48 protein-coding genes and 1 tRNA gene (1 of these 49 running past the window's edge) are annotated in these 57671 nt (G+C 59.5%); 33 read left to right on the top strand and 16 right to left on the bottom strand.

The window, feature by feature from the left end:
- Together VNT00_RS10960 and VNT00_RS10955 are read left to right on the top strand one after the other, a co-directional pair.
- Positions 1–1591: the 3' portion of an HlyD family efflux transporter periplasmic adaptor subunit gene (locus VNT00_RS10960; protein ID WP_325587375.1), read on the top strand. The gene continues 584 nt to the left of window position 1, outside the view; only the last 1591 of its 2175 coding nucleotides appear in the window; the start codon falls outside the window, past its left edge; it ends in the stop codon at positions 1589–1591.
- A gap of 248 nt (positions 1592–1839) precedes the next feature.
- Positions 1840–3348 (top strand): beta-1,3-glucanase family protein, encoded by a 1509-nt coding sequence (locus tag VNT00_RS10955; RefSeq protein ID WP_325587373.1) that lies wholly within the window; start codon positions 1840–1842, stop codon positions 3346–3348.
- Between the two features lie 113 nt (positions 3349–3461).
- Here the strand turns inward: VNT00_RS10955 and VNT00_RS10950 are convergent, their stop codons facing one another.
- Positions 3462–5105, bottom strand: a complete 1644-nt coding sequence (locus tag VNT00_RS10950; RefSeq protein ID WP_325587371.1) for a sensor histidine kinase — start codon at positions 5103–5105, stop codon at positions 3462–3464.
- A 385-nt stretch (positions 5106–5490) separates the two neighbouring features.
- Here VNT00_RS10950 and VNT00_RS10945 point away from each other — a divergent pair.
- From VNT00_RS10945 to VNT00_RS10935, 3 genes are all read left to right on the top strand, one after another.
- Positions 5491–5565, top strand: a tRNA-Val gene (locus tag VNT00_RS10945).
- Positions 5566–6430: 865 nt separating this feature from the next.
- The gene (locus VNT00_RS10940) at positions 6431–7402 is read left to right on the top strand and encodes a hypothetical protein (RefSeq protein ID WP_325587370.1); all 972 of its coding nucleotides are present in this window, start codon (positions 6431–6433) and stop codon (positions 7400–7402) included.
- Positions 7403–7500: 98 nt separating this feature from the next.
- Positions 7501–8636 (top strand): IS3 family transposase gene (locus tag VNT00_RS10935; RefSeq protein WP_414650923.1). Its coding sequence is split into 2 segments (ribosomal slippage): positions 7501–7765 and positions 7765–8636, totalling 1137 coding nucleotides; the frame shifts between segments, so codons are not numbered across the junction.
- A 111-nt stretch (positions 8637–8747) separates the two neighbouring features.
- Here the strand turns inward: VNT00_RS10935 and VNT00_RS10930 are convergent.
- Positions 8748–9650, bottom strand: a complete 903-nt coding sequence (locus VNT00_RS10930) for a LysR family transcriptional regulator (RefSeq protein WP_325587366.1) — start codon at positions 9648–9650, stop codon at positions 8748–8750.
- Positions 9651–9743: 93 nt separating this feature from the next.
- On the opposite strand from VNT00_RS10930, the gene VNT00_RS10925 reads away from it, so the two are divergent.
- On the top strand, positions 9744–11345 hold the full coding sequence (locus tag VNT00_RS10925) for an NADH-quinone oxidoreductase subunit L (RefSeq protein ID WP_414650922.1): 1602 nt from the start codon (positions 9744–9746) through the stop codon (positions 11343–11345).
- Positions 11342–13861 (top strand): YbcC family protein, encoded by a 2520-nt coding sequence (locus VNT00_RS10920; protein WP_325587362.1) that lies wholly within the window; start codon positions 11342–11344, stop codon positions 13859–13861. The genes VNT00_RS10925 and VNT00_RS10920 overlap by 4 nt, the downstream gene beginning before the upstream one ends.
- 65 nt (positions 13862–13926) lie before the next feature.
- Here VNT00_RS10920 and VNT00_RS10915 read toward each other — a convergent pair whose 3' ends face one another.
- From VNT00_RS10915 to VNT00_RS10880, 8 genes are all read right to left on the bottom strand, one after another.
- Positions 13927–14814, bottom strand: a complete 888-nt coding sequence (locus tag VNT00_RS10915; protein WP_325587360.1) for a helix-turn-helix domain-containing protein — start codon at positions 14812–14814, stop codon at positions 13927–13929.
- The gene (locus VNT00_RS10910) at positions 14798–15559 is read right to left on the bottom strand and encodes an ABC transporter permease (protein WP_325587358.1); all 762 of its coding nucleotides are present in this window, start codon (positions 15557–15559) and stop codon (positions 14798–14800) included. Before VNT00_RS10910 ends, VNT00_RS10915 begins: the two co-directional genes overlap by 17 nt.
- A 14-nt stretch (positions 15560–15573) precedes the next feature.
- Positions 15574–16398: an ABC transporter ATP-binding protein gene (locus VNT00_RS10905; RefSeq protein WP_325587356.1), complete on the bottom strand. Its 825-nt coding sequence runs from the start codon at positions 16396–16398 to the stop codon at positions 15574–15576.
- A gap of 4 nt (positions 16399–16402) precedes the next feature.
- The gene (locus tag VNT00_RS10900) at positions 16403–17359 is read right to left on the bottom strand and encodes an ABC transporter substrate-binding protein (RefSeq protein WP_325587354.1); all 957 of its coding nucleotides are present in this window, start codon (positions 17357–17359) and stop codon (positions 16403–16405) included.
- Between the two features lie 108 nt (positions 17360–17467).
- The gene (locus tag VNT00_RS10895) at positions 17468–18193 is read right to left on the bottom strand and encodes an EthD domain-containing protein (protein WP_325587352.1); all 726 of its coding nucleotides are present in this window, start codon (positions 18191–18193) and stop codon (positions 17468–17470) included.
- Between the two features lie 2 nt (positions 18194–18195).
- Positions 18196–19866: an arylsulfatase gene (locus VNT00_RS10890; RefSeq protein WP_325587351.1), complete on the bottom strand. Its 1671-nt coding sequence runs from the start codon at positions 19864–19866 to the stop codon at positions 18196–18198.
- 320 nt (positions 19867–20186) lie between these two features.
- The gene (locus VNT00_RS10885; protein ID WP_325587349.1) at positions 20187–21242 is read right to left on the bottom strand and encodes a mandelate racemase/muconate lactonizing enzyme family protein; all 1056 of its coding nucleotides are present in this window, start codon (positions 21240–21242) and stop codon (positions 20187–20189) included.
- Between the two features lie 80 nt (positions 21243–21322).
- Positions 21323–22498, bottom strand: a complete 1176-nt coding sequence (locus VNT00_RS10880; protein ID WP_325587347.1) for a GGDEF domain-containing protein — start codon at positions 22496–22498, stop codon at positions 21323–21325.
- Here VNT00_RS10880 and VNT00_RS10875 point away from each other — a divergent pair.
- From VNT00_RS10875 to VNT00_RS10860, 4 genes are all read left to right on the top strand, one after another.
- Entirely contained in the window at positions 22481–22624 is a 144-nt protein-coding gene (locus VNT00_RS10875) for a hypothetical protein (RefSeq protein ID WP_325587345.1), read from the top strand. The two genes, VNT00_RS10880 and VNT00_RS10875, sit on opposite strands and share 18 nt — an antisense overlap.
- Positions 22625–22729: 105 nt before the next feature.
- Positions 22730–23032 carry a recombinase-like helix-turn-helix domain-containing protein gene (locus VNT00_RS10870; protein ID WP_325587343.1) on the top strand — a complete coding sequence of 101 codons (303 nt, stop codon included), beginning with the start codon at positions 22730–22732 and terminating at the stop codon, positions 23030–23032.
- Positions 23033–23189: 157 nt separating this feature from the next.
- A complete protein-coding gene (locus VNT00_RS10865) occupies positions 23190–24176 on the top strand; it encodes an ABC transporter substrate-binding protein (RefSeq protein ID WP_325587341.1) in 987 nt (328 codons plus the stop codon).
- A 45-nt stretch (positions 24177–24221) separates the two neighbouring features.
- Positions 24222–25268 carry an aromatic ring-hydroxylating dioxygenase subunit alpha gene (locus VNT00_RS10860; protein WP_325587339.1) on the top strand — a complete coding sequence of 349 codons (1047 nt, stop codon included), beginning with the start codon at positions 24222–24224 and terminating at the stop codon, positions 25266–25268.
- 60 nt (positions 25269–25328) lie between these two features.
- On the opposite strand, the gene VNT00_RS10855 is transcribed toward VNT00_RS10860, so the two are convergent.
- Both VNT00_RS10855 and VNT00_RS10850 read right to left on the bottom strand, forming a co-directional pair.
- Positions 25329–26033: a TetR/AcrR family transcriptional regulator gene (locus VNT00_RS10855; protein WP_325587337.1), complete on the bottom strand. Its 705-nt coding sequence runs from the start codon at positions 26031–26033 to the stop codon at positions 25329–25331.
- Between the two features lie 60 nt (positions 26034–26093).
- Positions 26094–27422 carry an MFS transporter gene (locus tag VNT00_RS10850; protein WP_325587335.1) on the bottom strand — a complete coding sequence of 443 codons (1329 nt, stop codon included), beginning with the start codon at positions 27420–27422 and terminating at the stop codon, positions 26094–26096.
- A 105-nt stretch (positions 27423–27527) separates the two neighbouring features.
- Between VNT00_RS10850 and cyoA the strand changes: the two genes are divergently transcribed.
- The 6 genes from cyoA (at position 27528) to VNT00_RS10820 (ending at position 33255) form a co-directional block, all read left to right on the top strand.
- A complete protein-coding gene (cyoA, locus tag VNT00_RS10845) occupies positions 27528–28484 on the top strand; it encodes a ubiquinol oxidase subunit II (RefSeq protein ID WP_325587333.1) in 957 nt (318 codons plus the stop codon).
- 23 nt (positions 28485–28507) lie between these two features.
- On the top strand, positions 28508–30517 hold the full coding sequence (cyoB, locus tag VNT00_RS10840) for a cytochrome o ubiquinol oxidase subunit I (RefSeq protein ID WP_325587331.1): 2010 nt from the start codon (positions 28508–28510) through the stop codon (positions 30515–30517).
- Entirely contained in the window at positions 30514–31140 is a 627-nt protein-coding gene (gene cyoC, locus VNT00_RS10835; RefSeq protein ID WP_325587329.1) for a cytochrome o ubiquinol oxidase subunit III, read from the top strand. The genes cyoB and cyoC overlap by 4 nt, the downstream gene beginning before the upstream one ends.
- Positions 31137–31583: a cytochrome o ubiquinol oxidase subunit IV gene (cyoD, locus tag VNT00_RS10830; protein ID WP_325587327.1), complete on the top strand. Its 447-nt coding sequence runs from the start codon at positions 31137–31139 to the stop codon at positions 31581–31583. Before cyoC ends, cyoD begins: the two co-directional genes overlap by 4 nt.
- A gap of 47 nt (positions 31584–31630) precedes the next feature.
- Positions 31631–32347, top strand: a complete 717-nt coding sequence (locus VNT00_RS10825; protein WP_325587325.1) for an SURF1 family protein — start codon at positions 31631–31633, stop codon at positions 32345–32347.
- Positions 32348–32454: 107 nt separating this feature from the next.
- A complete protein-coding gene (locus VNT00_RS10820; protein WP_325587323.1) occupies positions 32455–33255 on the top strand; it encodes a citryl-CoA lyase in 801 nt (266 codons plus the stop codon).
- Between the two features lie 31 nt (positions 33256–33286).
- Here the strand turns inward: VNT00_RS10820 and VNT00_RS10815 are convergent, their stop codons facing one another.
- Positions 33287–34231: a LysR family transcriptional regulator gene (locus VNT00_RS10815; RefSeq protein ID WP_325587321.1), complete on the bottom strand. Its 945-nt coding sequence runs from the start codon at positions 34229–34231 to the stop codon at positions 33287–33289.
- 147 nt (positions 34232–34378) lie between these two features.
- Here VNT00_RS10815 and VNT00_RS10810 point away from each other — a divergent pair, with 147 nt between their 5' ends.
- From VNT00_RS10810 to VNT00_RS10780, 7 genes are all read left to right on the top strand, one after another.
- Positions 34379–35539, top strand: coding sequence for an acyl-CoA dehydrogenase family protein (locus tag VNT00_RS10810; protein WP_325587319.1), 1161 nt, complete (start codon positions 34379–34381; stop codon positions 35537–35539).
- Positions 35540–35550: 11 nt separating this feature from the next.
- A complete protein-coding gene (locus tag VNT00_RS10805; protein WP_325587317.1) occupies positions 35551–36249 on the top strand; it encodes a dienelactone hydrolase family protein in 699 nt (232 codons plus the stop codon).
- Positions 36246–36707 carry a MaoC/PaaZ C-terminal domain-containing protein gene (locus VNT00_RS10800; protein WP_325587315.1) on the top strand — a complete coding sequence of 154 codons (462 nt, stop codon included), beginning with the start codon at positions 36246–36248 and terminating at the stop codon, positions 36705–36707. Before VNT00_RS10805 ends, VNT00_RS10800 begins: the two co-directional genes overlap by 4 nt.
- Complete coding sequence (locus VNT00_RS10795) at positions 36704–38269, top strand: class I adenylate-forming enzyme family protein (protein WP_325587313.1); 1566 nt, start codon at positions 36704–36706, stop codon at positions 38267–38269. Before VNT00_RS10800 ends, VNT00_RS10795 begins: the two co-directional genes overlap by 4 nt.
- Positions 38270–38402: 133 nt before the next feature.
- Positions 38403–39542 carry an ABC transporter substrate-binding protein gene (locus VNT00_RS10790; protein ID WP_325587311.1) on the top strand — a complete coding sequence of 380 codons (1140 nt, stop codon included), beginning with the start codon at positions 38403–38405 and terminating at the stop codon, positions 39540–39542.
- 385 nt (positions 39543–39927) lie between these two features.
- Positions 39928–41997: a hypothetical protein gene (locus tag VNT00_RS10785; RefSeq protein WP_325587309.1), complete on the top strand. Its 2070-nt coding sequence runs from the start codon at positions 39928–39930 to the stop codon at positions 41995–41997.
- Between the two features lie 333 nt (positions 41998–42330).
- The gene (locus VNT00_RS10780) at positions 42331–42927 is read left to right on the top strand and encodes a VOC family protein (protein WP_325587307.1); all 597 of its coding nucleotides are present in this window, start codon (positions 42331–42333) and stop codon (positions 42925–42927) included.
- A gap of 93 nt (positions 42928–43020) precedes the next feature.
- Here VNT00_RS10780 and VNT00_RS10775 read toward each other — a convergent pair whose 3' ends face one another.
- A complete protein-coding gene (locus VNT00_RS10775; RefSeq protein ID WP_325587306.1) occupies positions 43021–43689 on the bottom strand; it encodes a GntR family transcriptional regulator in 669 nt (222 codons plus the stop codon).
- 353 nt (positions 43690–44042) lie between these two features.
- Here VNT00_RS10775 and VNT00_RS10770 point away from each other — a divergent pair, with 353 nt between their 5' ends.
- The 5 genes from VNT00_RS10770 (at position 44043) to VNT00_RS10750 (ending at position 50396) form a co-directional block, all read left to right on the top strand.
- Complete coding sequence (locus tag VNT00_RS10770) at positions 44043–45791, top strand: FAD-dependent oxidoreductase (RefSeq protein WP_325587305.1); 1749 nt, start codon at positions 44043–44045, stop codon at positions 45789–45791.
- 113 nt (positions 45792–45904) lie between these two features.
- Positions 45905–46927, top strand: coding sequence for a TRAP transporter substrate-binding protein (locus VNT00_RS10765; protein WP_325587304.1), 1023 nt, complete (start codon positions 45905–45907; stop codon positions 46925–46927).
- A gap of 18 nt (positions 46928–46945) precedes the next feature.
- Positions 46946–47443 carry a TRAP transporter small permease gene (locus tag VNT00_RS10760; protein ID WP_325587301.1) on the top strand — a complete coding sequence of 166 codons (498 nt, stop codon included), beginning with the start codon at positions 46946–46948 and terminating at the stop codon, positions 47441–47443.
- Complete coding sequence (locus VNT00_RS10755) at positions 47440–48732, top strand: TRAP transporter large permease (protein WP_325587299.1); 1293 nt, start codon at positions 47440–47442, stop codon at positions 48730–48732. Before VNT00_RS10760 ends, VNT00_RS10755 begins: the two co-directional genes overlap by 4 nt.
- A gap of 74 nt (positions 48733–48806) precedes the next feature.
- Positions 48807–50396, top strand: coding sequence for a sulfatase-like hydrolase/transferase (locus VNT00_RS10750; RefSeq protein WP_325587297.1), 1590 nt, complete (start codon positions 48807–48809; stop codon positions 50394–50396).
- 84 nt (positions 50397–50480) lie between these two features.
- Here VNT00_RS10750 and VNT00_RS10745 read toward each other — a convergent pair whose 3' ends face one another.
- Positions 50481–51296: a helix-turn-helix domain-containing protein gene (locus VNT00_RS10745; protein WP_325587295.1), complete on the bottom strand. Its 816-nt coding sequence runs from the start codon at positions 51294–51296 to the stop codon at positions 50481–50483.
- A 160-nt stretch (positions 51297–51456) separates the two neighbouring features.
- Here VNT00_RS10745 and VNT00_RS10740 point away from each other — a divergent pair, with 160 nt between their 5' ends.
- Positions 51457–52656 (top strand): sulfatase-like hydrolase/transferase, encoded by a 1200-nt coding sequence (locus tag VNT00_RS10740; RefSeq protein WP_325587293.1) that lies wholly within the window; start codon positions 51457–51459, stop codon positions 52654–52656.
- Here the strand turns inward: VNT00_RS10740 and VNT00_RS10735 are convergent.
- Positions 52653–53615 carry a LysR family transcriptional regulator gene (locus tag VNT00_RS10735; protein ID WP_325587291.1) on the bottom strand — a complete coding sequence of 321 codons (963 nt, stop codon included), beginning with the start codon at positions 53613–53615 and terminating at the stop codon, positions 52653–52655. The genes VNT00_RS10740 and VNT00_RS10735 overlap by 4 nt on opposite strands.
- 316 nt (positions 53616–53931) lie before the next feature.
- Between VNT00_RS10735 and VNT00_RS10730 the strand changes: the two genes are divergently transcribed.
- The 3 genes from VNT00_RS10730 to VNT00_RS10720 form a co-directional block, all read left to right on the top strand.
- The gene (locus VNT00_RS10730) at positions 53932–55557 is read left to right on the top strand and encodes a GMC family oxidoreductase (RefSeq protein ID WP_325587289.1); all 1626 of its coding nucleotides are present in this window, start codon (positions 53932–53934) and stop codon (positions 55555–55557) included.
- Positions 55558–55575: 18 nt separating this feature from the next.
- A complete protein-coding gene (locus VNT00_RS10725) occupies positions 55576–57057 on the top strand; it encodes an aldehyde dehydrogenase family protein (RefSeq protein ID WP_325587287.1) in 1482 nt (493 codons plus the stop codon).
- Positions 57058–57067: 10 nt separating this feature from the next.
- The coding region (locus VNT00_RS10720) for a class II aldolase/adducin family protein (protein ID WP_325587285.1) at positions 57068–57671 on the top strand (604 nt) is incomplete at its 3' end.

Genomic DNA, 57671 nt, shown 5'->3' with positions numbered 1-57671 from the left:
GGATGAGTTCCTGGTCAGCTTCCAGGACAGCTTCACGCCATCCGGCGTGCTGGCCTACATGGCCGCGCTGGCCTTCGTCAAGGTGATGCACGAGCTGGGGCATGCATTTACCGCTACCCGCTACGGGGTGCGCGTGGCCCACATGGGCCTGGCGCTGGTGGTGATGTTTCCGATGCTGTATACCGACACGTCCGAGTCCTGGAAGCTGACCGATCACCGCAAGCGCCTGGCCATCGTCGCCGCCGGCATGACCACGGAAATCGGCATCGCCGCGCTGTCCACCCTGTGCTGGAGCCTGGTCGACGACGGAGTCCTGCGTTCGGCCTTCTTCTTCCTGGCCACGACTTCCTGGGTTCTGTCGCTGGCCATCAACGCCAGCCCCTTCATGCGGTTCGACGGCTATTTCGTGCTGTCGGACCTGCTGGACATTCCCAATCTGCACATGCGCTGCTTCGCCTTCGGCCGGCGCTTCCTGCGCAACTGGCTGTTGGGCTGGCACGAGCCCCTGCCGGAAATACTGCCGCGCCGCACGGAGCGCTTCCTGACGGTGTTCGCATTCGTCGTCTGGCTGTATCGCCTGACCGTGTTCGCCGGCATCGCGGTCGGCGTCTATCTGTATTTCTTCAAGGCGCTTGGAATATTCCTGTTTTGCGTCGAAATCTCCTGGTTTATTCTCTTGCCTATTTATTCCGAATTCAGAGTATGGTGGCGCCGGCGCAGCGAGATCGTCTTGCGCAGGCGCCTGATCGCGCTGGGTCTGCTGCTGGCGGTGGGAGCATTCGTGTTCGTGCCCTTGCGCCACGGGGTGCATGCTCCGGGCTGGGTCCGCGCCGGCTCCACCCAGGCGCTGTATGCGCCGTTTCCCGCCCGGGTCAGCCACATCCATCCGGCCGGCCCGGTACGGGCCGGCGAGGTGCTGCTGACCTTGGAGTCGCCCGATACCCGCGCCAAGCGCACCCAGGCCGAGGCGGCCAGCGCCACCGTATGGTCACAGTTGCGGCACGCCGACGTGACCGAGCAGGGCACCGCGCAGCGTGGCCTGCTGGGCAGCCGGCTGCGGCAGGAGCAGGCCGAGGCGCTGAGCGCCACCCAGGAAGTCGAGCGTCTGGAGCTGGTGGCGCCGTTTTCCGGCACGCTGACCGATCTCGACCCGCTGGTGCATGCGGGCGTCTGGGTGAACACCCGCCAGGAACTGGGCATGCTGGTGTCCGGCCGTACCTGGTACGCAGAAGCCTTCGTCGACCAGGACGGCCTGCAGCACGTGCGGATCGGCGATCCGGCCCGCGTGTATGTGCCGGACAGCTTCGAGCCGCTGCTGGCGCGAGTTGTCGAGATCGATTCCGCGCGCACCGTGACGCTGCCCAATCCGATGCTGGACGCCGCCCACGGCGGCAGTATCCGTGTCAGCACCGCGAACGATAAGCATGAAGTCGAACATGCGCTGTACCGAGTGCGGATGCGGCTGGAGTCGGCGCCGCGCTCGCAGCGCAGCGAGTCGGCCAAGATCGTCATCGAGGGCGGCCGCTATTCGCTGGGCGCCCACTGGCTGCGCGCCCTGGCCGGGGTGATCATCCGCCAGAGCGGGTTCTAGGAAGATTTGAGCGATCACGACCGGCTACGCACCGATCCGTTGATGCGGGCGGCCGTAGGGATGGATCATGGTGCTCGACTCGCTATTTTCTTTGAAATATAATGTCACGAATAATTGGATTTTGAATTTTCTTGCTGGCCTGTTGCAAGGCTGAGCCAGGGTTCCGAATCGAGTATGAGTTCAGTGGTTGTGCTGCGAAGGCCGCTTGTGGCCAAGCATGGATATGCATATTTGACGAGGAGCCAATAATGGCTGAGTTCAACGGGAAAAGGCGTGTCATTTTCAAGAGTCTGGGCGCAGCGGGGCTGCTTGGTTTGCTGACCGGCTGTCCTGGCGGCTCCGGCGACGGGAGTTCGGGCGGCGGTCTTGGCGCCAGCCTTGGCCAGTCTTCTGGTTCGGGCGGAACCGTGGATGGCACCAACAAGCTGCTGGTCGACGCCAGCGTCGATGCCACGGGAATCCCCGCCGACATTCCTGTTTATGCCTACATCACCGGTCTGGTCAAAGTGCCGGGCCAGGTCTTCTACCGCTACGACGGTACGCAGAGCCGCCCCGTCGAGATGTCGACCAGCGACAACACGATCACCGATTCGTCGAAAATTCAAACCGGCCTGTCGGGTACGGCCTATCAACAGAATTACCCGGCCCCTTGGGCCAACTACGGCATTTCGCTAAGCCGTACCGGCGCCACCGCAGTGGCCGATCTCACCAGCTTCAACAGCATCAATATCCCGGGCTTCGGCAAGGGGCCGGCCGCATTCAGCGGGCGCATCTGGATCTCGGTGGGCAAACCTTTGCTGCCGTTTACGCCCAGGGTCGGCGGCAGTTCTTCCGCTTCGGGAAAGGTCGACGGCTACACCACGCCGGTCGTTGCGGCAGGCGGCATAGGGGCGCTTTGTTTTTATGATTGGCTGGAATTCTCGTTCGATGTGGACGGGCTGCTGTATATAAACACGACGCAGGTCGATCAATACGGCTTTCCCATATCCGCAAGCGCTACCGGCAACGACGTTCAGGGCAGCCCGCAAGGCCTGTACAACAAAAAGCGGTCTGAGATACTGGCCGATCTTGCCCAACTGGGTGCGCCGTTCAATACGTCGGTCGAAATGCCGACTTCCGGAGTGGATGCCGATGCCTATCCGCCAAGCGCCAATACCAGCAACAAGTTGCGCGCGCTGGCGCCCTCCAAGACCCCGGGCATTGCAACCAGCACCTATCTGGATGCCGTCATCAGCAGTGCGATGGCCAACTGGAAGAATAGTTGGCTGGCCGTAACGTGCTCTTCCAATGCGCTGCAAAAGACATACTATGGAAAGGTTCAGGCGGATGGCAAGACGTTGGATTTTTATAAAGACAATTCGGGAACAGGGGCAGTTCAGTTCACTTTCAACGACATCACGACCCAAAACGTCCTGGATTGCGACGGTACGATGACAGGCGTAGGCGTGCCGCAAACCGGAGACTTGTTGACCGATCTCAAAAATACCGGCAAGGCCATTCTTGCCGGATTCAACCGCGGTGTCATCGGCAGCACGACCACCGAGCTGAACATCGACGTCGGCAGCGGCTACGCCCCGCCCATCAGCGCCAGCTATCCGCCCGCCATCCCCAGCAATGTCTGGGCTCAGCATTTTCACGAGTACAGCGCCAACGGCCTGGCGTACGGGTTCGCCTACGATGACGTCGGAGATCAGCAACCCATGATCATCGCCACCAAGACGACGAACCTGACGCTTACGCTGGGCAAGTTCGAGTAATTTCCGACTTGGTCAAGTGTCGCAGCGCCGACTGATGTGTTGGCTCGATGGTAGGGTGCTGCCTTCACACGGCAGGGGGCACGGGTTCGAACCCGGTACCACCCGCCTGCACTCTAAAGGCTCCGGCTATCCTTGCTTTGCGCAAGCGCCTGGAGCCGGTCGAAATCCAGGTCATCGAGTGCTGCCTGCACCGCTGTCCGAAAGTCCAGGTAACAGGGGTTTTGCAGTGCCGGCAAGTTGATCCAGTCCTGGATGTCGCTATAACGGCCATGGGATGCGTACGTGGCCAGTTGTTGGCGGAGGTCTTCCGGGGGATTGTGACATGGCGGTGCGGCTGGTTGCCTTTGACTGCCCTCAATCCCGCTGTCCGGTGGTTCAGGATTTGTGCCGTCCAGCGCCGTCGGTTGCCAGCCTTTGGGCAAAGAGTCTGACTCCAGGGTGGGAACGCTCAGCGTCAGTGAAAAGCAACTGCCTTTGCCGGGCAGGCTTTTGACGTCCAAAGTGCCTGCCAGATTGTGGGCGATCCGTTGAGCGATATACAGGCCCAGGCCGGTCCCTGGGCGTTGCTGATCGAATCGCTGATAAGCTTCGAACAATTGCGATTGGTGTTCAACCTCCACCCCGTGCCCCGTGTCGTGGACTTCAAAGCTGATGCGGGCCAGCCCTTGTCCTTGATCCACGCTTTTTACATGCAGACTCACGCGGCCTTCGTGTGTTGCCAACGCGGCGTTCGATAGCAGATTGAGCAGCGCCTGTTTCAGTCGGCGGCCATCGGTGCGAATCTGGCTTGGCAAGATTGTGGCGACATCAAGCGAGAACGTATTGTGGTTTTGTCTACACCATGTCCGGCCATGCAGGCTTAGTTCCTCAAGGAAGGGCCTGAGGTCCATGAGCTCGGGGTTTATCTGCAGTGGGCGGGCTTCTTGCCCGCCCGCGATAATGTCGTCGATCAGCGAGTTCTGGTATTGAGTACTGCGCTCGATGGCTTGCATATGCGCCCTTTGTTCCGGTGTGGCGTTTTCCTGCAGCAGACGCAGGTTCCCTACGATGGTTGCCAGAGGCGCCCGTAGGTCGTGGCTGATGAGGCTAAGGTTTTCATCGATATTCTCTTTTGCCAGTTGGTTGCGCTGGATGATGGTAATGATCAGCGCCAGGCCGAATATCAAGGCGAAGGCGTAGATCGATATGGTGGTGACTGCCCAGTAACTGCTGAAGTCGAAGCCATAGCTTCCCACTGGACGGGCCGACGCAAACAGCAATTTAAGCGGCGTGGTAAGAGTGAACAGGATAAAAGAGTAGAAGGTGATTTTTTCGGATAGCAAGCCTTTGCGCAAGCTTCGCGCCACATAGGCGGCATGAAGAAAAAGCAAAAAGATCGATCCGTGCAGCAGGCTTGCCCGCATTATTCCATTGTCCTCGACTTGAACGAAATAGAGGCGACATGCAAGCGACAAGATGATGATTGCGGCAGGTATTGCGTACTCATATGCTGCACCCGAAAGGCTGATCAGGCCCCGTGCAAAAAACATCGTGGCAAATAAATACATCATGCCGCTAAAGACAACATTCAACACGTGATTCGTTGGCACCAAAAGGATTTGCGCGCTGACCCCAAAACTGTATGCCAGGTAACTCAGACCGAAGTAAAGCAGGTAAGGCGGACGCCGCGCATCACCGCGCCACAAAGCCAAAACCGCGACTCCAATCAGCATGACGACCAACGGGTGCGCGAGAGCGAAGAGGGTGCCGCCGTTCATGGATCGTTCCTGCCAGTGCTTTGCACGATGGTCCAGGCTGCTCTTGTCCGGACCAGCCGATGGATTGTTGTCTCGTTGATATGGATTATTGCTGGATGGAAACTTTATACTTGAATTGCCGAATCAACAATGGGAATTGCCAGTGCGATAGGAGGCGATGCAAGGGTGGTCAGGGGGGCCGCATCGGCATCGATTGATGCTTTGGCGGCTTGCGGTTGCTCCTGTGGAAATCTGTTATACTCTCTTGCTCTAAGTTTTGTGGCCCTTATACGGCGCTTGCCGGCCCATTGCGCGAATGCATGGAGCAAATAAGGGACAAAATAGGCGAATCGGGACCAGCAATAGCGGCCGTTCCCGGCAAGAAAAGCCTTATCAATCAAGACTTGGGCGGTTAGCTCAGTGGTAGAGCACTGCCTTCACACGGCAGGGGTCACTGGTTCGAACCCAGTACCGCCCACCAAAAAATCCATTTTTAAATCAGGCTCTAGGCTCTACCCCATAAACGGGGGATCTGGACATTCTTCGGCTCTTCCCCATTATCGGGGGATCAGGGCATTCATCACACTCGGTTAATCAGGCTCTTCCCCATTATCGGGGGATCAGGGCATTCATCACACTCGGTTAATCACACCATTCCACCCGCATTGAGCCAAGACTCGCAGGCGGTAATTCTCAAAATTCCTGAATCCATACGCTCGGCGCGAGGGCATTTAGGGCCCATCTTTGATTGGGTGGGTATGGAAAAAGTATGGAAAACATGTGGCTACAAGAAATTCAAATCTTGATCCCTATAGTCTCGCCCGGAAGATGCTGAGGTTTCCGCCTTGGGGTTCAATCTGCCGGTTAGTTGATAACCAAAGAAGCCTCCTCCACCAGATCGGAGAGACGAGAAAGCCATGCATCAAGAGCGTTGCTTTGCCAAATTGACACATACACCCTGTTTGATCGTTCATAGCCACCACTACTTCTGCCAAGAAGCTGATTCGGAGAGTTTGCCGCCAATGCCGCATGTCACTGCGACGGCCACCAAGCCTGAGCTCGCATAAAGCGGGAACACTGATTTTCAACCGCTGACAGCTTTCGAGTACCTGATGATTCAGGGCGCTATTTGTTTGCTCATCTAGAGTTATGCCCCTCGGGTAAAGCAAATATTGATTTAAACAATCTTCCGCTATGGTTGGAGTATAGATAGCTGTTCTACGGCAGGTAATACCTGCATTTCCATCAGAGTGCGGGTGGCAGGGGTTAGCCATTATCCTTTGTTTCATCTGTGTTTTTGTACAGTATAATAGCCGTGTGTCAATCGCGTGGAGTACGACCTCTTCATGATGGATATTCGGACATTTTCTAGCCCCGATGAAATTCGAGAGCTTCCAAATTTCGTTGAAAATAACCCCCTGACCAAAGCTACTTACAAAGGGCTAGTAGGGGATTATCACTTTGGTGAGGAAGTGGAATGCTGTTTCCAGAAAGAGAACGGCAATTTGTGTCTTCACTCCCATCGGCGTGGCTGGCTGATTGAGCTTCTAGATGGAACTGTGACCTTGCTGGGGAACAATTGTGCGTCAGCTCAGTTTTCTTTGGAGTCCAAGCTCATAGGTGATCGTAAGCTCTATAACAATGAAAAGCGCCGGAAGCAGAGCATTGCCGCGCTCAAAGAGCTAATTTCCCAGAAGCCTATTCGCCTAGAGCAACTAGGCCAGATGCGTAGCCGGTTGGAGTCCTTGAAATCTAGAACTAATGCGCTTATTTCGGATTTCGGGGAGAACACAAGGCGCCAGCTGATTACATTGGGGAGAAGTGGTAAGCCAGATGTCCTGGTTAAAGGAGTCAAGCTTAGGCCGTATGTCGACGATAATGGCAAGCAGAAGCAGGAAAGAAGCGTAATTCAGGTCAAGTTAGGGTCGTTCAATGGTTTGGCCCTAATCCAGCCAGAGTCCTTTTATCAGCTATTTCAATCGATGAAGGATGTGAGCATTGTTTATGATGAAGCGGAGACGATTGAGGATTCATCGAAGGCATCAGAGGTGGATCGGCTGGTGAACAAGCTTGGAGACGTAGATCGGATTCTGCGTGAGGGGGAGCAATTGTTGGCCCTAGAGTCCTCGTTTACAAATAATAATTTTGAGCTTCTGTACTACGTAGTCCAGGATCGTTGCGAGCTTGAAGCGATCATGGTGAAGTTGATGAATGATGCAGGTCAAATTGGGGGTAGAAAGAAGTCTCGTGGGTGGTTTGACGATAAGCACCAACAGCTCCTCAAGCAGCTAGGCGTAGACAGAATTGAGAGAGTCTGATGCGGTTACTTAGAGGTGGCGGCGGAAATTCAGACAGTCCGATAAGTGGAGAGCTCTGGGCCTGATCCGGCGATAATGCCGGTAAAGGAACCAGAGAGATGACCAAGAGAACGAGACGAACACACTCAGCGGCGTTCAAGGCCAAGGTGGCCTTGGCGGCGGTCAAGGGGGATCGCACCCTGGCCGAACTGGCTCAGCAATTTGATGTGCATCCGAACCAGATCACGGAATGGAAGCGGCAGTTGCAGGAGAAGGCGGCGGACGTATTCGGGTCGGCAGGACAGAGCAACAACGAGCCGCCGGTCGATCTGAAGGTGCTACATGCCAAGATCGGCCAGCTCACGCTGGAGAATGATTTTTTAGAAAGCGCGCTCACCAAGGCGGGAGTGCTGAGCGCAAAGCGATGATAGACCGTACGCATGCACTGCCGGTGTCACGCCAGGCCAAATTGGTGGGGATTGCTCGATCGAGCGTGTATTATCAGGCCCGGCCTGTCAACGATAGAGATCTGATGTTGATGCGCCGGATCGACGAGCTGCATCTGGAGTTTCCGTTTGCCGGGGCCCGCATGCTGGCGCGGCTACTGCGCCGTGAGGGCCATGAGGTCGGCCGACGACACGTGGGCACCCTGATGAAACGCATGGGCGTTAAGGCGCTGTATTGCAAGCCCAACACGAGCCGGCGCAACGTCCAGCACAAAGTTTGGCCGTACCTGCTGCGCGATATGCGGATTAACCGGGCCAATCAGGTGTGGGCGCTGGATACGACCTATATCCCGATGGCTCGGGGCTTTGTGTATCTGACCGCAGTCGTAGACTGGGCCAGTCGCAAGGTTCTGGCTCATCGGGTGGCCATCACGCTGGAAGCGGTGCATGCCGTTGACGCCTTGGAAGAAGCCTTTACCCGCTACGGGTTGCCTGATATCGTCAATACCGATCAGGGCAGCCAATTCACAGCCAGCGCCTTCGCTGAAGCGGTACAAAGCCGAGGCATCCGGTTATCCATGGATGGCAAGGGAAGCTGGCGCGACAACGTGTTTGTCGAACGGGTATGGCGCAGCATCAAGTACGAGGAGGTGTATCTGAAGGCCTACGAATCGGTCAGCCAGGCCAGGCAGTCCATCGGGGCGTATATCCAGTTGTACAACCAGAGGCGCCCTCACTCCAGTTTGGCCGATCAGACCCCCGATGAGGCATACTTCGCGACGCTGCCTGCGATTAAAACGGCAGCATGATGTGCCCGGAGCGTTCCACTTAAAATCTCAAAATACTGTCCAAACAATCGGAGCCACCTCTGATTCCAATATTTATTGGGTTTCCAAGCAACAGTTTGGATGAAGGTACCGTCAAGTAAACACACCCTTCGTGGCCGCACGAGCCAGCAGCTGGTTGAGCGGGCCTACCGGATGGCTGTGTTGAACCGTGATCGCGTAGAAATGTTCGGTAAGCTCCGAGGATTCTCCGACGTGCACCAGCTCGCCGGAATGCAGTTCATCCTGCACCACTACTTCCGGCAATACCGTGATCCAGCCACTGTCGCGCGCCACCAGCCGCAACATCGTCATGTCGTCGATCTCGGCACGCAGCCTTGGCTGTACGCCGGCGGAAAAACACAAGGCATCGAATTGCGCGCGCACACTGTGGCGCGTGCTTGGCATGGCCATTTCGACGTTGTCAAGATCTTGAGGGACGCGCAGTGTGGCGCCTGACCAGCGGTCCGCCCGGCCAACCAACGAGATGACCTGACTGCCGAGAAAGCGCGAAGACACCGGGCGGGATGGGTCGGAAGGAACAGGCTCGTTGGCGAGCACCACGTCCAGTTGATGGTGCAAGAGACGCTCGACCAAGGCCTGCAACGACCCCGAATCCACGGACAGGACCACTGTCGGATCGCGAAACAAGGGGCGTAGCCAATTAACCTGAAAGTTGCGTGACATGGTCGAAACGCTTCCCACGCGCACATGAGTCGTGCCTTCGTCGCGGCCTTCAAGCCATCCCAGCATTTGCTCACCCATATCGAAGATGTTGTCGGCATAGGCGAAGACTTGCTGGCCTGTCGCGGTGAGCTCCAGGCGCCGTCCGCGGCGGTCGAACAAAGGCGTGCCCAGACGGTTCTCGAGTTGCTTGATCTGTGTCGAGACGGCGGATTGGGAGGTATGCATCTGCTCGGCGGCATGCGTAAGCGAGCCCTTCTTGGCGACGCGCCAGAAGTAGAACAAATGTCTGAAATTCAGCTGGCTGATGTCCATCGTTCTGTTTTATAGAATTTATCAATATTATAAATGTAATTTACAGAACATATAAAAACAGGAAGAATACGCTCGTCGTTTTCTGGAGAGAGTGTGTTGGATTTGTCGTACGAGCTGAACTTCGCGTTTGCACTGATGCCTGTCGTGGCGATGTCGTTAGCAGTATTTGGAGGGGGGCGCAGTCATGCATCCGTGCAGCGAATGTGGCGGCAGTTCAATGTATTCACGTTTGCCGCGCTGGCCTTTTCCCTGGCCGGGCTCGTTTCACAATTGATGCTCGCGCCGGCGCACGGTGCCCCGGGGACGGGGGTGAGCGGCTGGCTCGCCACGGGCCAGCTTAGTGCCTGGGTGAGCCTCCTGGTCCAGTTGCTGGGCGCCGCCATCGGTGTTTACTCATCCAATCATCTGAAGGGCGAGCCGCATCAGCAGGTGTACATTACCGCCTTGGCCGCCGTGCTGGCCGCCGTGCATCTTCTGTTGTTGGCTAACCACTGGATCATCCTGATCGCTGCGTGGGCGGCCATTCAGTACGCAATGCATCATCTGTTGTGCTTCTACAAGGACAGGCCGTTCGCATTGTTGGCGGCGCACAAGAAAATGGTGACGGATCGGGCGGCCGATGTCCTCCTCGTCATCGCGGCGATTCTTGCGTGGTCACAGGTGGGCAGCGGATCGTTCTCCGCCTTGCGGGCGTATATCGCCGCAGGCCATGCTTCTGCGCCCCTTGCCTGGAGCGGTGTTTGCCTGGTGCTGGCGGTCATTGCGCGCACGGCGCTGATGCCGGTACACGGCTGGCTGGTGCAAGTGATGGAAGCACCCACTCCTGTATCGGCGTTGCTGCACGCCGGCGTGGTCAACCTCGGCGGCTACGTGCTGGTGTTGTTCTCCCCTTTGCTAGGCGTGTCGCTTGCCGCGCGTTGGTTGCTGGTGGTGTTCGGCATGGTGTCGGCGATGGTGGCGGGGTTGGTGCTGCTTACCCGCGTCAGCCAGAAAGTGCATCTGGCATGGTCCACAATCGCCCAGATGGGTTTCATGCTGCTGGAGTGCGGTCTGGGTCTATACCTCTTCGCGGCGTTGCATCTGCTGGGCCATTCGCTTTACAAGGCTCATAGCTTCTTGAGCGCGTCCAGCGCCGTGGCGGAATCCAATCGCAAACTCATTACGGGAGAGACCCGGAATTCGGGTTCAAGCATGGTTGTAGCGGTGCCCGTCGCGCTTGCCATCGTGTTCGCCCTTCAGTCCGTGATGGGCAATCACGCATGGCCATGGTGGTGGAGTGCCGTGCTGGCGCTGGCTTGGGCGCCTCTTCTGTGGATGCCCAGGATGGAGCGGGGTTGCGCAAGCCTGGCGTTTGCCCGGATAGGGGTTGGGCTGGCTGCAACCGCTTTTTTGACATTTGCCTCAAGTGTCGTGGATCACGCACCGATCGGCGCAGACAGCGATCCGCTGACCGCCGCGGGTATCGTCGCCTTGGTCGGAATGGGGGTGATGTATCTCGAAATGACGGCGTTCCAACTTTGGCCGCAGTCGCTCGTGACCGTGCGCCGCTGGGTGTACGCTGGTTTTTATATGGACGAAGGCTACACCCACTGGGTGTTGAAGCTGTGGCCTGTCGGCTGGGCCGGAGCCGACAGAGGAGCTGTGCGGGCGCCCTGGATCCCGCGCGAATTTGATTGCCGCCGGCTCGAATCATGAATGCCGTTATGTCTCTTGCAAGCCCTGTGGATGAACCCGTCACGACAGCCTCGGGCCTCGATGATGCAATGTTGCAGAGAGCTGCGGCGCATGCCTGTTCCCGTATCATGGCGGCCTGGCCTCTGGATCAGGCGGTGGCGACCAATCCGCACTGGCGCCGCATTGGCATGCCGATCCGCCACGTGGCGGCGCGTCTGGCGGTACTGGGCGACTTTCATGTGTTTCCCGCGCGGGATTACATCAAGCAAGAATGGGAGGCGGCCCGCATCACGCGTGCTGATCTGGACGCTGCGTTGAAGGTTCATGCTGGATCCGGCGCCTATGCACTGACGGCCGAGCATTGCATTGCCGAGTTGGCCGGCGTGCCTGCCATACGCCGTGAGCCGCTTCTGGTGGACCTGCTTGACGACGCGCAGCAGCGGAATAAACGCTGGCCGTGGCGGGCAGCCATTGTGTTCCAGATCAGTCAGACTTGTGCAACCTATTTCGATCGCCATGAAGCACACTGGCGTGCTGCGGGCAGCCCCAGCCTGTATGGTTTCTGGCGCGAGAGCATGGCGGGCGATCATGGCCTGAGTTCAAGGCTTGGCCTGCCGGGGTTCATGAAACAATTGCGCAAACTGCCGTTGCGGGCGGAGGATGCATTGCATTGGGCGATGGCCGAGCTTTCACTCGAAGAGTCGAGTTGGGAAGATTACTTCGAGGCGTTGCTGCTGTCGATCAATGGCTGGGCTTCGTGGTGCGCGTATGTAGGCTGGCAGAAGGCTCCCTCCGGGCAGGAAGATCCTAGGCTGCGTGAACTGCTTGTTTGTCGGGTTGCCTGGGAAGCCTTGCTTGTTCGTTCCATGCCGCGCGCGACGCGGCGCGCGGCAATTGCGGCGCTTGGTGAGAATTGGCGGGATTTCGGTCAGCGCGTTGCGCAGGCCGAGACGTCGCTGTTGGTGGACGAGTTTTGGCAACACGCGCTCGATATCAGTTTTCAGCGAGGGTTCGCTCAAACGCTGCGCACGCCCGTATCGCCGGCTGTGCAACAAAAGCCCGAGGTTCAGGCTGTTTTTTGCATCGATACGCGCAGCGAGCTTATGCGGCGCTCGTTGGAAGCGGTGTGGCCCGGTGTCCAGACGCGGGCGTTTGCGGGCTTCTTCGGGCTTCCCATTCATTACAACTTGCTGGGCACCGACGTTCACCGGCCTCAGTTGCCGGGGCTGGCCTACCCCAATATCGCGGTTCAGGATGTGGTGACAGCATCCGGGGAGGCGGCCATTGACGACGATGCCAGGTCGGAGCAAGCGCGATCGGCCCGCCGGAGGCGGTTGGCGCAGTATGATCAGTGGCTTGGCACCGTGCGCTGGTCCAGTACGGCCTTTTCCTTCGTCGAAGTATTTGGTGTCAGGTATCTCGGCAAGATCGCGCGCTGGATCAGACCGCCAGCGGCGGCGCGTGTCAGCGCGGATCGCATCGGCTTGCCGGTTTCCATGCAAGAGCGGTGCCGGCCGAGGATCACCGGACTCGATGTCGAAGAACGGGTGGAGCTCGCCGCGGGTATCTTGCATACGATGGGGCTCGACGACCGTCTGGCGCCGCTGGTCGTACTATGCGGCCATGCCGGACACAGCACCAATAACGCGCATGCGTCGACGCTCGATTGCGGAGCTTGCCATGGCCGGCCAGGCGAGGCCAATGCGCGCGCTCTGGCATACCTGCTGAACGAGCCGGACGTACGCGAGGGGTTGCGGCTGCGTGGCATCGGCATTCCGTTTGACACGGTATTCATGGGAGCCTTGCACAACACGACCACCGACGAAGTAACCGGCTTCGACCTCGATCTGCTGCCGCCGGCGGCGCAAGCACGCTGGAAGAAAATGGAACAGGCCTTCGAGCAGGCGGGCGACCGTATCCGCCGCGAGCGCGCGCCGACGCTTTGGATGGATGCCGGTCTTTCCCCCGAAGCCTTGCTGAAAGCCTTCCGGCGCAGGGCCAACGATGGTTCCCAGACCCGGCCGGAATGGGGGCTCACCCGCAATGCGGCGTTCATCATTGGTTCGCGGGAGCGCAGTCGCGGCCGGGTGCTTGATCGCGCCTATCTCCATGATTACGATGCGCGGTTCGATCAGGACGGCAGCGTGCTCGAAAAACTCATGATGGGGCCCATGCTGGTCACTCACTGGCTCTCCTGGCAGTATCACGCCTCTACCTGCGACCCGTTGCATTACGGTTCGGGCAACAAAGTGCTGCACAACGTCGTGGATGGCCACGTGGGCGTATTCGAAGGTAATGGGGGAGACCTTCGCATCGGCTTGCCCAGGCAGTCCCTGCACAATGGCGATGGCTGGTATCACCAGCCCGTCCGTCTGACCGTCGTGATCGATGCGCCCGCAGCCTCGATCGAAGACGTCATCGCGCGCAATGCCGTCCTGGGCCAACTGCTTGATAACGGCTGGATGTTGTTGTGGCGCTACGAGGGAGAGGCGCTGCTGCGCTATGAGCTCGGCCGCTGGCTGCCCCTTGAGCTTTGACGTGTGGCCACATGGGGCCTTCAACGGCAGAGATCACAGGATCGAACTAGTACCAAACTCCGTCGTCAACTGAAACGCTGGTCCAGCCACAGGGGTTTGCCGAACGCATTGGCCGCCAGTATCATGCCGATCGTGTCAGCTGTCTTACGCATCAAGTCGAGGTAGGACTCGACGATTTGTTGCTCTGTTGCCATATTCAGTATCCATATCAGGCTCAGGCAGCCTATTGCCCGCCGGCGTATGCGTACGGGTACGGCAATGGCGCCCAGCTGCCCCAGAAATGCCTGGTCTGGACTGGGATATCCAGCCGCCCGGCAACCGTAGCCTTGAGCTTTGGTTTCATTGATTATCTGCCGCACCCAGCGGCTGTCGGCTACCTGGCTGTCGTCGGGGTGTTCGGAGGCAGCCAGGTTTTTCAAGATGTGTTGGCGTTCGTAGGCAGGGCACGCCGCCAGATACGTTCGGCCGACCGCCGACCAAAGCATGCGGGGGTGCAGGCCCATGATTTGGTGATTGATGGTAAGGGGGCCTGCCCCGCGGTTGCTTTCCAGGATGACCATCTTCGTGCCGTCGCATATGGCAATGTCGGAAGGCCAAAGTGTTTCCTTGTGCATTTGTCGCAAGGGCTCGGCGGCGAATTCGGCCAGCTTGCCTTGCGCATGTCGCATGGAAAGGGCGCTGGGGGCGTAAGCTCCCAGGCGATAATGCCCGTCCACCATGCGGCGCGACACCCAGCCCTGATTGGTAAGGGTTTGCAATATGCGCGCCGTTGCGGCTTTGGACAGATCGCATTGCCGCTGAATTTCCAGGAAACCCAGGCTTTCTCTTTCGCTTAGCAGCGTCAGTACCCGCAAGCCGCGCGCCAAGGACTGAATGGCGGGCCTTTCCGGGAGGCGCGGCGACGAATCATTCAGCCCTGGCGGAGGCTTTTTCAATTTAGATGGATACACCATAGCGTGTCAGGAAGCGGCGAGTCAGCCACCGGAGAATCCGGTCAAACAGGAAACCCAGGAGGCCCAATGTAATTATGCCGATAAACACCCACTCTGTCCGGCCATAGCTGCGCGATAGCCAGATGAGGGCTCCCAGGCCGTGCTGGGCGGCCACCATTTCCGCCGCCACGATGGTCAGGAACGAATTGCTCATCGCAACCCTGGCTCCGGTGATCATGTAGGGAAGCGTGGACGGGAGGATGACCGTCGCCATCACCCACGGCTTGCTGGCCCCCAATGCAGCCGCCGCCCGTAGGCGCAAGGGGTTGACAGACAAAACTCCCGCGATCATGTTCAGGACGACAATGAAGACCGTAGTGTAGAAAATCAGTGCGATCTTCGATGCTTCGCCCGGCCCGAGCCAGATAATGACGAGCGTCACGAAGGCGATGGGCGGAACAAAGCGGAAGAACTCGATGTAGGGATCCAGCAGGGTGCGGACGAGACGCGACGCACCCATCAAAAGTCCAAGCGGAATCCCTACGACTAGGCCAAGAGCCCAACCGGCCAGTATGCGCTGGCTGGAAAACAAAATGGCCTGCCATAGCGTGCCGTCGTCCACCAGTTCACCCAATGAGCGCCAAGTGGCCAGCGGCGATGGCAAGAACAAGGGGTTCATGTTCCGGCTTATCAATCCCCAGATCGCGACGCCAAGCACTACGGACAACACACCCAGCAGTTTCGGGCTGCTCCAAAAGCTTTTCATAGACACCTCGTTCTTCAGTGGATGCCGGACGGCACGGCGCCAAGCCCCAGCGCGGTGCGTACTTCGATCTCTATTTCGTTGCGTAGCTTTCGATACACGGCCAGTTCGCCGGGGGAGGCCAGGTCGCGGGGGTGGTCGAAGGGTACCTGGGTGACGCTGCGGATGCTGGCGCGCGGACCGGCGGTCATGGTCACGATAACGTCGCCCAGTAGAATGGATTCGCCGATATCGTGGGTAATGAATACGATGGTAGCGCCTGTAGAGCGCCATATGCGATTCAGTTCCGTTTGCATGACCCCCCGGGTTTGGGCATCCAGCGCCCCGAACGGCTCGTCCATGAGGACGACAGAGGGCTCGTTCACAAGCACGCGCGCAATCTGCGCCCGTTGCTGCATTCCCCCCGAAATCTGGTTTGGGAAACGGTCCATGGCATGTTCAAGCGCGACGAGCTTGAGGTAGTATTCGGCGGCCTCGCGCCGCTCTGCCTTGGGCACCCCGCGTACACGCAGGCCGTACTCGACGTTCTCGCGCACAGTCAACCAGGGAAACAGGCATTCGGTGCTCTGGAACACAATGCCCCGCTCGGCGCCCGGCCCGCTTATCTGATTGCCGTTCAACAGAATGCGCCCGGTGGTGGCCGGCAGAAAACCCGCGATGGCATTCAAGACCGTTGATTTCCCGCAGCCGCTGGGCCCGAGCACGCACACAAATTCGCCGGGCGCGATACTGAGGGAAAAATCATGGACAATCTCGATGCCGCCCAGTGTGATGCCCAGGTTCTCTATCTGTATGCTGGATTGTCCCGAGGCCGGACGGCCAGTACGGTTCGCTTCTTGCATGTTCCTACCGCCCCTTCACATAGCCTGTTTGAAACACGGTGTTCACGTCGACTTGCTTGGCCGTACTGCCGATATTGTGCTGAAAGTTGGCGATATCGCCGTACCGGGCCAGGTCTTGCGGCGTGAAATCGCGTACCGTGCACTCGATTTGACTAAGCAGCTTGCGCACCTGATCGGCAGGCATCTTGGTTGCGGCCTTGGTGGCGGCGACCGCTTTCTCGGGGTCCTTCCGGATCTCCTGGCATGCGTCGTTCAGTACCTGAACCACTGCGCGGGCTTCGGCCGGGTGTTGTTTGAGCCACTGCTCGGAGCTGGCAATAAGCATGTTGTAGCTATAGCCGACTTGCCCGCTGTTCATCAGGATGGCCCCGCCGACGCTCAGGCTGCGCTCGGGCCATGGGTCCCAGAGAAAATAGGCGTCCACATCTCCACGCGCCAGCAGAGCGGGGAACTCGGGGGGGGCTCCTCTGACCCAGGTGACGCTTGCGGGGTCGATATGGTTCTTGGAAATCAGCTTGCGGGAAACATACTCGCCCGCCGAGCCCGACACGATGCCGAATTTTTTGATTTGCTCGGGCTTGGTGATGCCTTTGCGCACCGCCAGCTTGATGTAGCTGTCGGACTGTCCGAAGATCGCGAAGGCTTGCACGGGGCCGCGTGCCGCCCTGGTGATCACCGCATATTCCGCCGCGCCACTCAGTTGATTCTGGCCGGCAATGACAGCATCCACGGCATCCGCGCCAAAGGGTACGAACGCGAGCTGGACATTCAGCCCGGCTTTTTCAAACATTTTGTGCTGCGCCGCGTAATAAACCGGGGAATACGACGGATCCATGCCAACGCCAAAGCGTATTTCGTCTTTGCTCAATGGCGAGTCGGCGGCTTGGGCGGCCAAAGGGGGCAGGCATAGGACTCCGACCGCTGCAGCGGCGCGGCATACCTTCAGTATTTTTTTCAGCATGATTTGTCTCCTGTGAAATATTCTTTATATGCCGGCATTCGCCGGCAGCACTAACTGCCAAAGCCCATATCAACGCAAGGAACTGCTTTCGATTTTTCTCTCGTGGATTTAGGGGTCATTTGCCGTGGCCTCCACCTCCATGGTCTGGAATGACACCGAAATGTGCTCGCTTTCGCCTCCGTGTTCCGCCATGCCAGATCGATGCGCGAGCAGAGCGGCGCGAGCGGGCGAACGCAGCGCGGCAGCCATTTCCCGGCGGGTTGCGAAGCATGCCATGTTGCGCAGCATCCAGTTTTGTCCGAGCCCCATCGACGGAATCACGTATGGTTCAATACGCGTGAAGACTTCGATGTGGCGAATGCCGGGCAAGCGCTGCATGAGCGATACATGGTTTTCCATGTAGTCTGCGACCCAAGCGGCCGGATCAGTGGGATCCCCTTCGTATCCCACCATGTAGCCAAAGCCGCCCTGTATGCCGCCCATCGTTCCGTCGCTGGTGGAAAAGCAATGCGCTTGCATGACTTGATGAGATAGCTCGCCGGGGTCGCAGCCTCTGAATGGTTCCGACAGGAAAAGAGCGTTCAAAGCGGCCGCATTCGCGCACGCTTGCGTCAGGTCGTGGTGTGTCCGGAAATACAAGGCGAGACATGCGCCCGCGTGGGTGCGCTCATTCAGAAGCGGGTCAGCAAGCGGTTCCGATATGCAGAGCGTGGCTCGGAGCAACCCATCCAGGCGGCGCAATGCCGGACGCATGTTTTCCAGCCCGTCGTGGTCATGCGGACCAGGTGCGTGCCCGCCGCGACGATCCCGTTTGAGAATAAGCGCGTAGCTCATGCCTACCCCTGGGCTTGCGTCGTGATGTCCATGGCGAGGTCTTCGTAATAGCGACATGCGTTGCTGTACAGAAGGCCTTCGGCCATATCGTCGGCGAGAATTACTTTGTTGGCCACTACGTAGGCATCCCATTCCCGCAGCAGCCGTGAAACGACGTCGATGTGCGACTCGGCGACGTCATGCACTTCGCCGGGATCGTTCGACAGGTCGTAGAGCTCCCAGTCGCCCTTTCCCCAGGGGCGGTTGCTGTAAACCAGTTTCCAGTCGCCGGCTCGCAAAGCGTAGCGGCCCTGCATTTCCCAACCCGCAACGTGGCCAGGCGGATGGACTGTCTGGGCGTCGCCGCTCCAGTAGGGGATCATGGAGCGCCCCATGAGCGTCGGCACTGGGTTGCCCAGGTAGGTAGCTCCCATGGGGGCGCCGGCCATTTCCAGCAGCGTGGGCATGATGTCCGTGATATGAGCATACGCGCTGGAAATTCCTCCGGGATTGCTGATTCCAGGATACGAGACAATGCAGGGAACCTTGATGCCGCCTTCGTACGTGAACGACTTGTACATGCGGCATGGAGTGCTGCTGACCTGAGCCCATCCGGGGCCCTGCTCGATGAACGAATTCGGCTTGCCGCGGTTGTCGAGCCGGTTGTTCATCTTTGCTTGGATCCATTCCCGGGTTCGCAGGGTATCGAGCACCGAGTTGCCTTCCGGACCGTTGTCGGACAGGAAAATCACCACGGTGTTGTGCAGGTCGCCACTCTGCTCCAGCGCCGCCATGACGCGGCCGATATGAAAATCCATGCATTCGACCATGCCGGCATAAACCTCCATATTGCGTGCTTCCAAGGCGCGTATGTCGTCAGACAACGAATCCCACGTTGGCCAGCGCGAATGGCCCTGATAGGGTTCGGTGTCTTCATTGATGAGGTCCAGTGCGATCTGGCGTGTCTGGCGCTCTTGCCGGATGGCGCCGTAGCCGGCGTTGTAGCGGCCTTCGTACTTGGCGATGAATTCGTCCGGCGCCTGAAGCGGAAAGTGAGGTGCGGTGAATGTCAGCATGGCAAAGAACGGGTCTTCGCGTCCGGCATCCTGCTTAAAATAATCGATCAGCTTGTCGGCGTAGGCTTGTGAAGAATAGAAGCCGGATTCCGGGAGCTTGATACTCTCGCCGTCTTCCCGATAGGTGGCCAGGGGCGTGATCGACGGATCGGCGGATCCGGTAGCGGTCTGGTCAAAATGCGACGATGAGCCATCGATCAACCCGTAGGAGCGATCGAATCCCCGCGCCCGAGGGCTGTGTTCGGGGTTGCGTCCAAGGTGCCATTTTCCTGACAGATAGGTACGGTAGCCTGCGTCGCGTAAACGCTCCGCCAGGGTGGGCGCACGCTTGTTCAAGAACATCTCATATCCCGGCTTGCCCACCTGACGCTTATCGATCACCTCCGCCAAGGCTCCGAAGCCAACCAAATGAGCATCCAGGCCCGTCATTAGCATTGCTCGGGTGGGCGAGCAAAAAGGCGCGCAATAAAAGTTGCTCATGCGGGTGCCGCGCTGCGCCAGGGCGTTCAGATTGGGTGTGGCGATTTCCCCGCCATAGCATTCCAAGTCCGAATAACCCAGGTCGTCGGCCATGATGATAAGGAAATTAGGTCGCTTCTGGTGCAGTGGGTTGCTCATGCAGGTTTCTTCCCTTGAGGCCGGTTGAGTGTGTCCAGGCAGACTTGTTTCATGCTGACCTGCTCGCGTTTTTCCAGTGTGCTCGATAGCTTGGACGCTTTGCGAAGGCCATTGGTGGTTAATTTATCGATGGAAGTGTTTTGGCTCAATAGGGTCCGGTATGCGGACCTTCTCCTGGATCGATGGAAGGATTGAGAGCGGTGTATCAGAAAGGGTGGTCGGTCCAGTGATGGAGCGCTATGTACCCATGGTGAGGGTCGCTGGCCAGGGCTTGGCACCGCCCGCCAGAAGTTCTCGTAGGTTTGGAGGGGTTGAAAAAATCAGAGAGAAGTGTCTTTCAATGATAGGCCGTGCCCCGCGCAGTCTCGTGGCTGAAGGGTTCCGTCGCTGTTGCGTTCCGGCCATCCTTCGAAGGCGTCCTCCACGATTGGAAACTCCTCCAGCAGAAGCTGGCCTTCAAAGGCGCCCGAGAGCTGCACGAACAAGCCAGGCAGAAAATGCGGGGCGACCGTTACGCCTTTTGACGCCGCCATGCGAGCGACCTCGAGGCATGGCGTCAACCCGCCCGCCATCGCAAGATCGGGCTGTATGACGGCGGCAATGCCGTCGTCCAGGCAGACAGCGAAGCGATCGAGACCTTGAAGATGCTCCCCGATTGCGATCGGCGTCCTGCTTGCGGCAAGCCGGCGATAGCCCAGGATGTCGCTCGAAGGCAGCGGTTCTTCTACAAAACTCAAGCCATATTCTCCTGCCTGGGCGAGCAGTCTCGACGCGGTGTCGACATTGCCTTTTTCGTTGGCATCGGCCATAAGCCGGGCTTGGGCGCCGATAGCGTCGCGCACTGCGCGCAGAACCGCTTCGTCCCCCTCGTTGGCATTCACTCGCGGTTTCACGCCCGCATAGCCCGCTTCAATATAGGAAACCGCCAGTTCCGCACTTTCTTCGGGCGTGCCGTTGGGGCTGAAGCCGCCGCTTGCATAAATGGGCACGGGCAGGATGTCTCCGCCCAGGGTCCGCGCCAGAGGCTCGTTGTTTCGCCTTGCGGTCAGATCCCATAGTGCGACGTCCAGGGCGGCAAGCGCCAGAAGATTGGGGCCGTCGCCAGTCCTGTTGAAGCTTTTCTTGATCTCCAGCCAGTGATCCGGCGGCGCTTGCAGCGCGGCTCCGTCCAGGAACCGGGCGGCTTGCGCCTGGGCGAGTTGCGCGACCACCGCGCCGCCTCCGCCGATCACGTATGAAAATCCAAGGCTCTCGCAGCCGTCGGCATCGCGCACGGCCGCGACGATGATATCGACTCCCGTTACGCCGGAGCCGCCTATGGGCTTGGCGAATTTTCTTTCGATGAGATGAATTTTTGTCGATGCGATTTTCATCATTGCCTATGCTGTGCTTTTTAACGATCGGATAGTGTATGGCATGGCCATGGGCGGCATCCACCAATGCAGACTGCTTGTTTTCAGCTTGTGAATGTTTGTGACTTGTCAGCCGCCGCTTCGAGCCGATTGCCGCCCAGCGCCTTGGCGCGGTACAGGGCTTGATCGGCCACGGCGAGGCTGTTGGCAAGTGTGGGGATACCGTCTTCGAACTGGGCAAGGCCGACGCTGACGGTCGTGGGGATTCCGATGCTGTCCATGGAGTCGGGAATCGTCTCGGCGAAGCGTCTGGCGACGGTTTCGCCCAGCGCTTCGGCGCGTCGAGCGTCGTCGCCCGACAAGAGGGCAGCGAATTCCTCGCCGCCCATGCGGGCCAGAATGGCGCGGGGCCCCAGTGCATTCCGGGCGATTTCCGCGAAGGATTTCAGAACCATGTCGCCGATGTGGTGGCCGTAGGCGTCGTTGATCGACTTGAAGCGATCCAGGTCGAAGGCAAGGATGGAAATTGGCCGGCTCTCCGGCCCGCCGTCGATGAGCCTGGCCCCTTGTTCGAAAAACCATTTCCGGTTGCCAAGACGGGTGAGATAATCCGTTTGCGATTCCCGCAAGAGCTGGCCATGGGTTTCGTCGCGGATGAGCTTCAGCAGGGCCATGGGCAAGATGACGGAATAAAGAACGCCTTCATAGATGGTGATCTTGCCGGCCAGCGACTGCATGGCCGGCCCGTACTCGTCCGTCATCCAGGGCAGGGCGAGGGCGCGCGCGGCATACAGCAGCGCGTGAATGCTTGTTGCGGCCACGACGACGTGCCGCGAACGCAACGGCTCCATTCCGTCGCATCTCCACATCTCCCAGGCCGTCATGGCGCTTGCGATGGCGATTGGAATCGAGCTGATGTAGCTCCAAACGGTTTCCTGGCGCTGCGGATTCCAGACCACCCACACCAGCGCCATTCCTGCCCACAAGAGTACGGAGGCGAAGCGATATCGCCGGCCGCTCAACGAAGCGACCCCGCTCAGCACCCATAGATAGCCGCCGAGGATGATGAGGTTGCTGATGGCCGAGCCGATGGAGCCGGGCGGGTTGTGGCGCAGCAGCGCTGCTGCGCAGCCCAGCGCAAGCGTTGCGAACCCGGCCGCCAGAATACGCAAGGTCTTGCTGCGCGCCGGATTGGCCCGGTGCTCCCAGAACAGCATCCCGGCGCTGGCCAGAAGCGTTCCGATGGCAAGAAGGTAAAGGGTATGAAGGTCGACGTACATCCCGAATTTGAAAACGGTGCGCCAGCATGGCGTGGTGACAACCCGAGTTTAATTGACAGCGGGATGGTGTGGCGCATTCTTGCCGATGCCGGCAGGCTTTTCGGCGCCCTAGGTACTTACACTTAGCCTTTGGCTTTTTTCTTGACATGGGTTGTTTGGCGTGAATAGAATACATTTAATTCCCATATGTGGGAATTAGAAGAATGATCTCATATTCCAGGAAGCCCCCCCATGTCTCATAGCTTCAATCCCAATCTGCACCAATGGAAAGACCTGCCTGCGCAGCGCGTTGCGGGCACGGGCTATATTGAAATTCCCGGCAAGGCCGAGAACCTGCGCTGGCAAACCCGCAGTTGCGTGCCTTCGCAATTCGAGAATGAACTGGCCGACGCCCTGGAGAAGGCGTACGAGGCCGGGGCGAAAACCGCGGAGGAAATCGTCAATGCCCTCAACGCGCAAAACTTCAAGACACGGTCGGGCCATGCCTGGACCGTGACGCTTTTTGAATCGGAAATGGCCATTCTTGGTTATTAGTGGCTAATCCGCAACTTGTCTTCGGCGCCTGGGCTCGCCATGCGGCATTGCAAACCCTCGCGATAAACACACAAGCCAGCCCATAAGCCGGCCAAGCGGCATAACAGTTTCAACAGACCCGTCCCACCTCGCACATACTATTTTTGGAGCAAGCCTCATGAACACATTCGCCACGCGCTTCTGTATGGTTTTTGCCGGCATGACCCTGGCATTCGCCGCGGCATCGTCACAGGCGGCCGATTTGCAAAAGGTCACCTACCTCTTGCCCGCGCCTTCCAGCCTGCCGGCCTTTGCGCCCTGGATGCTGGCCAAGCAGCGCGGCTACTACGCCGCCGAAGGCCTGGATGTGAATTTCATCACGGCCAAAGGCGGCGCCGACGTGGCCAAGCAGGTGGGAGCGGGCAACGCGCCATTTGGCGGAGGGGTGGGCGACACGCCGATCATCGTCAGGGCCAACGGCATACCCATAAAAGAGGTCGCGGTATTGGGCGGCTCCTCGTTCATGCACCTGGCCATCGACAAGGATTCGGGTGTTCAGTCTGTGGCGCAACTGAAGGGAAAGACCATCGGCGCCATGTCGTATTCGGACACCACATACTATGCGCTGCTGGGCATGCTCAAGGCCAATGGGCTGGGAAAGTCGGACGTCGACATCCAGGCTACCGGCCCCTCGGTGTGGAAGCTGTTCGCCGACAAGAAGATTCCCGCGCTGGCCTCGATTCCCGAATGGACCATCAACGCCGAACTGGCGGGCGTGAAGGTAGACATCATTCCCGCCGACAAATACTTTAAAAGCATGGCCCAGGCCATCCTGGTTTCGGACAAGACCATCAAGGAAAATCCCGCGCTGGTACGCGGCTTTGTCCATGCCACATTGAAGGGCCTGCGGGACATCGTCCAGGACCCGGCATCGGCGGCTGCGGACTACATCAAGGCCATACCCGCCTATCAAGGCAAAGAAGATTACGTCCTGCGCGTTTTCAAGCTTTACAACAAGCTGGTGTACACCGGCCAAAGCCGGCTTGGCGAAATCGATGCCAAGCGGCTTGGCGCGCTGCAGGACTTCTACGTCAAAGAAGGCATCGTACCCAAGGCAGCGCCGCTGAACGACTTGTACACCAACGAATTCATCCCGGCCAAATGATCGATGGCCGCCAACAGGAAATATTTTTCAGGCAGGTAGATTCAAATGAATACAGACACGGCAATCGATGCGGCGGCTCAAGCGGCTGCATTGGTGGAAAGAGGCCTTCGAAATTTCTGGTATCCCGTCGCGCCCAGCTATATGGTTTCCGACACGCCCATCGGCATAACGCGGCTTTCCGAGGAAATCGTGGTTTGGCGCGATAAAGACGGCAGCATCCACGCTACGGAGGACCGCTGCCCGCACCGGGGTGCCAGGCTGTCGCTGGGCTGGAACCTGGGCGATCGCATCGCGTGCTGGTATCACGGCGTGGAAGTCAACGGCATGGGTGTCGTGGCCGATGTGCCCGCCATGGACAGGTGTTCGCTAAGGGGCCGGCATTGCATCAAGTCCTACCCCGCTGTCGAGTCCAATGGCGCTATTTTCCTGTGGTTCGGCGATGACTCGGGAACTCCGGTTACGCCGTTCGAGCTTCCACAGGAAATGACCGGCGACGAATTCTCCGGTTTTTTGTGCATGCAAAACTGGGAATGCAATTACCGCTATGCCATCGACAACGTCATGGACCTCATGCATGGCCGGTATTTGCATGCGTCGTCGCACTCCATGGCCGAAGGCGACAAGCGCGCCGAAATGGTCATCAAGCCCACGGAAACCGGCCTGCTGTTTGAAAAGACCGGCCAGCGCGGCGTTAACTTCGACTGGGTGGAATTCGGCCAGACCGCCAGCCTGTGGCTGCGCCTGGCCGTGCCGTACCAGAAAAAATATGGGGGCGGCGAATTCTTTATCGTCGGCTTTGCCACTCCCGTCGATGAGCACCGCTGCCAGGTTTATTTTTGGCGCATCAAGAAAACGCAGGGGCTCGACCGCAATATCTGGCGGTTTTTGTACCGCAACCGCCTGGAGGGGCTGCATTGGGATGTGGTGGAGCAGGATCGCCTTATCCTGGAAACCATGGTGCAGAATGCGCGCAGCAAGGAAAACCTGTACCAGCACGACGCCGGCCTGATGCGGGTGCGGCGCGTGATGGAGCAGGCCGCGCTGGCACAGGTTCAGAATGCCGAACGCGCCAAAGAGGCGCTAAGCGCTTGAGCCGAGACTGGCAGCAGCTGTGCCTGCCAGGTCACCGCGATTCCTTAATGGCCCTGGGCGCTAAGCCACAGGCAGAGGCGCGCCCAGGCCGCGCATCAGCATTTTCGTGGCGAAATCCACGTAGCGCCTCGTAAGTTCGCCGCGGTCGAATTCGTCGCCGAACATCAATTGCAGCAAGGGCTGCGAGGTAGCAAAGAATATGCAGGATCCAAGCATCATGATGTGCAGGAAGCGCGGATCCATGTCGCGGCCGACATCGTCCACCTCGTCGGAGTCGATCAGCACCCTGGTCAGGGCCAGCCCTCGGTCGACGATGCTTTGCGAGATGCCCGCGCGGGCGTCGTCGCCGTTTTTCGCAGCGATCTCGGCGTAGTAGATTTCCTTGAACACCAACTGCGCGAACTGCGGCATTTCGTGCATGATGTCGATCAGGAGGTCCAGGCGTTTTTTTATTTTTTCTTCCAGCGTGCCTTCTTGATGGAACATGGCCTGGCTGCGGCCCTGGAGCTCGCTGACCACCTGGTAGGCAATGGCTTTGAGCAAGCCGGTCTTATCGGAAAAATAATACCGTATCAGGGCCCGGTCGACCTTGGCTTTGGCGGCGACTTCGGCCAGTGTAAGCTGTTCGGGGGTCTTGCCATGCAGCAGCTCAATCGCGGAAGCCAGAATCGCTTCGCGGCCGACGGAGTTGCTTTCGGAAGGGCGCCCGGCGTTGCGGCGCGCGGTTTTGACGGCGGTTTTCCTGGGCGGACTAGAAGTAGACATAAGATTGGTGTTCCGGCCGGCCCGCTGGCGCGCCTGCCGGCACGCCAGCGCCATCCATGATTAGTGGTTGGGCAAGCCGCCCAGTTTGCGGCTGATCCACAGTGCGGCCAGGGTGCAGGTTGCACCCGAAAGCAGGTACAGGCCCACATAGCCCACACCCAGGTAAGCGGCCAGCATCAGCGCCACCAGCGGAGCGAAGCCGGCGCCCAGCAGCGAGCTGAGATCGGCCGAGAAGTGCGCGCCGGTATAGCGGAATTCGCGGCGGAAGCTGGCGGTGACCACACCCGACGACTGGGCGTGCGAGAAGCCCAGCAGCGCGAACCCGATGATGATGAATAGATAGCTTTCGAAGTCGCTGCCCGACAGCAGGACGGCTGTCCATCCGCTGTAGACGGCAATGAGGATGGCGAACAGGCCCAGCGTAAGGCGCCGCCCCAGGCGGTCGGCGATGCGTCCCGACACCAGCATGCAGGGAATGGCCACCAGCGCGCCGACGATTTGCACCATGAGGAAGTGGGTTGGGGATTGCCGGGTGTACAGCAGGGCCCACGAAAGCGTGAAGAGCGTTACCAGGTTGAGCAGGGCGTAGCTGGCCAGCGGCGCGAAAGCACCCAGCGCCACGTAGCGGCCCTGCGAGCGCAGAAGCCCGCCCACCAAGGCCGGCGCGAGGTCGCGCTGTTTGAATTCGGACGTGTATTCGGGGCTGACGACAATGCGCAAGCGGGCGAACAAGGCCACCACATTGACGGCGAAGGCCGTGAAGAACGGATAGCGCCATCCCCAGCCGTAGAACTCTTCGTATGAAAGGCTGGACCACAAATAAGCGAACAGGCCGGCCGCGACGATGAAGCCGATGGGCGCGCCCAATTGGGGAATCGAGGCGTACCAGCCGCGTTTGTTGGGGGGGGCCTTGATGGCGAGCAGGGAGGCCAGGCCGTCCCAGCTGCCGCCCACGGCAAAGCCCTGGCCCAGGCGCAGGACGCACAGCGCCGCGATCGACGCGTAGCCGAGCGATTCGTAGCCCGGCAGGAACGCGACGCCCACCGTGGCCGAGCCCAGCACGAACAACGAGATGGTAAGCGTGGTGGTGCGCCCGAAGCGCCGCTGTATGGGCACGAACAGCAACGAGCCCAACGGCTGGGCAAGAAACCCCAAGGCGAATATCGCAAAGGAATAGAACATGCCGTCCGCCGGACTGGCGAAGGGGAAAAACACTTTCGGGAACACCAGCGCGCAGGCGATGCCGAACACGAAGACGTCGAAGAAACTTGCAGTGCGGCCGACCACGACGCCGACGGAGATGTCGCTGGGCTTGAGGTGTTGTGCGTGGGTGGGGCCGGATTGCGCGAAGCCGTTTGAAGTGGCGGGTTGTGCGGGGTTGGTAGACATGGTGTCTCCGAAGAAAAAACTCGCCAAAACAAAAAAGATGCGAGGCTGCCTTTAAGATTACTATAAAATAAACGGGTTTTCTCTATTCGTCGCAGGTTTTCTACCATGCTGGTGAAACATTTTTGTCGGTTTTTGCTTCTCCCTGTCATGCTCATGCTGGGGGGCTGCGAAAAGTTAGTGTTGCTCAATCCCGACGGCTACGTAGCGCTCCAGCAAAGCGGCACCATGATCAGCACCACGCTCATCATGATGTTGATCATCGTACCCGTACTTGTTGCCATTGCCATCATCGCCTGGCGTTATCGCGCTTCCAACAAGAGCGCCCACTACGATTCCAAATGGGACCACTCCCCCCAGCTCGAACTGGTGGTGTGGGCGGTGCCGCTGCTGATCATCATTGCGGTGGGCGCGGTCAGCTGGACCGGAACCCATCAGCTCGATCCCTATCGCCCGCTCGATAAAATCGCTGCAAACAAGCCCGTGCCGGCCGACATGAAGCCCTTGGAAGTGGACGTGGTGTCGCTGCAATGGAAGTGGCTGTTCTTCTATCCCGACTACGGCATCGCCACCGTGAACGAGCTGGCGGCGCCGGTCGACGTGCCCATCCACTTCAAGCTTACCTCCGACACGATGATGGATTCGTTCTTCGTGCCGACCCTGGCCGGCCAAGTGTATGTCATGCCGGGCATGCAAACCATTCTGCACGGCGTCATCAACAAGCCGGGCGAATACAAGGGTTTTTCGGCCAACTACAGCGGGGCCGGTTTTACCGACATGCGCTTTGCCTTTCACGGCATGAGCCATCACGATTTCAGCCAATGGGTGGAAAAGGTCCGCGCCAGCGGACGCACCCTGGATCGCACGGCTTACAACGAGCTTAAGAAACCCACTCGCGCCGAACCCATACACTACTACGCCCATTTCGGTCCCGATCTTTACAAGCGCATTCTCAACCGTTGCGTCGATCCCGGCCAGATGTGCATGGATCACACGATGGCCTCGGACACCATGCATCATGGCTCGATGAAACCGGCCCCCGCGCACGACGCGGCGATGCATTGATCTGTCTACCTGGAATGCTCACTATGCCTGACCGCTCCGAAATCCTGAATCTTCTTCTCGGGCGCCTGACGCTCAACTCCCTGCCGCTGGACAACACCATCGTGGTGGCCACCTTCGTCGTGGTGGCCCTGATCGGCATATGCCTTCTGGCGTTCGTCACCAAGAAGCGCTATTGGGGCTATTTGTGGCGCGAGTGGTTCACCAGCGTCGATCACAAGAAGCTGGGCATCATGTACATGATCCTCGGCACGGTGATGCTGCTGCGCGGTTTTTCCGACGCCATCATGATGCGCGCGCAACAGGCCATCGCCTTCGGCGACAACATGGGCTACTTGCCGCCGCATCACTACGACCAGATATTCTCGGCCCATGGGTCGATCATGATCTTCTTCGTGGCCATGGCCTACATCGTGGGCCTGATGAACTACGTCATGCCGCTGCAGATCGGGTCGCGCGACGTAGCGTTTCCGTTTCTCAACAACCTCAGCTTCTGGCTTACGTCTTCCGGCGTGGTGCTGTTCATGGCCTCGCTGTTCATCGGCGATTTCTCCACCGCCGGCTGGCTGGCGTATCCGCCTGTTTCCGAGCTCGCGCAAAGCCCGGGAACGGGGGTGGATTACTACATATGGGGCTTGCAGTTGTCGGGAGTGGGCACGCTGCTTACCGGCATCAATTTCGTGGTCACCATCATCAAGATGCGCGCCCCCGGCATGAGCATGATGAAGATGCCGATCTTCAGCTGGACGACGCTTGCCACCAGCGGCCTCATCGTGGTGACCTTCCCCATTCTTACCGCCACGCTGTTCCTGCTGTCGCTGGACCGCTACCTGGGCATGCATTTCTTTACCAACGACTTCGGCGGCAACGTCATGCTGTACATCAACCTGATCTGGGTGTGGGGCCACCCCGAGGTGTACATTCTGGTGCTGCCCATTTTCGGCGTGTACTCGGAAATCGTGGCTACCTTCTCGCGCAAGCCGCTGTTCGGCTATTCCTCCATGGTTTACGCCACCCTGGCCATCATGGTCCTGTCCTACCTCGTGTGGCTGCACCACTTCTTTACCATGGGCTCGGGCGCCGACGTCAATTCGTTCTTCTCATTGACGACCATGATCATCTCCATCCCTACCGGGGCGAAGATCTTCAACTGGCTGTTCACCATGTATCGCGGCCGCGTGGACTACACCGTGCCCATGCTGTGGACGATGGGCTTCCTGTTCACCTTCACCATCGGCGGCATGACCGGCGTGATGCTGTCGGTGGCGCCGGCCGATTTCCTGCTGCATAACAGCCTGTTCCTGATCGCGCACTTCCATAACGTCATCATCGGCGGCGTGGTGTTCGGTGTGTTCGCGGCCATCAACTACTGGTTCCCCAAGGCCTTCGGCTTCCGGCTGAACGAGTTCTGGGGCCGCCTGTCGTTCTGGTTCTGGCTGATCGGCTTCTGGCTGGCCTTCGGCCCGCTGTATGTACTGGGCCTCATGGGTGTAACCCGCCGCCTCAGCCATTTCGACGATCCCAGCCTGCAGATATGGTTCGTCATCGCCGCGTTCGGCGCCTTCCTGATCCTGCTTGGCATACTTTCGTTCATCGTTCAGATCTACGTCAGCATCCGCGACCGCGATGCCTATGCCGTCGGCAACGATCCGTGGGGCGGCCGCACGCTGGAATGGTCGACCTCGTCGCCGCCTCCCGACTACAACTTCGCCTTCATCCCTCAGGTGCACGAGCGCGATGCCTGGTTCGACATGAAAGAACGGGGCGTGAGCCGCCCGATGGATGGATTCAACAACATTCACATGCCCAAGAACACCGGCGCGGGCCTTGTCCTCGGCGTGCTGGCGACTCTCTTCGGGTTTGCCATGGTCTGGTACATCTGGTGGCTGGCCATAGTTTCGTTCCTGGGAATCATCGTCGTGTCCATCGGCCATACCTTCAATTACCATCGCGAATACCACATCCCCGCTGAAGAGGTGAACCAGTTCGAGCATTCCGGCAACTGGGCGCCCAACACCGAGGGGGGCGCGGCATGAGCACCGACGCCATCGCCAGCAGCCGCCGCCCGGCGCCAACGTTCTATTGCCGCGAAGAGCCGCCCGTCCATAACGGAACCCTGCTTGGGTTCTGGATCTACCTGATGAGCGATTGCTTCATCTTCGCCTCGCTGTTCGTCGCCAACGCCGTGCTGGGCACCCAGTATGCGGGCGGCCCGACGGGCAGCCAGGTATTCGATCTGGTCGGCCTGGCCTGGAACACCGCCTTGCTGCTTGTTTCCTCGGTCACCTTCGGCTTCGCGATGCTGCAGATCCAGCAGGGCAACAAGCGCGCCATGCTTGGCTGGCTGGCCATCTCGGGCCTGCTGGCGGCCGGCTTCGTGGGCCTGGAAATCCACGAGTTCGTCGACATGATCGCCCAGGGCGCCGGGCCGGGCCGCAGTGCGTTCCTGTCTTCGTTCTTCGCCCTGGTCGGCACGCACGGCCTGCACGTGACCTTCGGCGTCATATGGCTGGTCGTGCTGATGGTGCAGTTGAACCGGTACGGCGCCACGCCGGACAACATCCGGCGGCTGCGTTGCCTGAGCATGTTCTGGCACTTCCTGGATCTGGTCTGGGTCGGGGTTTTCAGCTATGTTTATCTGGTAGGAGTATTGCGATGAGCCAACCACATCCGTCCGGCGCTTCATCGTCCGATCACCACGACGACGCCTTGCACGTGCACGAAGGCTCGCTGCGCAGCTACCTTACGGGCTTCGTGCTGGCGGCCATCCTTACCATCATCCCGTTCTGGCTGGTCATGAACCAGGTCATCGACAGCCGTGCGGCCACCATTGCCATCGTGCTGATCCTGGCCGTTGCGCAAATCGTCGTGCACATTGTCTACTTCCTGCATCTGGATACCCGCTCGGAAGGCGGCTGGAACATGCTGGCCTTCATCTTCTCCACCGTGCTGGTGGTCATTGTGCTGGGGGCCTCCATCTGGGTGCTCTACCACGAAAACATGAACATGATGCCAGGCATGATGCCGACGACGTCGCAGCCTCAGCACTCCATGCCCATGCCCATGTCCATGCCCATGACGATGACCACGCCTTCGTCGTGACGCCGGCATCCGGCGGCCCGGAGGGAGCCCGTCCAGGCCGCGGCTTCATGGTCTGGATGGTATTGGCGGTCTGCGCCTTCGCCGGGTTCATCCTGCTGGGAAACTGGCAGTTGCACCGCCTGGACTGGAAGCTCAAGCTGATCCACGACGTCTCCACGCGCATTCACGCGCCGCCGGTTGCCGCCCCTGGCCCATCGGCCTGGCCGGACATCGAGAACGGCCAACTGCAGTACCTGCATGTGCGGCTGGAAGGCCGCTTTCTTTCCGGCAAGCAGACTCTGGTGCATGGCACCAGCCCCAGGGGCTACGGCTACTGGGTCATGGCTCCATTCAAGACCGATGGCGGTTTCATCGTACTGGTCAACCGGGGCTATATTCCTCCAGATCTCGCCGATGCCTCGGGCAGCGCAAAAACAAGCGTGCCGGAAGGCGACACCGCCGTGACCGGACTGCTGCGCTTCACTGAACCTCATGGCGGCTTCCTGCGCCCCAATCGCCCCGACGCCGGGCAGTGGTATTCACGCGACGTAGCCGCTATTCTCAAGGCGGAAGGCCTGGGCAATGCGCCGGCCGCGCCGTATTTCGTCGATGCCGACGCCGGTGCAAACCCGCAAGGCTGGCCGCTAGGCGGCCAGACGACCACTCATTTCCGCAACACCCATCTGGGATACGCCATCACCTGGTACCTGATGGCGCTGGCCGTTTTGCTGGGAGCCGGCCTGATGATCCGCCATGAGTGGCGGGGGCGGCGTTCGTCAGGCTGATTCTTATATTCGTGGCTCTAATAATAGGTATGTCCACCGCGTGTTGTTCATGCAATGCTTGGGTGTTATTGTTTTTTGCAAGCCAGTGAATATAAAAGGGGTGGGGCATGGGCCATCAACGTAAAGCGCTTCGCTCCGGGATGGGCCGAAGCACGGCAGACAGCATTACCGTATGCGGTCTTGATCTGACGAACGATGTGCTCGGGAAGCTGAATTTGGGCGAGTTCGCTTTTTTGGAAATCAAGGGACGTGTCCCGACTCCGGACGAATCCGTCGTGTTCAATGCCATGCTCGCCACCCTGGTGGAACACGGCATGACGCCAATGGCCATTGCCGCCCGCCTGACTTACCTGGGAGCCCCCGAGTCGCTGCAGTCTGCAGTCGCGGCAGGTTTGTGCGGTATGGGCACGACTTTTGCGGGCACGGCGGAAGGGGCCGCCCGCATTCTCCAGGAAGGCTTGGCCTCGGGTGGCGGAGAGTCCGGTCTGCCGCAGTTGGCGAAGAAAATCGTCGCCGACCACATCGCGGCCAAACGCACGATACCGGGAATCGGGCACCCCCTTCATAAACCCATAGATCCGCGTACCCCCAGATTATTTCAACTCGCCGAAGAGCATGGTGTCAGTGGTCGTTATGTCGAGTTGATGCTGCTTATCTCCGCAGAGGCGGAACGCGCGCTTGCCAAGCCCGGCATGTTGCCAGTCAATGCCACTGGGGCGCTGGGCGCTTTGGCTTGCGAGCTCTCCATCCCCTGGAAGTTGTGCCGGGGCCTTGCCGTCATAGGACGCGCTATTGGTTTGGTCGGTCATATCGCCGAGGAACTGCGCGATCCTATCGCGCGTGAAATCTGGGAGCGTACCGACGAAGAGTCTTCGTCATCTCCGTTCCAAGTTGCGGCTAACCGATAGCCCCCTGCCTTTGAATACCGCCTTGCATTCATCAAGGCTTCTTATGGTCGGCGAAGAGGTTGGCGATGATGCCGCGCAGCCATCGGTTGGCGTCGTCATGATGATTGCGTTGATGCCAGAATTGGCGGATGACGAAGTTTGGAACGTCAAAGGGAAGAGGAAGCATTTTTAGATTGCGGGGCGTATCGGCCCTGGTTATGACCTGCTGTGGAACCGTCGCGATGAAATCGGTGGTTTGCAGAATGGTAGGCACGACGGTGAAATGCGGCACGCGCAGGGCTATGCGGCGCTTCAAGCCGTATTCAGCCAGCTTGCGTTCTATAAGCGTCGGTGTGGTGTTTGATGAGACAACCCCGCTATAGCGCGATCCCGTAGGTTCGATCATGACATGAGACTCCGCCTCGAACTGGGCCAGGCTCAGCGTTGTTCCAATGCGCGGATGGTCGCTTCGCATGATGCAAACATAGCCGTCGGAAAATAGCCTTTGTTGATAAAACCCGGTTTGCAGCGTCGACGACACGCCAATGGCGAGATCGGCGGCGCCTGATTCGAATACTTCCTGGTAGCGTTCGCGAGGCAGTTGCAATACACGTACATCAATGCTTGGCGCCACTTTCTTCAGCGTCGTCATCAACGGCGGCAAATACACGACTTCGCCCATATCGCTCATCACGATTTGAAAAGTGCGGCTGGAGGTGGCCGGATCGAAGGCGACCGTGCCATCCAGTCCTTCTTGCAGTGTTCGTAGCCCTTTATGTACTGAACTGCTTAGCTGTTGCGCAAACGGGGTCGGCTCCATGCCGGTTCGAATTCGAACGAAAAGCGGGTCGTTGCATAGCTTGCGCAGCCGCGTGAGTGCGTGGCTCATCGCCGGCTGGCTTAAACCGATGCGCTCTCCCGCTCTTGTCACGTTGCGTTCTTGCATCAACGCGTCGAACACAAGAAGGAGATTCAAGTCGATCTTGTAAATATTCATATTAGGCATAGTGTCTATGTTCGATATGTTCTAGACCGATGATATCTCCGTCTATATATTTTAGGTAGACCCCTTCTTGAATGAATTGGATGAGTGGGCGTCCGTGGATGATGGTACGGACAGAATCGTTGAAACGAAGGATTCCCTATGATGCGGCCATTTGGGTTCAGTCCCGAACAGATTTTGATGCGCGAGACAGTCAGAGGCTTGGCGGAAAAGTATTTTGAGCCCAATGCGGCGCATGCCGACCGCACGTATAGTCCCCCGGTGGAAAACATGAAAATCCTGGCCGACCATCAATACACGGGCATTTCCATTCCCGAGCAATATGGCGGCACCGAGCTTGGGCTGCTGGATCTTGTGCTGGTAAGCGAGCAAATTGCGCGCTCGTGCGCCAACACCGCGATATTGTTTTCGTGTACCGACGGCGCTACGACGCGCGCTATAACGCGCCTTGGGTCGGAGGCGCAAAAAGAGCAGTATCTTCCGCGCCTTGCTGCCGGCAAGCTCTTTGCGGCATGGAGCATGTCCGAACCGGATGCCGGCTCGGACATCGGCAACGTCAAGACCCGGGCTGTCCCGGATGGAGCCGGCTATGTCGTGAATGGCTCCAAGCTATGGTGCACGGGGGCTCAGGTCTCGGATCTTTTCATGGTGCTGGTTCGACTGACGGACGAGCCGGGCTTGCGCGGAGTCGGAGTCATACTGGTCGAAAGGGGAACCCCCGGCTTTTCTGTCGGACGTCATTTGGATCTGCTTGGCCTGCGTGGCACCGGCATGGCGGAACTCGTTTTTCAAGGCTGCCATATTCCTGCTGAAAATATATTTTTGCCCGCGGGGCGTGTGCGAGATTTGCTGAGTGTGCTCGATGCGGATCGTATTTCGGGCAACCCTCCGATTTGCCTTGGCGTTGCCCAGGCGGCATTTCAGCGTATCACCAAACATATCCAGGACCGGCAGCAGTTCGGACGCCCTTTGGCTGAAAACCAGGGCGTGCAATGGAAACTCGCCGACATGGCAATCGAGATCGAGGCTGCCCGCGCCTTGCTGTACCGCGCGGCAAGCAGGGTGGACGCAGGCCAGCCCAGTATCGTCGACACGTCCATTACCAAGACCTTTGTCAATCAAATGGCCATTCGAGTAACGAACGAGGCCATGCAGCTTGCGGGGGCCTATGGGCTTTCCGAGGAGTATCCGTACGAGCGGTACTTTCGCGATGTGCGCGGAATGGCCATTGGCTATGGCACTACCGAGATACATCGAAATTCCATTGCCCGCGAGATACTCAGCGGCAGCTATGAATTTTAACGAGGGGAGATATGGCTTCAGTGAATGAAAATATCAAGACCGGGGACGGCCGCAGTTTCAGCGCTTATGTAAGCATTCCTGCGCAACCCAACGGCAACGCAATCGTTTTGCTGCAGGAAATATTCGGCGTGACGTCGACAATACGGCGTGTGGCTGACCGCTATGCGCAAGATGGCTATCTGGTATATGCGCCCGATCTTTTCTGGCGCCTGGAGCCCGGCGTCGAGCTGAGCCATTCCAAAGAAGATATTCAGCGAGCCATGCTGCTTTTGAAGCAGTTCGACGAAGAAACAGGATTGCAGGATATTGGCCGGACGGTGTCGCACATACGCGGGCTTCCCGGTTTTTGCGGCAAGGTGGCGGTAGCCGGGCTATGCCTGGGTGGGCGGCTCAGCTATATGGCGTGCGCCAGGCTGGACGTAGACGCCGCCGTGGCCTACTACGGCGTGGGGATCGAGCGGAACATTGATCAAGCCAAAGAGCTGAAGAGCCCGATCATCCTGCACTTTGGAATCAAAGACGAATACGTGCCGCAGCCAATACAGGAATCCATCAGGGATGGGTTGAGCGCTAGCCCCCATGCGGTGATCTACTTCTACGAAGAGGCCGGCCATGGCTTTTATACCCGCGGCGACCCTGCGGCGATCCAGCTTGCGCACCAACGCACGGAAGAGTTTCTGCGGCATGCACTGGGCGGAGGTCAGCCATGATGCCGGCGGCGATTCCCTTTGACGCGCTCGAAATCGGAGACCGGGGCCACAGCGGCGGACGCACGCTGACCGAGGCTGATTTGAGCTTTTCCTGCATGATCAGCGGCGGCTGGCATCCTATTCACGCCGATGGCGAGTTCGCGCGCCATACCGGGCCGGGCCAAAGAATCCTGCATGGCAGCTATTGCCTGCTGGTGGCGACAGGCCTCGCGGCCGATTTGCCGAGCCTGGGACGCGCCGTCATAGCGGATCTCGGCGTGCGCGAATGGCGTTACCTGCAGCCCGTATTTGCGGGAGACACGTTATATGCCGAGGTTGAAATCATAGGCAAGAGGATCACGTCGAATCCCGCTCGTGGCGTGCTGGAGCGGCGCATCCGGCTGGTGAAGGCTTCGGGCGCCATCGCCCATGAAGGGATTTCTGCTTTGCTGGTTGAGCGAGGGGCGCAAGCATCATGATTATTGGAGATATCCTCGAACACAATGCCATGTGCTTTGGCCCGCATCCAGCGATATGTTTTGAAGGCGAAACACTGACCCATGCGCAGTTGGCGGATCGCGTCAAGCGGCTTATTGGCGCCTTGATGAATGCCGGCATGCCGCGTCAGGCGCGATTGGCTGTGTTGTCGCGCAATACGCCGGAGTATCTGGAGGTGTACGGCGCGGCCGGCCTGGGCGGATTCATCGGCTTGGGCATCAACTATCGTCTGTCGGACAGGGAGCAACTGTCGATTTTGCAAGACGCCGAGCCGGCGGTTCTGTTCTTCGAGGATGAATTTGCCTCAAGGGTCGAGATACTGCGCGCCCAGCTTCCGGACTCAATGGTCTACATCCGTATACGGGGCAGTGGCCAGGGCCCGGCATGGTCGACCGAGTACGAAGACTTCATTGCGGACTGCGTGCCGGCGGCGCCCGGAATACGCGCGTCCGAAGACGACGTTGTATTCATCATCTATACCAGCGGCACGACCGGCAAGGCCAAAGGCGCCATGCTGGGCAACGAGGCACAACTGGAGCAAGCCCGTGTTCAGGCTTTGTCACACACCGCGGCCCAGACCGACCGTATGCTTATCGTCATGCCGTTCTACCACATCGGCGGCCCGACGGAACTGCTGACGTTCTTGTACGTGGGGGCGACCATTGTCTTGCATCGCGATTTCGATGCGAGGGCAATACTCGAAAGCATCGAGTCAGAACGGGTCACAGCCGCGCATCTGGCGCCGACGATGATACAGATGATGCTGGAAATAATGGAGAAGCGGGTTTTCGATGTTTCAAGCCTGCGGACGGTCTGCTATGCCTCCGCCCCGATGTCGGAGGCCTTGTCTCGGCGAGCTTGCGAGGCTTTCGGATCGATCTTCATGCAAATCTACGGCATGACGGAGAATGGCCTTGGCTCGGTCCTGCTCAAGCACCAGCATGTGACGCAAGGAGATCCAGCCCAGGTGCGTCGGCTTGCTTCCGCGGGGCAGCCATATCTGGGCACGGACATCCGCACTGTCCGGGCGGACGGGTCGGATTGCGCCACGGGAGAGTGCGGCGACATATGGATCAAATCAAAGTCCCTGATGCAGGGGTACTGGAAGAATCCTGTGGCGACGCAAGAGGCCTTGGTCGACGGATGGTTCCTTACCGGAGATATCGGGTATTTCGACGCGGAGCATTTTCTGTTCGTCGTCGATCGCAAAAAAGACATGATCGTGTCGGGCGGCGAGAACATCTACTCGCGGGAGGTGGAGGAAGCTTTATTGCTGCACCCCGCAGTGCTCGACGCCGCGGTCATTGGTGTGCCCGATCCCAAGTGGGGGGAGTCGGTCATGGCGTTCATCGTGACAAAACCGGGACACGCTGTTTCCCAATCGGATTTGATCGCCCATTGCCGCGGTCTTATCGGCAGCTATAAAAAACCGACGCATGTGGAGTTCCTGGATCAATTGCCACGGCTGGTCAGCACCCGCAAGGTAGACAAGAAAGCGCTGCGGGCGCCGTTCTGGGCCTCGCAAGACAGGCAGGTTTCTTAGGTTCGCCAATTAAGGCGCAGTTGGAGTTGGGGGGCATCGGTGCCAGCGGCGTCGTGGCGGTGGTGAGGATCGCGGCGCGCCGGCCGGGATGTCGATGTTTTGTTTTATTCCTTGATAAATCTTGGAGACGCAGATGAAAAAATTGGGAAAACGCTGGCTTGTCATGGCTTTGGCGGCAATTTTGCCCCTGGCGGTTCAGGCCAGGATGAAGGTAGGTGTCATCCTTGGCGAGACCGGGCCGGGCGCTTCGTTGGGCATACCTTTTAAAAATTCGGTTTTGCTGATGCCGAAGACGCTGGGCGGCGTGCCTGTCGATTATATTGTCCAGGATGACCAGACCGATCCGACTTTGACGGTGAAGCTGGCCCGCAAACTCATCGAGCAGGATAAGGTGGACTTGATCATTGGGTCGGGCAGCGCGCCAACCGCCATGGCGGTTGCGGAAGTCGTGCAGGAATTGAAGACCCCGCAAATTTCACTGTCGCCCATACCGATCACGGCCCAGAAATACCCCTGGTCGTTTTCCGTTCCCATGCCGCCGAGTATCGGCATGGGATCCGTTGCGGCAAGCATGAAGCAGCACGGCGTAAAGAGGGTGGGCTATCTGGGGTATTCTGATTCCTGGGGAGACCTTGTGCTGTCGGGTTTCAAGCACAACATCAAGGATACGGACATCGCTGTCGTGGCCAACGAGCGCTATGCGCGGACCGACAACAGCGTGACGGGGCAGGTGCTGCGATTGATCGCCGCCAGGCCCGACGCCATACTGCTTGGGGGCTCGGGTACGGCGGGGGCCTTGCCCTATGCCCCATTGCGGGAGCGCGGCTATAAAGGTTTAATCTATAACAACTCCGGCATCATCAACAACGATTTCCTGCGCGTCGGAGGCAAATCCTTGAACGGCACATACGCCGTGGCCGGTCCGGTCGTCGTCGCTGAGCAGTTGCCCGATAGCAATCCCATCAAGAAGGTAGCCTTGAACTTCAAGGCGGTCTACGAAAAGGCATATGGCAAAGGCACGCTCAATGCATTTTCCGCTATTGCCTGGGATGCCTACCTCTTGGCGGACCATGCCGTTGCGCAGGCCGCCAAGAAGTCCAAGCCGGGATCCGCCGATTTCCGCGCGGCGCTGCGTGACGCGCTGGAAGCCAGCAAGGAAGTGGTTGGAACGCAGGGGGTCTTCAATATGAGCAAGACGGATCACAATGGCATGGACAGCCGCTCGGGCGTCATGGTTCAGATAGAAAACGGCAAGTGGAAGCTGGTGCAGTAGCGGCTTGCTGTCATGCCCTGCCTTCGCCTGCCGCGCTTTCCAAGCGCGGCAGGCTTCTTTGTGGGCGCGCCTTCGGCAATAACGATTAAAAATTAAAAGCGGGCCGTTGATCCACCTCTGGCGGCCGGCAATTGCGGTGGCAAGGAGCATGGCCTCGGCATGGCTTTTCACCAGAAAAATCCAGTATTCGTGTCTTTCCGTCTTCCTTGAATGACAGGATTTTCCAGTATTTGACAGAAAGTAATCCTCTGAGTTTCAGTAAGCCATTTTTATAATTTGTTGCTTAAAGACTTGACGATCAATTCGGGCGGCATGTCTGCGGCGGGCGCGGTTGGACAGGCGCCGGCGGGTGATCGCGAAGTCTTAATTTCAAAGGATGAATTATATGAATGTCCCTTTTCAAAGAGCCGTCAAGCGCTCTTTTCCGGCCACTGCGTTGCGGGTCGGCGGCGTGCTTCTGCTGGCGTTTACCCTGACCGCGTGCGAGGAAGACGATGCTCCTTCGTCCGCCTCCATACCGACCCAGACCGTCGGGTGCAAGGATTACGACAACAATCCCGTGCAGCTTACGCCAAAGACCATCACCATTCGCAACAATTCCGCAGGCCAGATCTATCCGGTGATCGCAACCAGCAAGAATAAGGTCAACGAGTGGATTCAAGGGTGCTTTCGCACCACCGAAGCCTACCCGACCGATTTCGTGTACAAGCTGTATGTCAACGAGGGCAAGGGCATTCCTCCCAATTCGTCGGTCACCGTCACGCTGCCTCTGTACAGCGAACTGTCCGACAAGAAATACATTACCTGGTGGAACGGCGGGCGCGTGGTTCTGGCCGACAACAGTGAAAGGCTGCTTGACAGCAAGACTGACACCGCCATGGCGACGCCCAGCACGGTGACTTGCGAGGGGCAGGGCACCGAATGCTCGTTAAGCACGTATTCCAGCGATGTCCAGTTTCCGGAAAACGTTTATGCGCAGTTGTCCGAATACACCTTCGGGGACTCCATCATTCCGGTCGGCCAGACTACGCGTCTGTTGAAGCCGGAAAACGTCGGCTACAACATTTCCTATGTGGATCATGTTTACATGCCTGTGGCCATTGGCCCCAAGAGCAACCCCTATATCGGATACAGCGGTTCCGGGCAGAGCCTGGCCGACTTCAGCAACAAGCTGCAAGCCTTCCTGGATTCCGACGTTGGGGGCGGCTGGCCCGTCTACAACCTGAGCAAATTGAAGCTGCCCGGCGGCTACAATATTTTCGCCCAGCGCACCGGCACTCTGCCGCCCACCGACAATGTGCCCGTCAAGCCTTCGGACAGCACCAAGTTTCCGCCCGTCCTGACGGTGCTGAAATGCATCAACGGGGGATGTTCCGAAACCGAAAAAGAAACGCTTCATTACGGCGAAGCGGTGCAGCGCATGCAGAATCTATGGGGGACTTGCGTCGACTGGTCGGGCGAAGACCTCAGCCAGTACGTCACGCCGGGGGCGACCTGCGAGGCCGATTCCGACCTGAAAGGCAAGCTTGCGGCGGTTCAAGCCTTCTTCAAGCAGAACCACCAGAACTATCTGGCCATGTACAACGCGGGCAAATGCGAGGGCAGCACACCCCAGGTGCCGACGTTCGGCTATTGGAACGCCATCCTGCACATCTATGGCTGGGTTCCGTATAACGAAGGCTGCGGCGCGGGCGCCAATCCTTTGGCGGATACGAGCATTCCGAATTGGAACCATGCCCAGATCCAAGCCATGTACATCCACGACCTGCAGTACAACGGTTCGCAGGATGCGGTCAAGGCCAATCCCAATCTGTTGTTCAACCCTTACGTCCAGCTGATCCACGACGATCTGAAAATGAACGCATATGGGTTCTCGGTGGACGACGCCGTCGGCTTCATGAGCGAATTGGGCAGCGGCCTGGTCTTCGCCGTGGGCGGGCTTCAGGGCCTGGAAAATGAACAGCAGTTCAGCTATGCGGACGGCTTTACGCTGTCGGTCGGCGTGCCCACGGCACTTGACGGCAAGGCGAACAAGCCTCTGATCAAGAAGTACGGCGTGTGCTCCATGAATACGGAGGACGGCAATCTGGATTGCCATAATGTCAATCAAAACGTCACCATGCCCGACAACAGCCAGATTGCGGGATTCCGGGTCGGCACCGTGAAGTCCTACCCGATCAAGGTGCGCTTCACCGACATGAACGACAACGTATACACCGTCGTCGTCAACTCCAAGTTCGCCCCGTGCTCGGACGAGAACGCCACTGTCTGCCACCCGACCAACGCGGATACGCTTACCGACAAGACGGCTTGCGGCGTCGTGAAGAGCAACGGTGAGAAACATCCGAAGTCGGAGCAGTGGTGCGCGAACCCCGACCCCAACGAGCAGCGGGAAAAGCAGCTCACCAAGAATTACCTGAGCTATCCCGATCCGGTCGATTACCTGAAGCCATAGCGGCTCCGGCTGTGCCCGCCTTCTGAAAAGAGGCAGGCGGCAGCAGTATTCTCAAAGGCTCTTGCCTCCCGCCCATGGGCGATGGCAAGGGCCTTTTTTCAATATTGCGATGTGCGCCTTGCCGACATTGTTCAGGTCTTGGTAAGTAAAGAAAAAAAATCAAAAGGGAGCTTACTCTTTTGATTTTGAGTGTGGCATTATTTGTCCTGCAAGTTATTGCCGTTGTCATTAGCCGCCATACAGCCGCCCTGGGGTCGCGCTTGCAACATTGAACGCCCGCAGGCCGCCTGGTCTCCGCCGTTGTTCAATAATCCGCCTCAGGAGGAAGCCGTCATGAAAAAAATCGCCAAGGTCGCGGCCTGCACCGCATTGTGTCTGTCCGCCAGCAGCGTCTGGGCCGCGGGCGGAGGGGGGATACCGGGTGTGCGGGGTATCGACCACATCGGTTTCACCGTGCCCGACATCAACCAGGGTGTGGCTTTCTTCCATGACGTGATGGGCTGCACCGAGGTGATGCGCTTCGGGCCCTTCAGCGACGACAAGGGAACCTTCATGCAGGATCTCGTCAACGTCGATCCGCGCGCGGTCATCAAGCAGATCGCGATGATGCGCTGCGGCCATGGGTCGAACATAGAACTGTTCCAGTACAGCGCGCCGGACCAAAATACGAAAATGCCGCGCAACAGCGATTACGGCGGCTACCACATCGCCTTCTACGTCAAGGACATCAAGGCCGCGGTCGACAAGGCCAGGGCACTTGGGCTGAAAACCTTCATGGGGCCGTTCGCGCTCAAGGAAGGCCCCGCCGCCGGCGAGTCGATCACCTATGTGTTGACGCCGTGGGGAATGCAACTGGAGCTGATCAGCTATCCCAAGGGCATGGCCTACGAGAAAAAAGGCAAGCCGCGCCTGTGGGCGCCAGGGCATTGAGCCAGCCGTAGCCGCCATTGCTGGTCGCTTGCCGCGATCAGAACGGCAGCTGCGGCTGGCTTGCCTGGCTGCCGAACCCTATGCCGGCGGGGCTCATTCGAGCTTCAGGACGAGATTGCTGGTATTGCGGAAATGCTTTTCAAGCAGCTCGTTCGCCAATGCTATGTCTTTCTTGACCGCGGCGTTCAACAAGGCCTCGTGCTCGGCGGCCACGTCGCGTTTCAACCAGCCGTTGTTTTGCGCCGGGGGCGCGGCCCGTATCGACAGATGGCGGTAGCGCGAGGTCTGTTCGCGCAATTGCTCCGCCAGTTGCAGCAGCAAGCGTGAGTCGCAGGCGGCCAGCAGGGCTTGGTGGAAGGCGGTGTGGGCTTGCTCCCATTCCGGATTTACCCCTTGTGCCCCTGGCATCTCCATGGGCAGGCGGCTTAAATGGTGGTGGGCCGCCACGAGGTTCGATTCCCAGGCCAGGCCCCCCTTTTCGATGGACAGGCGCAATGCCTCTTTTTCCACATGCAGCCGCACATTGGTGATGTCGTTCAGGTCATCGGCCGATACGTCGGCAACGCGAAAGCCGCGCTGATCCTCGACCTGCACGAACCCTCCGCTGACCAGCCGGGATAGCGCCTCGCGCATGGGGACGAGGCTGATTTCGTAGCGATCGCATAGCTCCCGGGTACGCAGCTTGGATCCCGGGGGCAACACTCCGTTGATGATATCGGCGCGCAGCCGCGCGACCACCGAAGAGGTCAGCGTGCCATTCATGTATCTGTTTTGCGTCATAGCGTCGGAAGGCATAGTGGCGTGATTTTTGCATGCTTCTGAAGCTTAATCCAATATTTTATAAAAATATTATAGGGTTTTCCTTTATGTATAAGAATTACAAAAATATATATATTTCTGGGAATCGCTTTCAGGTTTTTTGGCCGCCGGGCCGCCCCAAGGCAAAAAGTGCCCCCCCTTTGGGGGGGCAGCCAGACGCGTAGCGGCGCAGCGTGGAGGGGCGGGGTTGTCGCCGGCCGTCCAAAGGCAAAAAGCGCCCCTCGGGGAGCGAAGCCGATCAAAAAAACTGCAGCCACCTACTTCAAATGTTCAAGCGTTTTGTTTCTGGAGCAACTATGCAAGTTATCGAAGTGCCCGTATTTATCGTGGGTGCGGGGCCCACCGGTTTGGCCGCCACGTGCCTGTTGGCCACATACGGCATTGAAACCCTTACGATCACCCGGTATCCCGGCACGGCCAATTCGCCGCGCGCGCACATCACCAACCAGCGCACCATGGAAGTGTTCCGCGATCTCGGCATTGAAGATCGTGTTCTCGAGATCGCGACGCCCAATGCGCTGATGAGCAACAACATCTGGGCGACGAGCTTTGCCGGAACCGAAATCGCGCGCTTGCAAACGTGGGGGTCTTCTCCGGAGAGGCTGGCCGATTACACGCGGTCCAGCCCCAGCAGCATGTGCAATGCGCCCCAGCATGTGCTCGAGCCCGTCATCCTCGATGCCGCGCGAGAGCGCGGAGCCAGGTTTCTGTTCAGTACCGAGCTGGTTTCAATATCGCAGGACGAAAACGGCGTTACGGCCCTGTGCAAAGACCGCAACACCGGCGAAGAAATAAAAATCGTGTCGCAGTATGTCATCGGCGGCGATGGCGACAACAGTGTCGTGGCCAAGCAAATCGGCTTCGAAATGGAAGGCCAGATGAACCTGGGCGCCGCCGTCAACTGCTGGCTCGAAGTCGATCTGGAAAAATACACGGCCCATAGGGCGGGTGTCTTGTACTGGATGACGCAGCCGGGCAACGATTACTGGGTCGGCAGCGGCACCTATATCTGCGTCCGTCCATGGAACGAATGGGTGCTGCTGTTCATGTATGACCCGTCGGCGGGCGAGCCCGATCTTTCCGAAGAGGCCGTCATGGCCCGCGCCCGTGCCACCATCGGCGACCCCGATGTGCCCATCAAGGTAAAGGCCGTATCCAAGTGGTCGATCAACCACGTGAGGGCCAAGCACATGCGCAAAGGCCGGGTGATGATTGCCGGCAATGCCGCCCACCGGCATCCCCCCGCCAATGGCCTGGGCACCAACACATGCATCCAGGACGCTTTCAATCTTGCCTGGAAGCTGGCCATGGTGTTGAAGGGCAAGGCGGGCGACGGCTTGCTGGATACCTATTCGGCGGAACGCCTTCCCGTTGCACGCCAGGTGGTTGATCGCGCCATGAAGTCCGTTGCCGACATGATGCCCATTTCGAATGCATTGGGTTTCGAGCCGGGGCAGAACGAGGCCGAGGGCTGGGCCAACGTGGATGAGCTCTTCAGCGATACGGATCGCGGGCGCGAACGCCGCAAAGCCTTGCGTTCCGCCGTCGAGCTGCAGAATTACCAGTTCAATTGCCACGGCGTCGAGATGGGCCAGACGTACGCCTCCAGCGCGGTGATTCCCGACGGCACGGCGCAGCGCGCCCCGACGCGCGATCCCGAGCTGTATTACGAGCACTCCACCTTTCCCGGACGAACCATACCGCACGCCTGGCTGCAGCGAAATCAGGCGCGGGTATCCACGCACGACCTGGTGGGAAAGGGACGCTTCACCATTCTTACCGGTGTTGGCGGCGATGCCTGGCGCGCCGCGGGCAAGGCAGTGGCGGACAAGCTTGGCATCGACATCGATGTTTATTCCATTGGCGGTCCCAATTGCGATGCGCACGACGTGTATGGCACATGGGCCGGCGTTTGCGAGATCGAGGACGGCGGCTGCCTGCTGGTGCGGCCCGACCGCCACATCGCCTGGCGCCAGAAGAATGCGGTTGCCGGTTCCGAAGGCCGTTTGCTGGAGGTCATGCGCACCGTGTTGTCGCTGGACTGACTGCCCCCAGTCCAGCGAGCTCTTTATCAACCAGCAGGAACAGGCACTGACCGGGCCCGTCAGCGGGTGTGTCCGGAAAGTGCGGCATGGGGCCAATACAAGGAGACAATCACATGTTTATAAAGAAAATGATTTTCGGCGCGGCCCTATGCTTTGCCGCGGCATCCAGCAGTTGGGCTGCCAGCACCTTGCTGGTGAACAGCTTCCTGCCGCCCGGCCATCCCATCAATACCAAACTGCTGAAGCCCTGGGCGAAGGATGTCTACAAGGCGACCGAGGGCCGTGTCCGGATACATATCGCTCCCCAAAGCCTGGCTGCTCCGGCGGCGCAAATGGATGCGGTGGTCAACGGCGTGGCCGATGCCGCTTATATGTTCAACGGTTTTCTGACCAGCACAGTCAAGCTGGGCCAGATCGCGCAGCTGCCCTTCATGGTTGACTCGTCCAAAGGTTCGGCGGTTGCTCTCTGGCGCACTTACGACAAGTATTTCCGTGAGGCCAATGAGTACAAGAACGTGCATTTGCTCGGGTTCGTAAGTTTTCCGGGCGCCGCCATCTATGCCATGAAAAAGCCGATCGCCTCCGTGGCCGACCTTAAAGGCATCCGCATCTATGCCGCCCCGGGCACGGCGGCAAAAATCATGGAGGCGGCGGGGGCGGGTGTCATCGCCGAGGCCGCCGCGCGCAGTCATGAAATCATTTCCAATGGCACGGTCGACGCGTTTACCGGCTATCCGGTCATGGATACGGTCATGTTCAAGACCGACAGCTATGTGAAGTCCGTTGTCGATCTTCCGGGAGGCCTTTCGGGCGCAACGTTCATCTTTTTCGTGAACAAGGACAAATGGGCGGCGTTGGACGAGAAGGATCGCGAAATCATCACCAAGCTCAGCGGCGAGGCGTTCGCAGAACGTTCCGTCGTCTTTGACGAGCTGGACGCCTCCGCGCGCACAAAGCTGGCCGGCAATGGCGTCAAGTTCGAAAAAGCCAGTCTGCAATTCACCGCCGATCTGCATGCGCTGGGCGATCCCATGGTGCAAAAGTGGCTGGCCGACGCCAAAGCCATGGGGGTCGATGGCAAGGCGGCAATTGCCTATTACAAAACGCAGCAAGATCTGGCCAACGGCAAGAAATAGTTCTTCGTGGAGTCTGAAATGCGCCAATCCTTCAACCAGTGGCTGACCCGCTTGCTGTATTGCGCTTGCGTGCTGCCCTTGTCCCTCATCCTCGTTCTGACATTCGTGGATGTATTCATGCGTTACGTGTTTGCCAGTCCGGTAAGCGGCTCGTCCGAGATCATCCAGATGGCCATGGCCATCACGATTTTCGCGGGGCTGCCCTTGATCACCCGCGAGCGGGGCCATATTACCGTCAGCCTTATAGACGGTTTCTTCGGCTCCGCGGCATTGCGTGCCAAGCAGACCGTCTGCGATCTCGTCAGCCTGTTCGCCCTGGCCCTGCTGGCCTGGCGGCTTTGGGAGCAGGCCGGCCGATACGTCAAGACCCGCACCGAGACTTTGGTGCTGGCCCTGCCCATGGCGCCGCTGACCTACGTGATGTTTGCGTTCACCGTACTGACGGTCGCCTTGCTGGTGGCCGTTACCTGCAGGGATGCGGTCGGGCGTCCAGATCTTGATGGGAGTGTCGCATGATAACGGCACTGATTGGCTTTGCTTTTGTCCTGGGATTGGCGTTTATAGGCGTGCCCCTGGCTTTCGCTCTGATTCTGGTCGGGGCTGGAGGCTTCGCCTATTTGCGCGGCCTTGATCCGGCGCTGTCCATGTTGTCGCAGCAGGTTGTTGACGTGTCGGCCAATTATGGCTTGTCGGTTCTGCCCATGTTCATACTCATGGGGTTGTTCGTGTTTCGCGCAAAATTGTCCGAAGATCTTTACCAGTGCGCGCACTCGTGGCTGGGGCATCGCAAGGGCGGGCTGGCGCATGCAACCGTGGCATCGTGCGCGGTATTCGGCGCGGTGTCCGGGAGCTCGGTGGCCACTTGCGCCACCATGAGCAAAGTGGCCATCCCCCCCATGCTGCGCTTGGGATACAGTCCAACCGTTTCGTCGGGCGCCGTGGCGTCGGCGGGTGTGTTGGCGGCCTTGATTCCCCCGTCGGTACCACTGATCGTTTATGGCCTGCTTACGGAAACCGACATACGCAAGCTGTTCATCGCCACGATCGTTCCAGGTTTGTTGCTGGCCCTTTTGTTCATATTGTCCCTGGTCGTCACGGTGGCGATCAAGCCTTCCCTGGGGCCGACGGCCGAGCGCGTTCCCGTGCGCGAGCGCCTGCGGTTGATGAATGGCCTATGGGGGCTGCTGGTTTTGTTCGTGATCGTGCTGGGAGGCATGTACAGCGGCATCTTCACCGTGACCGAGTGCGCGGCCATCGGCGCCATCGGCGCTTTGGCCATTGCGTTGGCGCGCCGGCGCTTGAGCCTTGACGGGTTTGTCGAGTGCATGGTCGATACGGCCCGAACCACCGCCATGATTTTCGTCATTCTGTTCGGCGCCTTGACCTTCGCCAACTTCGTCAGCCTTACCGGCATGACGTTCGATCTGGTGATGCTCATCGAAAACATGAATCTTTCGGTAACCGGCGTGTTGATAGCCATTGCGGTGATCTACCTGATCCTGGGTGCCATCATGGAGTCCATGGGGCTGCTGGTTCTCACCGCGCCGATCTTCCTGGCGGTGGTCGCGAACATGGGCGTGGATCCGGTCTGGTTCGGCATCTTCGTGGTCATTTTGATCGAGCTGGGCATGCTGTCGCCGCCTGTGGGCATGAATGTGTTCACGGTCAAGGCGGTTTGCCCTGAAATACCGATACGAGCGATTTTCGTGGGCACTATCCCCTATGTTGTCGCCACTATCGTGCTGGTCGGCCTGGTCATTGCGTTTCCCCACATCATCACAACGCCGCTTCAGTGGTTTTCATAGCGGCGGAAAACAAAACTTATGTTTCATGGCAATGCCGCCGGTCGGCGACGCCTTTGGCTTTCAGGTAAACGAAAATGAAAGAATCTCGCTCCAAGATCCGCAATGTGCTGTTCATCATGGCGGATCAATTCCGCTGGGACTATATGGGCTGCGCCGGCCATCCCACGCTCAAGACCCCGCATCTGGATGCTTTGGCGGCCAGAGGCGTGCGGTTCGCCAATGCTTTCGTGCAAGGGCCGGTGTGCGGGGCATCGCGCATGTCCACCTACACCGGCCGATACGTCACCAGCCATGGGTCGGCGTGGAACTTCGTGCCGCTGTCGGTGGCCCAGAAGGCGCTGGGCGATCATCTTCTGCCGCACGGTGTGCGCTGCGCGGTGGTAGGCAAGACCCACGTCGAGCCCGACGTGGAAGGCGCGGCGCGGCTGAATATCGACACGACCGATGGCCCGGGCCGGCTGGCCATGCACGGAGGCTTCGAGCCTTACGAGCGGGACGACGGAGTCTGGCCGCCGGGTTTCACGGTCGAGGACAACCAGTATTGCGACTATTTGCGCGAACACGGTTACGAAAGCGGCAATCCCTGGCACGATTACGCCAATTCTTCGTTGGGCGACGGCGGCGAACTGCAGTCGGGCTGGCATTTGCGCTGGGCGCGCGAGCCGGCCCGCGTGGCCGAGGAACACAGCGAAACCCCTTACATGACCCGCCGGGCCATGGATTTCATCGCCGAGCAGGGCGATGCGCCATGGGTATTGCATTTGTCCTACATCAAGCCGCATTGGCCCTATGTGGCGCCCGCGCCGTACCACGCGCTGTACGGGCCCGAAGACATCGTGCCCGTACAGCGCCGCGAGTCCGAGAGGCAAGACCCCCACCCGGTCTATCGAGGTTTCATGAACTACACGGCCAGCAAGACCTTCAGCCAGGAAGGGGTGCGGGAAACCGTCATCCCGACCTATATGGGGCTGATCGGCCAGATCGATGACCAGATCGGCGAACTGATGCGGTTCCTGAAGGAGACCGGCCGCGATCAGGATACGCTCATTGTTTTTACCAGCGACCACGGCGACTACCTGGGCGACCACTGGATGGGCGAGAAAGAGCTGTTCCACGACGTCATCGTAAAAGTGCCGCTCATCGTCGTCGATCCGCGTCCCGAGGCCGATGCGACGCGCGGCACGGTCGAGAGCGCGATCGTCGAGGCCATCGACCTGGCTCCCACCTTTCTGGAGGCCCTGGGCCTGCCTCGGCCCCAGGAGTGGCTCGAAGGCGAGTCGCTGCAGGGACTACTGCACGGCAGGCCCGAAAGCCGGGTCAAGGATCTTGCCGTGTGCGAAAACACCTATGCGTTCAGGGATGTCGTGAGGCTGCCGATTGGTTCGCCGGTCGACCGCTGCAATATGACGATGGTAAGAACCGCCGAATGGAAATACGTGCATGTGGACGACTTGCCGCCGATGCTGTTCGACCTGGTCAACGACCCGCAGGAGTTTGTCGACCTTGGCGCATCGCCCGCGCATGCCGCCATCCGCGAACAGATGCAAAGGCGCTTGCTCGACTGGCTGTTCTGCCGCCGGCGCATCACCGGCATGGCGCCCGAAAAAGTGGCTGGATGGAGCGCCAAGGAGCTCGAGGTCGGCATCGATATCGGCGTTTGGTAGCGGTGTTGCGCCGTTACCGTGCGGCCGGGCTTTGGATACCAAAGCAGGGTGGCGAGCGCCGTGGCCGGCACGGGGCGCCGTCCGTCATCGGGGAAGGGCCATTTTCCTGGCGATCCGGGACGCGGTTTTGGTGAGCGCTGCCAGATGTTTGTCGGCCATTTCCTCGACGCTGAACAGGCTTTCTATCCAGACGATGTTGAGGCAGCCATATATGCCGCCGCCGTGTTTCAGAATGGGCACGGCCAGGGCGGTCAGCTTGTCGTTGTGCGTGGCCCGGGGCTCGTCGTAGTTGCCGCCGAATGTCGGTTCGCGCCGGCCATAGCCGGCTTGCCGGGTTTGGGCGAATATGGCGTCCAGTTTGGCGGAGTTGTGCGCCAGCGCATCGCCTGGGCGGCAGCTTTTGCGCAGCCCGGCGAGTATCTGTTCGCGTTCGTCGTCCGGGCAAAATGCCAGGTAGGCACGCCCCACGGCCGAGCGCAGCATGCTGACTTCGAAGCCCACCTTGTCTTTATGCACCGACATATAAAAAGAGTTGCGGTTGGTTTCGCACAAGGTCATGGCATTGCCGCGCCGCACGGCAAGATCCGAAGGCCATTGTATTTTTGCCTGCAGCGTCTCGAGTTCGTCGCCCGCGTATTCGGCAAGGCGTCCGATCAGGCCGCCGTTGTTTTTGGGGCGGCGCGCCGTATGGCTGGCAAAGAATGTGCCGTCCAGCAGCCTGCGCCAGATCAGGCCGTGCTGTTCCAGGGTGAGCAGCAGGCGCAGCAGCGTCGCCTTGGGAATGGCGGTTTTATCGTGCAGGGCCTGCAGGCTGATGCCGTTGCCGGCTTCGGTAATGGCATCCAGGACAATCAGCCCCTTTTGAAGCGCGGCGATGGTTTTGACTTTGGGTTGCCACATGGCGTTTCCTGGTGGATAGGCAGATTGAATTTAGCAGGTTCGGACAGGTTTCGAAAGATTCACTGAGTGAAACTCATGCAGATAAGTCTTGAGGGAAGGGCGTGGGTTGGCTAACCTGACTCGTAGATCGGGACTGATCCCGGCAAGATCAGGAGACGTCATGGACGATGAAAGCATCGACACTGTGCGCAATGTCTTGTTCATTATGGTGGATCGATTGCGCTGGGATTATCTTTCTTGCTATGGCCACCCCACATTGAGTACACCCAACATCGACTGGCTGGCGCGACACGGGGTGCGTTTCGAGAACGCCTACGTACAAGGCCCCCTGTGCGGCTCATCGCGGATGTCCTACTATGCGGGCCGCTATGCCGCCAGCCATGGCGTCGTCCGGGATTCCGTTGCGCCCTCGGCCACGCGGAAGAGGCTGGGCGCTTATCTGCGGCTGCATGACATCCGCAGTTCCGTCATTGGAAAAGCTAATATCGTGCCCGATGGACGGGCTCTGCACCGGCCGGAAATATATCCGGCCAGCTCCGAAGGGCTGCTGAGTGCGCAACTCGGGTTTGAATCCTACGAGCGCGACGATGATGCATTGACGTGGGGGAAGCGCCATGCCTGTTTGTTCTCGGAGGTGAAAGACGGGCGTTGGGAGACGGCCTGGATGACAGACCGCGCGCTGGATTTCATCGATGAGCAGGGCGACCGGCCCTGGTGCCTGCATCTTTCTTACACCGCGCTGCGTCGGCTCCATGAGGCGCCGGCGGCATGTCACGATACGCATACGGCGGACGACGTCGTGCCGGCCAGGCGGCATCCAGATGAGCTGAAAAACAGCCACCCGGTGCAACGTGGACTTCAGGGCTGCGCTGGCGGCAAGGGTATTTCGAAGGACGATGTGCGCGGTCAAGCGGTGTCCGCGTACATGAGCCAGATCAAGCGTCTTGACGACCATCTGGGCCGATTGCTCGATGTCCTGGCGGATACGGGTCGGCTGGAAGATACCATGGTGATATTCTGCAGCGATCATGGAGACTATCAGGGCGACCATTATCCGCGCGAAAAAGAGCTTTTTTACGATGCGGTGACGCGGGTGCCTTTGATCGTCTACGATCCACGAGAATCCGCCGATGCCCGCCGCGGCACGGTGGAAACCAGGCTGGTGGAGGCTATCGACATTGTGCCTACCGTGCTCGACGCTTACGGGCTGGATGATGATGGCCACGTGCTGGAAGGGCGTTCCCTGCAGCCTTTGCTGCATGGCCGGGATACCGACTGGCGTGCTGCGGTCTTCAGCGAAATGGGGTATGCCTGGCACGATTTCGCCCGCGATCCCTCGACAAGTGTCGACAGGCCCTAGGCCGCCAGTCCAGCATCTTCGGCGAACAGGCTCATGAGCTGGCGGCGCAGCCATTGCAGGCCGGTGTCGCGGTGGAAGCGTTCGTGCCAGTGCTGCATCACCACCACCGTCGGGGCGGCGAAGGGCAGGGGAAACACGCGCACCAGTCCCTGCTGCTTCAGGAACTGCGCCGCGCCGTTGGGGATCGTGACGATGTAGTCGCTGATGCCGATGATGGGCAGGATGCCCAGCACGCTTTCGACCTGCCAGCCTACCTTGCGTCTTATGCCGGCGCGCTCGATGGCGCCGTCCAGCACCCAGTGGCCCGTTCCCGCCGGCGAAATGGCCAGGTGCAGTTCCCGTTCGTAGTCCTGGATGGACATTTGTTCCGTGATGCGGGGGTGGTCGTGGCGCACCACACTCACGAACTCCTGCTCCAGCAGCAATTGCTGGTAGAAGCCCGGCGATTCGAACTGAGCCATGAAGGCGATGGCCAGGTCGATTTCCCCGGCCTCCATGAGCTTGCCGGTTTTCTCGGTGATGCCCGAAAAGTGGAACCGGATATTGGGTGCGACGCGTTGTTGCAGCTCCAGCAGCTGCGGCGATACAGGCAGGTAGCCGGAATTGATCATGGCGATGCGGAACAGTCTGTCCGAGGTGCCGGGATCGAAGGCGATGCGGCTGTGTGTGGCGCTTGCAAGCAGTTGGTAGGCCCGGGTCAGGGGCGAGCGCAGATCCAGCGCCAGGGGCGTGGGTTCCATGCCCCGCGAGGTGCGCACGAACAGTGGGTCATTGAAGTATTTGCGCAGGCGCGCCAGGCTCATGCTGACGGAGGGTTGGCTGGCGTTCAGGGTGTTGGCGGTTTCCGAAACGCTGCCCGTGCGCATCATTTCCGTGAAAATGGCGATCAGCCGCAGGTCGATGTTCTTGGAGAGCAGTTCTTCCAAGGGTGGGGGAGGGCTGGCGTGGCGGCTGGACATGGTGCTCCCGCGGAAAGTGTAGGTAGGCCGGCGCAGATGGCTTGGGGGATTTTGCCTCAATAATATCAATTATTTTTATACAGCCTATACGCCCGTGAACATGGACTTGGGTATTGGCTATGTATATCGTATGAGTTTGGCCGCCGAAAAAGGCGGGCTTGGGGAAATCGCGTCAGGCCGTATGCGGAATTTCGTATATGAATTTCCATATACGGATTTGCGGTGTCGAGCCCTGAATCAATAGAAACATACATACAAGACAAGCCGCGCGCCACGGCCCGCCGAGCCGGGCGCGCGACGAGCAGGAGAGACAAGTTTGGAGTTCGACTACATCATCGTCGGCGCGGGCTCGGCCGGCTGCGTGCTGGCATCGCGGCTGACGGAGGACGCCGGCGTGCGGGTGCTGCTGCTGGAGGCGGGGGGATGGGACAGGGATCCCTGGATACATATTCCCCTGGGCTGGGGGCAGATCATTCAAAGGCGTTTGCACGACTGGATGTATTTTGGCGAGCCCGAGCCCAATGTGGGCGGCCGGCGGGTGGAGTGCGCGCGCGGCAAGGTCGTCGGCGGCTCTTCGTCCATCAATGCCATGGCCTATGTGCGCGGCAATCGCGCCGATTACGATGCCTGGGCGGCTGCGGGCCTCACCGAGTGGTCGTATGCGCATGCCCTGCCTTACTTCAGGCGGCAGGAGTCGTGGGAGGGAGGCGCTTCGGCCTATCGCGGCGGCGACGGCCCTCTTGCCACCCGGTACAGCCGCTATGAAGATCCCCTGGTGCAGGCGTATATGGAATCGGGCGTCCAGGCCGGGTTTTCCTTGACGGACGACTACAACGGCGCGCAGCAGGAAGGGTTCGGGCTTATGCAGTCCACCATTCGCCATGGCCGCCGCTGCAGCAATTCGGTGGCCTACCTGCGTCCGGCGCTGCGCCGCCCCAATCTCGCCGTGCGCGTCAAGGCGCTGGTGCATAAAGTGGTGATCGAAGATGGCCGGGCCGTAGGGGTCGAGTACTCCATCAATGGCAGGGTGGTCACGGTTCGTGCTTCGCGCGAGGTGCTGCTGGCGGGCGGGGTCATCAACTCGCCGCAGGTGCTGATGCTGTCCGGAGTCGGCGAGCCCGGCGAATTGCAGCAGCACGGCATCGGCTTGAAGGTCGCCTTGCCGGGTGTCGGCAAGAATCTTCAGGATCATCTGTCGGCCATGGTGGCGTACAGCCGTAAAACACCCGGCCCGTTCCGCAAGAACCTGAGGCTCGATCGCGTGGTCAAGGCTCTGGGCCAGGCGTATTTTTTTGGGCGCGGCTTTGCCACCGACCTGCCTTCGGGGGTGGTGGCGTTTTTGAAGAGCCAGCCGCAAGAGCCCATACCGGACATACAGTTGCTGTTCCATGCCGGCCCGTTGGCGGCGGGGCCCTACCTGCCTCCTTTCAAGCCGGCGTTCGCCGACGGGTTTTCATGCCGCGTGGTCTTGCTGCGGCCCGAGAGCCGCGGCCGGATCGAGCTGGTGTCGGCCAACCCGGCCGAGCCGGTTCGCATCCACCAGAATTTCCTGGACTCGCCCAACGATTGGGAGGCGCTGAAACGCGCGTTTCGCGTCATGCGCAATATCGGCACGCAGGCGCCCATGCGGGATTTCGTCGAGAGCGAAATCATACCGGGTGTCGAGGCGGTCACCGATGAGGCCATCGAGCAGCACATCCGCAACACGGCGATTACCGTGCATCACCCGGTCGGCACGTGCCGCATGGGAACGGACGGCGACGACCTTGCCGTCGTGGATCAATACCTGAAGGTGCGCGGCGTCGAGGGCCTGCGCGTGGTCGACGGTTCGGTCATGCCCGGCCTGGTCGGCGGCAACGTCAATGCGCCGATCACCATGATCGCGGAAAAGGCCGCCGACTTCATTCGCGGCAGGGCGGTGCTGGCGCCAGCCGAAATCTAAATCATCGAGGAGCTAAGCGTGAGTACAGTCAAAGAGGTCAAGCTGCCGGATGTCATGCCCGGGCATTTCGGCCTGTATTACGGGGGGCAATGGCGCGACCCGGTGCAGGGCGGGTATTTCGACGTCCATAACCCGGCGACGGCCGAATTATTGGCCAGGGTGGCCGACGGCTCGCCGGAGGATGCCGCGCTGGCCGTAAAGGAGGCTCGCAAAGGCTTCGACGTCTGGCGTTCGATGGCGCCCCTGGAGCGGGCGAGCCGCATGAAGGCGCTGGCGCAATTGGTGCGCGAACATGCTGAAGAACTGGCCATGCTCGATGCGCTGGACGGGGGAAACCCTGTGCGCGAAATGAAGAACGACGTCATGATGGCCGCCGCCGCGTTCGATTACTTTGCCGGCCTGGTCACGGAAATGAAGGGCGCCTCGGTGCCTTCTGGCGTCGATGCCGTCAATTTTTCGGTACGCGAACCGCTGGGCGTGGTCGTGCGCATCGTTCCCTTCAACCATCCTTTTATGTTCTGCATGTCCAATGCGGCGGCGCCGCTTGCGGCCGGCAATGCGGTCATCGTCAAGCCGCCCGCGCAGGCGCCTTTGTCCTCCCTGCGTTTCGCCGAGTTGGCCGAGGGCATCCTGCCGGCCGGCGTGCTGAACATCCTGAACGGCGGCAACGAGCTGGGCGCGGCGCTGGTGGCCAGCCGCGAGGTTGCCATGGTGGGGCTCATCGGCAGCGCCGCCACCGGCCGGGCCGTCATGCGGGCCTGCTCCGACACCTTGAAGCCCGTGCTGCTGGAGCTTGGCGGCAAGAACGCGCTGATCGCCTACCCGGACATCGCGCCCGAAGTCGCGGCGCGCGCGGCGGTGGCCGGCATGAACTTCACATGGTGCGGTCAATCCTGCGGGTCGACGAGCCGGGCGTTCATTCACGAGTCGATCTACGACGACGTGCTGCCTTTGCTGAAGAAACAGGTGGCGCAGTTCCGGCCGGGCCTGCCGACCGACCCGCGAACCACCATGGGATGCATCAACAACCGGGCCCAGTACGAGCGCGTGCTCGACTATATACGTCTGGGCCGCGAAGAGGCCACGTTATTGTGCGGTGGCGGCGGGCCGCAGGATCCGGCGCTGTCGAACGGCTTTTTTGTGGAGCCGACGATCTTCGTCGATGTCGAGCAGTCCATGCGCATTGCGAACGAAGAGATATTCGGGCCGGTACTGTCCGTGATCAAGTGGAGCGATGAAGAGGCCATGCTGTCGCAGGTCAATGCCGTGGAGTATGGGCTGACCTGCTCGATCTGGACCAACGACCTGGCGCGGGCGCACAAGCTGGCCGGACGGGTGCAGACGGGTTTTGTGTGGCTGAACGAAACCAGCCGGCACTTCATCGGTGCGCCGTTCGGCGGCTACAAACAGTCGGGCATAGGGCGAACCGAAAGCCTGGACGAGCTCTTGGCGTTTACCCAGCTCAAGCATATTCATGTCAATTTGAAATCTCAATCTTAGGAAATTCATTATGTGCACCAGTCATGACGGCAACCAAAACGCAGCGGCATCCTCGGTGGGCGACAGCGCGAAAGCGCCTCTGGCGACGGATCCCGAATTGATCGAGGATCTGGTGGCGGCCAATCACATTCTGTTCGACCAGGGCGTGCTTGACGCGTTCGGCCATGTCAGCGTGCGCCATCCGCAAGATCCGCAGCGTTTCCTGCTATGCCGCAATATGGCGCCGGCACTGGTGGCGGCCGGCGATATCGTGCAGTTCGAGCTGGACGGCACCCCCATCGACGCGGCCGGCCGTTCGGTGTACCTGGAGCGCTTCATCCACGGCCAGATCTACCGGGCCCGCCCCGATGTGATGGCCGTCGTGCACAGCCATTCGCCCTCCGTCGTGCCGTTCAGCGTGGTCAAGGAGGCGCCGCTGCGCGCGTTGTGCCATGTCGCAGCGTTCATCGGCACGGGTGCGCCGGTGTTCGAAATACGCGATGCGGGCGGGGACGGCACCAGCCTCCTCGTTACGGACAATCAGCTGGGAGAAGCGCTGGCCACGTCGCTGGGCGAGGAGTCGCTGGTACTGATGCGCGGCCACGGGTCGACGGTGGTGGCCGATACGCTGCGCA

The organism is Eoetvoesiella sp. (assembly GCF_035555955.1).
Classification (GTDB): Bacteria; Pseudomonadota; Gammaproteobacteria; order Burkholderiales; family Burkholderiaceae_B; genus Eoetvoesia.
This window is presented reverse-complemented; position numbering and strand designations above follow the sequence as displayed.

What these genes read in the sequence shown, in the direction of transcription:
- VNT00_RS10955 (WP_325587373.1), top strand. Translation starts at nt 1,840, where the DNA reads ATGGCTGAGTTCAACGGGAAAAGGCGTGTCATTTTCAAGAGTCTGGGC.
- VNT00_RS10950 (WP_325587371.1), bottom strand. Translation starts at nt 5,105, where the DNA reads ATGAACGGCGGCACCCTCTTCGCTCTCGCGCACCCGTTGGTCGTCATG.
- VNT00_RS10940 (WP_325587370.1), top strand. Translation starts at nt 6,431, where the DNA reads ATGATGGATATTCGGACATTTTCTAGCCCCGATGAAATTCGAGAGCTT.
- VNT00_RS10930 (WP_325587366.1), bottom strand. Translation starts at nt 9,650, where the DNA reads ATGGACATCAGCCAGCTGAATTTCAGACATTTGTTCTACTTCTGGCGC.
- VNT00_RS10920 (WP_325587362.1), top strand. Translation starts at nt 11,342, where the DNA reads ATGAATGCCGTTATGTCTCTTGCAAGCCCTGTGGATGAACCCGTCACG.
- VNT00_RS10915 (WP_325587360.1), bottom strand. Translation starts at nt 14,814, where the DNA reads ATGGTGTATCCATCTAAATTGAAAAAGCCTCCGCCAGGGCTGAATGAT.
- VNT00_RS10910 (WP_325587358.1), bottom strand. Translation starts at nt 15,559, where the DNA reads ATGAAAAGCTTTTGGAGCAGCCCGAAACTGCTGGGTGTGTTGTCCGTA.
- VNT00_RS10905 (WP_325587356.1), bottom strand. Translation starts at nt 16,398, where the DNA reads ATGCAAGAAGCGAACCGTACTGGCCGTCCGGCCTCGGGACAATCCAGC.
- VNT00_RS10900 (WP_325587354.1), bottom strand. Translation starts at nt 17,359, where the DNA reads ATGCTGAAAAAAATACTGAAGGTATGCCGCGCCGCTGCAGCGGTCGGA.
- VNT00_RS10895 (WP_325587352.1), bottom strand. Translation starts at nt 18,193, where the DNA reads ATGAGCTACGCGCTTATTCTCAAACGGGATCGTCGCGGCGGGCACGCA.
- VNT00_RS10890 (WP_325587351.1), bottom strand. Translation starts at nt 19,866, where the DNA reads ATGAGCAACCCACTGCACCAGAAGCGACCTAATTTCCTTATCATCATG.
- VNT00_RS10885 (WP_325587349.1), bottom strand. Translation starts at nt 21,242, where the DNA reads ATGATGAAAATCGCATCGACAAAAATTCATCTCATCGAAAGAAAATTC.
- VNT00_RS10875 (WP_325587345.1), top strand. Translation starts at nt 22,481, where the DNA reads ATGAAGGTCGACGTACATCCCGAATTTGAAAACGGTGCGCCAGCATGG.
- VNT00_RS10880 (WP_325587347.1), bottom strand. Translation starts at nt 22,498, where the DNA reads ATGTACGTCGACCTTCATACCCTTTACCTTCTTGCCATCGGAACGCTT.
- VNT00_RS10870 (WP_325587343.1), top strand. Translation starts at nt 22,730, where the DNA reads ATGTCTCATAGCTTCAATCCCAATCTGCACCAATGGAAAGACCTGCCT.
- VNT00_RS10865 (WP_325587341.1), top strand. Translation starts at nt 23,190, where the DNA reads ATGAACACATTCGCCACGCGCTTCTGTATGGTTTTTGCCGGCATGACC.
- VNT00_RS10860 (WP_325587339.1), top strand. Translation starts at nt 24,222, where the DNA reads ATGAATACAGACACGGCAATCGATGCGGCGGCTCAAGCGGCTGCATTG.
- VNT00_RS10855 (WP_325587337.1), bottom strand. Translation starts at nt 26,033, where the DNA reads ATGTCTACTTCTAGTCCGCCCAGGAAAACCGCCGTCAAAACCGCGCGC.
- VNT00_RS10850 (WP_325587335.1), bottom strand. Translation starts at nt 27,422, where the DNA reads ATGTCTACCAACCCCGCACAACCCGCCACTTCAAACGGCTTCGCGCAA.
- cyoA (WP_325587333.1), top strand. Translation starts at nt 27,528, where the DNA reads ATGCTGGTGAAACATTTTTGTCGGTTTTTGCTTCTCCCTGTCATGCTC.
- cyoB (WP_325587331.1), top strand. Translation starts at nt 28,508, where the DNA reads ATGCCTGACCGCTCCGAAATCCTGAATCTTCTTCTCGGGCGCCTGACG.
- cyoC (WP_325587329.1), top strand. Translation starts at nt 30,514, where the DNA reads ATGAGCACCGACGCCATCGCCAGCAGCCGCCGCCCGGCGCCAACGTTC.
- cyoD (WP_325587327.1), top strand. Translation starts at nt 31,137, where the DNA reads ATGAGCCAACCACATCCGTCCGGCGCTTCATCGTCCGATCACCACGAC.
- VNT00_RS10825 (WP_325587325.1), top strand. Translation starts at nt 31,631, where the DNA reads ATGGTCTGGATGGTATTGGCGGTCTGCGCCTTCGCCGGGTTCATCCTG.
- VNT00_RS10820 (WP_325587323.1), top strand. Translation starts at nt 32,455, where the DNA reads ATGGGCCATCAACGTAAAGCGCTTCGCTCCGGGATGGGCCGAAGCACG.
- VNT00_RS10815 (WP_325587321.1), bottom strand. Translation starts at nt 34,231, where the DNA reads ATGAATATTTACAAGATCGACTTGAATCTCCTTCTTGTGTTCGACGCG.
- VNT00_RS10810 (WP_325587319.1), top strand. Translation starts at nt 34,379, where the DNA reads ATGATGCGGCCATTTGGGTTCAGTCCCGAACAGATTTTGATGCGCGAG.
- VNT00_RS10805 (WP_325587317.1), top strand. Translation starts at nt 35,551, where the DNA reads ATGGCTTCAGTGAATGAAAATATCAAGACCGGGGACGGCCGCAGTTTC.
- VNT00_RS10800 (WP_325587315.1), top strand. Translation starts at nt 36,246, where the DNA reads ATGATGCCGGCGGCGATTCCCTTTGACGCGCTCGAAATCGGAGACCGG.
- VNT00_RS10795 (WP_325587313.1), top strand. Translation starts at nt 36,704, where the DNA reads ATGATTATTGGAGATATCCTCGAACACAATGCCATGTGCTTTGGCCCG.
- VNT00_RS10790 (WP_325587311.1), top strand. Translation starts at nt 38,403, where the DNA reads ATGAAAAAATTGGGAAAACGCTGGCTTGTCATGGCTTTGGCGGCAATT.
- VNT00_RS10785 (WP_325587309.1), top strand. Translation starts at nt 39,928, where the DNA reads ATGAATGTCCCTTTTCAAAGAGCCGTCAAGCGCTCTTTTCCGGCCACT.
- VNT00_RS10780 (WP_325587307.1), top strand. Translation starts at nt 42,331, where the DNA reads ATGAAAAAAATCGCCAAGGTCGCGGCCTGCACCGCATTGTGTCTGTCC.
- VNT00_RS10775 (WP_325587306.1), bottom strand. Translation starts at nt 43,689, where the DNA reads ATGAATGGCACGCTGACCTCTTCGGTGGTCGCGCGGCTGCGCGCCGAT.
- VNT00_RS10770 (WP_325587305.1), top strand. Translation starts at nt 44,043, where the DNA reads ATGCAAGTTATCGAAGTGCCCGTATTTATCGTGGGTGCGGGGCCCACC.
- VNT00_RS10765 (WP_325587304.1), top strand. Translation starts at nt 45,905, where the DNA reads ATGTTTATAAAGAAAATGATTTTCGGCGCGGCCCTATGCTTTGCCGCG.
- VNT00_RS10760 (WP_325587301.1), top strand. Translation starts at nt 46,946, where the DNA reads ATGCGCCAATCCTTCAACCAGTGGCTGACCCGCTTGCTGTATTGCGCT.
- VNT00_RS10755 (WP_325587299.1), top strand. Translation starts at nt 47,440, where the DNA reads ATGATAACGGCACTGATTGGCTTTGCTTTTGTCCTGGGATTGGCGTTT.
- VNT00_RS10750 (WP_325587297.1), top strand. Translation starts at nt 48,807, where the DNA reads ATGAAAGAATCTCGCTCCAAGATCCGCAATGTGCTGTTCATCATGGCG.
- VNT00_RS10745 (WP_325587295.1), bottom strand. Translation starts at nt 51,296, where the DNA reads ATGTGGCAACCCAAAGTCAAAACCATCGCCGCGCTTCAAAAGGGGCTG.
- VNT00_RS10740 (WP_325587293.1), top strand. Translation starts at nt 51,457, where the DNA reads ATGGACGATGAAAGCATCGACACTGTGCGCAATGTCTTGTTCATTATG.
- VNT00_RS10735 (WP_325587291.1), bottom strand. Translation starts at nt 53,615, where the DNA reads ATGTCCAGCCGCCACGCCAGCCCTCCCCCACCCTTGGAAGAACTGCTC.